This is a genomic window from Clostridium sp. BL-8 (assembly GCF_002006495.1).
Lineage (GTDB): Bacteria > Bacillota > Clostridia > Clostridiales > Clostridiaceae > Clostridium.
In genome coordinates this window covers 1-57671 of the sequence record NZ_LZZL01000027.1, presented here as the reverse complement: position 1 = coordinate 57671, position 57671 = coordinate 1, and the positions used below count along the sequence as shown (strand labels likewise).

The 57671-nt window shown below is 29.1% G+C and carries 64 protein-coding genes, 1 tRNA gene and 2 pseudogenes (1 of these 67 running past the window's edge); 53 read left to right on the top strand and 14 right to left on the bottom strand.

Annotated features, from left to right (window positions below; translation table 11 throughout):
* The 3 genes from CLOBL_RS11270 to CLOBL_RS11255 form a co-directional block, all read left to right on the top strand.
* Positions 1–421 carry the 3' portion of a tannase/feruloyl esterase family alpha/beta hydrolase gene (locus tag CLOBL_RS11270; protein ID WP_077859119.1) on the top strand. 1247 nt of this gene lie to the left of the window's left edge, so only the last 421 of its 1668 coding nucleotides appear in the window; its start codon lies off the left edge, out of view; the stop codon is at positions 419–421.
* A gap of 235 nt (positions 422–656) precedes the next feature.
* Positions 657–851: a DUF2892 domain-containing protein gene (locus CLOBL_RS11260; protein ID WP_077859117.1), complete on the top strand. Its 195-nt coding sequence runs from the start codon at positions 657–659 to the stop codon at positions 849–851.
* The gene (locus CLOBL_RS11255) at positions 833–1405 is read left to right on the top strand and encodes a carboxymuconolactone decarboxylase family protein (protein ID WP_077859116.1); all 573 of its coding nucleotides are present in this window, start codon (positions 833–835) and stop codon (positions 1403–1405) included. The genes CLOBL_RS11260 and CLOBL_RS11255 overlap by 19 nt, the downstream gene beginning before the upstream one ends.
* Positions 1406–1520: 115 nt before the next feature.
* On the opposite strand, the gene CLOBL_RS11250 is transcribed toward CLOBL_RS11255, so the two are convergent.
* Complete coding sequence (locus CLOBL_RS11250) at positions 1521–2069, bottom strand: hypothetical protein (protein WP_077859115.1); 549 nt, start codon at positions 2067–2069, stop codon at positions 1521–1523.
* 263 nt (positions 2070–2332) lie between these two features.
* Here CLOBL_RS11250 and CLOBL_RS11245 point away from each other — a divergent pair, with 263 nt between their 5' ends.
* From CLOBL_RS11245 to CLOBL_RS11230, 5 genes are all read left to right on the top strand, one after another.
* Positions 2333–3025, top strand: a complete 693-nt coding sequence (locus CLOBL_RS11245; protein WP_077859114.1) for a response regulator transcription factor — start codon at positions 2333–2335, stop codon at positions 3023–3025.
* The gene (locus CLOBL_RS11240; protein WP_077859113.1) at positions 3018–4793 is read left to right on the top strand and encodes an ATP-binding protein; all 1776 of its coding nucleotides are present in this window, start codon (positions 3018–3020) and stop codon (positions 4791–4793) included. The genes CLOBL_RS11245 and CLOBL_RS11240 overlap by 8 nt, the downstream gene beginning before the upstream one ends.
* Positions 4794–4807: 14 nt before the next feature.
* Positions 4808–5203, top strand: a complete 396-nt coding sequence (locus CLOBL_RS11235) for an SHOCT domain-containing protein (protein ID WP_077859112.1) — start codon at positions 4808–4810, stop codon at positions 5201–5203.
* A gap of 3 nt (positions 5204–5206) precedes the next feature.
* Positions 5207–5371 carry a hypothetical protein gene (locus tag CLOBL_RS28520; RefSeq protein WP_242953824.1) on the top strand — a complete coding sequence of 55 codons (165 nt, stop codon included), beginning with the start codon at positions 5207–5209 and terminating at the stop codon, positions 5369–5371.
* 349 nt (positions 5372–5720) lie between these two features.
* The gene (locus CLOBL_RS11230) at positions 5721–6377 is read left to right on the top strand and encodes a 4Fe-4S binding protein (RefSeq protein ID WP_077859111.1); all 657 of its coding nucleotides are present in this window, start codon (positions 5721–5723) and stop codon (positions 6375–6377) included.
* A 181-nt stretch (positions 6378–6558) separates the two neighbouring features.
* Here the strand turns inward: CLOBL_RS11230 and CLOBL_RS11225 are convergent, their stop codons facing one another.
* Both CLOBL_RS11225 and CLOBL_RS11220 read right to left on the bottom strand, forming a co-directional pair.
* Positions 6559–7782: a multidrug effflux MFS transporter gene (locus CLOBL_RS11225; RefSeq protein WP_143323860.1), complete on the bottom strand. Its 1224-nt coding sequence runs from the start codon at positions 7780–7782 to the stop codon at positions 6559–6561.
* 24 nt (positions 7783–7806) lie between these two features.
* Positions 7807–8691 (bottom strand): MBL fold metallo-hydrolase, encoded by an 885-nt coding sequence (locus CLOBL_RS11220; RefSeq protein WP_077859110.1) that lies wholly within the window; start codon positions 8689–8691, stop codon positions 7807–7809.
* 388 nt (positions 8692–9079) lie between these two features.
* On the opposite strand from CLOBL_RS11220, the gene CLOBL_RS11215 reads away from it, so the two are divergent.
* Entirely contained in the window at positions 9080–9415 is a 336-nt protein-coding gene (locus CLOBL_RS11215; RefSeq protein WP_077859109.1) for a helix-turn-helix domain-containing protein, read from the top strand.
* A 260-nt stretch (positions 9416–9675) separates the two neighbouring features.
* Here the strand turns inward: CLOBL_RS11215 and CLOBL_RS11210 are convergent.
* Positions 9676–9762: transfer RNA gene (locus CLOBL_RS11210), tRNA-Leu, on the bottom strand.
* 340 nt (positions 9763–10102) lie between these two features.
* Between CLOBL_RS11210 and CLOBL_RS11205 the strand changes: the two genes are divergently transcribed.
* Both CLOBL_RS11205 and CLOBL_RS11200 read left to right on the top strand, forming a co-directional pair.
* Entirely contained in the window at positions 10103–10795 is a 693-nt protein-coding gene (locus tag CLOBL_RS11205) for a nitrogen-fixing protein NifU (protein WP_009169910.1), read from the top strand.
* A gap of 25 nt (positions 10796–10820) precedes the next feature.
* Positions 10821–11822: a GGGtGRT protein gene (locus CLOBL_RS11200; RefSeq protein ID WP_009169911.1), complete on the top strand. Its 1002-nt coding sequence runs from the start codon at positions 10821–10823 to the stop codon at positions 11820–11822.
* Positions 11823–12914: 1092 nt separating this feature from the next.
* On the opposite strand, the gene CLOBL_RS11195 is transcribed toward CLOBL_RS11200, so the two are convergent.
* The gene (locus tag CLOBL_RS11195; protein ID WP_077859108.1) at positions 12915–13337 is read right to left on the bottom strand and encodes a hypothetical protein; all 423 of its coding nucleotides are present in this window, start codon (positions 13335–13337) and stop codon (positions 12915–12917) included.
* A gap of 268 nt (positions 13338–13605) precedes the next feature.
* Between CLOBL_RS11195 and CLOBL_RS27975 the strand changes: the two genes are divergently transcribed.
* The 28 genes and pseudogenes from CLOBL_RS27975 to CLOBL_RS11070 all read left to right on the top strand — a co-directional run bounded on the left by CLOBL_RS27975 (position 13606) and on the right by CLOBL_RS11070 (position 35124).
* Entirely contained in the window at positions 13606–13770 is a 165-nt protein-coding gene (locus CLOBL_RS27975) for a hypothetical protein (RefSeq protein WP_179117737.1), read from the top strand.
* 117 nt (positions 13771–13887) lie between these two features.
* Positions 13888–14607 (top strand): class I SAM-dependent methyltransferase, encoded by a 720-nt coding sequence (locus CLOBL_RS11190; RefSeq protein WP_077859107.1) that lies wholly within the window; start codon positions 13888–13890, stop codon positions 14605–14607.
* Between the two features lie 111 nt (positions 14608–14718).
* Positions 14719–15756, top strand: coding sequence for a S66 peptidase family protein (locus CLOBL_RS11185; RefSeq protein ID WP_077859106.1), 1038 nt, complete (start codon positions 14719–14721; stop codon positions 15754–15756).
* Between the two features lie 114 nt (positions 15757–15870).
* On the top strand, positions 15871–16437 hold the full coding sequence (locus CLOBL_RS11180) for a GNAT family N-acetyltransferase (protein WP_077859105.1): 567 nt from the start codon (positions 15871–15873) through the stop codon (positions 16435–16437).
* 71 nt (positions 16438–16508) lie between these two features.
* A complete protein-coding gene (locus CLOBL_RS11175; protein WP_077859104.1) occupies positions 16509–17009 on the top strand; it encodes a GNAT family N-acetyltransferase in 501 nt (166 codons plus the stop codon).
* A gap of 69 nt (positions 17010–17078) precedes the next feature.
* Positions 17079–17645 (top strand): flavodoxin family protein, encoded by a 567-nt coding sequence (locus tag CLOBL_RS11170; protein WP_077859103.1) that lies wholly within the window; start codon positions 17079–17081, stop codon positions 17643–17645.
* 81 nt (positions 17646–17726) lie between these two features.
* Entirely contained in the window at positions 17727–18473 is a 747-nt protein-coding gene (locus CLOBL_RS11165; RefSeq protein ID WP_009169916.1) for a WecB/TagA/CpsF family glycosyltransferase, read from the top strand.
* Positions 18474–18514: 41 nt separating this feature from the next.
* Positions 18515–19204 (top strand): HAD-IA family hydrolase, encoded by a 690-nt coding sequence (locus CLOBL_RS11160; RefSeq protein WP_009169917.1) that lies wholly within the window; start codon positions 18515–18517, stop codon positions 19202–19204.
* A gap of 355 nt (positions 19205–19559) precedes the next feature.
* Positions 19560–20084, top strand: coding sequence for an orotate phosphoribosyltransferase (gene pyrE, locus CLOBL_RS11155; RefSeq protein ID WP_009169918.1), 525 nt, complete (start codon positions 19560–19562; stop codon positions 20082–20084).
* Between the two features lie 199 nt (positions 20085–20283).
* Complete coding sequence (locus CLOBL_RS28945; protein WP_278281331.1) at positions 20284–20415, top strand: hypothetical protein; 132 nt, start codon at positions 20284–20286, stop codon at positions 20413–20415.
* A gap of 843 nt (positions 20416–21258) precedes the next feature.
* Positions 21259–21927 (top strand): epoxyqueuosine reductase, encoded by a 669-nt coding sequence (locus tag CLOBL_RS11150; RefSeq protein ID WP_077859102.1) that lies wholly within the window; start codon positions 21259–21261, stop codon positions 21925–21927.
* A gap of 22 nt (positions 21928–21949) precedes the next feature.
* Positions 21950–22162: pseudogene (locus tag CLOBL_RS28515) on the top strand (MBL fold metallo-hydrolase); the annotation flags it as partial.
* A 52-nt stretch (positions 22163–22214) separates the two neighbouring features.
* A complete protein-coding gene (locus CLOBL_RS11145) occupies positions 22215–22772 on the top strand; it encodes a GNAT family N-acetyltransferase (RefSeq protein ID WP_077859101.1) in 558 nt (185 codons plus the stop codon).
* Between the two features lie 88 nt (positions 22773–22860).
* On the top strand, positions 22861–23487 hold the full coding sequence (locus CLOBL_RS11140; RefSeq protein ID WP_077859100.1) for an HD domain-containing protein: 627 nt from the start codon (positions 22861–22863) through the stop codon (positions 23485–23487).
* Between the two features lie 91 nt (positions 23488–23578).
* Complete coding sequence (locus CLOBL_RS11135; protein WP_077859099.1) at positions 23579–24526, top strand: YafY family protein; 948 nt, start codon at positions 23579–23581, stop codon at positions 24524–24526.
* Between the two features lie 47 nt (positions 24527–24573).
* On the top strand, positions 24574–25152 hold the full coding sequence (locus CLOBL_RS11130) for a type 1 glutamine amidotransferase family protein (RefSeq protein ID WP_077859098.1): 579 nt from the start codon (positions 24574–24576) through the stop codon (positions 25150–25152).
* A 31-nt stretch (positions 25153–25183) separates the two neighbouring features.
* A complete protein-coding gene (locus tag CLOBL_RS11125) occupies positions 25184–25807 on the top strand; it encodes a GyrI-like domain-containing protein (protein ID WP_077859097.1) in 624 nt (207 codons plus the stop codon).
* Between the two features lie 855 nt (positions 25808–26662).
* Complete coding sequence (locus tag CLOBL_RS11120) at positions 26663–27079, top strand: hypothetical protein (protein ID WP_077859096.1); 417 nt, start codon at positions 26663–26665, stop codon at positions 27077–27079.
* A gap of 517 nt (positions 27080–27596) precedes the next feature.
* A complete protein-coding gene (locus CLOBL_RS11115) occupies positions 27597–28403 on the top strand; it encodes an MBL fold metallo-hydrolase (RefSeq protein ID WP_077859095.1) in 807 nt (268 codons plus the stop codon).
* Between the two features lie 80 nt (positions 28404–28483).
* Entirely contained in the window at positions 28484–29131 is a 648-nt protein-coding gene (locus CLOBL_RS11110) for a CatA-like O-acetyltransferase (RefSeq protein WP_077859094.1), read from the top strand.
* A 188-nt stretch (positions 29132–29319) separates the two neighbouring features.
* Complete coding sequence (locus CLOBL_RS11105) at positions 29320–30267, top strand: homocysteine S-methyltransferase family protein (RefSeq protein ID WP_077859093.1); 948 nt, start codon at positions 29320–29322, stop codon at positions 30265–30267.
* 124 nt (positions 30268–30391) lie between these two features.
* The gene (locus CLOBL_RS11100) at positions 30392–30922 is read left to right on the top strand and encodes an HXXEE domain-containing protein (RefSeq protein WP_077859092.1); all 531 of its coding nucleotides are present in this window, start codon (positions 30392–30394) and stop codon (positions 30920–30922) included.
* Between the two features lie 70 nt (positions 30923–30992).
* Positions 30993–31121 carry a hypothetical protein gene (locus tag CLOBL_RS28940; RefSeq protein WP_278281330.1) on the top strand — a complete coding sequence of 43 codons (129 nt, stop codon included), beginning with the start codon at positions 30993–30995 and terminating at the stop codon, positions 31119–31121.
* 62 nt (positions 31122–31183) lie between these two features.
* Positions 31184–32059: an aminoglycoside 6-adenylyltransferase gene (locus tag CLOBL_RS11090; RefSeq protein WP_077859091.1), complete on the top strand. Its 876-nt coding sequence runs from the start codon at positions 31184–31186 to the stop codon at positions 32057–32059.
* Between the two features lie 89 nt (positions 32060–32148).
* Positions 32149–32580 (top strand): GNAT family N-acetyltransferase, encoded by a 432-nt coding sequence (locus CLOBL_RS11085; protein WP_077859090.1) that lies wholly within the window; start codon positions 32149–32151, stop codon positions 32578–32580.
* 95 nt (positions 32581–32675) lie between these two features.
* Positions 32676–33284: a DJ-1/PfpI family protein gene (locus CLOBL_RS11080; protein WP_077859089.1), complete on the top strand. Its 609-nt coding sequence runs from the start codon at positions 32676–32678 to the stop codon at positions 33282–33284.
* 125 nt (positions 33285–33409) lie between these two features.
* A complete protein-coding gene (locus CLOBL_RS11075) occupies positions 33410–34438 on the top strand; it encodes a DUF1835 domain-containing protein (protein WP_179117735.1) in 1029 nt (342 codons plus the stop codon).
* A 146-nt stretch (positions 34439–34584) separates the two neighbouring features.
* Positions 34585–35124: a hypothetical protein gene (locus tag CLOBL_RS11070; RefSeq protein WP_077859087.1), complete on the top strand. Its 540-nt coding sequence runs from the start codon at positions 34585–34587 to the stop codon at positions 35122–35124.
* Positions 35125–35307: 183 nt separating this feature from the next.
* Here the strand turns inward: CLOBL_RS11070 and CLOBL_RS11065 are convergent, their stop codons facing one another.
* Positions 35308–35778, bottom strand: a complete 471-nt coding sequence (locus tag CLOBL_RS11065; protein ID WP_278281332.1) for a stage II sporulation protein P — start codon at positions 35776–35778, stop codon at positions 35308–35310.
* Between the two features lie 182 nt (positions 35779–35960).
* Here CLOBL_RS11065 and CLOBL_RS11060 point away from each other — a divergent pair, with 182 nt between their 5' ends.
* The 3 genes from CLOBL_RS11060 to CLOBL_RS11050 all read left to right on the top strand — a co-directional run bounded on the left by CLOBL_RS11060 (position 35961) and on the right by CLOBL_RS11050 (position 38033).
* A complete protein-coding gene (locus CLOBL_RS11060) occupies positions 35961–36545 on the top strand; it encodes a phosphatase PAP2 family protein (RefSeq protein WP_077859086.1) in 585 nt (194 codons plus the stop codon).
* Between the two features lie 43 nt (positions 36546–36588).
* A complete protein-coding gene (locus tag CLOBL_RS11055; RefSeq protein WP_077859085.1) occupies positions 36589–37137 on the top strand; it encodes a metal-dependent hydrolase in 549 nt (182 codons plus the stop codon).
* Between the two features lie 221 nt (positions 37138–37358).
* On the top strand, positions 37359–38033 hold the full coding sequence (locus tag CLOBL_RS11050; protein WP_077859084.1) for an HD domain-containing protein: 675 nt from the start codon (positions 37359–37361) through the stop codon (positions 38031–38033).
* 226 nt (positions 38034–38259) lie between these two features.
* Here CLOBL_RS11050 and CLOBL_RS11045 read toward each other — a convergent pair whose 3' ends face one another.
* Positions 38260–38454 (bottom strand): hypothetical protein, encoded by a 195-nt coding sequence (locus tag CLOBL_RS11045; protein ID WP_009169944.1) that lies wholly within the window; start codon positions 38452–38454, stop codon positions 38260–38262.
* Between the two features lie 25 nt (positions 38455–38479).
* Complete coding sequence (locus tag CLOBL_RS11040) at positions 38480–38647, bottom strand: aspartyl-phosphate phosphatase Spo0E family protein (protein ID WP_077859083.1); 168 nt, start codon at positions 38645–38647, stop codon at positions 38480–38482.
* Positions 38648–39799: 1152 nt separating this feature from the next.
* Between CLOBL_RS11040 and CLOBL_RS11035 the strand changes: the two genes are divergently transcribed.
* Entirely contained in the window at positions 39800–40060 is a 261-nt protein-coding gene (locus CLOBL_RS11035) for a TfoX/Sxy family protein (RefSeq protein ID WP_077859082.1), read from the top strand.
* Between the two features lie 118 nt (positions 40061–40178).
* Positions 40179–40325 carry a hypothetical protein gene (locus CLOBL_RS27965; protein ID WP_009169947.1) on the top strand — a complete coding sequence of 49 codons (147 nt, stop codon included), beginning with the start codon at positions 40179–40181 and terminating at the stop codon, positions 40323–40325.
* Between the two features lie 282 nt (positions 40326–40607).
* Here CLOBL_RS27965 and CLOBL_RS11030 read toward each other — a convergent pair whose 3' ends face one another.
* Positions 40608–41054, bottom strand: a complete 447-nt coding sequence (locus CLOBL_RS11030; RefSeq protein WP_077859081.1) for a PilZ domain-containing protein — start codon at positions 41052–41054, stop codon at positions 40608–40610.
* 689 nt (positions 41055–41743) lie between these two features.
* Between CLOBL_RS11030 and CLOBL_RS11025 the strand changes: the two genes are divergently transcribed.
* The 4 genes from CLOBL_RS11025 to CLOBL_RS11010 all read left to right on the top strand — a co-directional run bounded on the left by CLOBL_RS11025 (position 41744) and on the right by CLOBL_RS11010 (position 46588).
* Positions 41744–42778 (top strand): GH25 family lysozyme, encoded by a 1035-nt coding sequence (locus CLOBL_RS11025; RefSeq protein ID WP_077859080.1) that lies wholly within the window; start codon positions 41744–41746, stop codon positions 42776–42778.
* Between the two features lie 618 nt (positions 42779–43396).
* Positions 43397–44119 (top strand): metallophosphoesterase family protein, encoded by a 723-nt coding sequence (locus tag CLOBL_RS11020; RefSeq protein ID WP_077859079.1) that lies wholly within the window; start codon positions 43397–43399, stop codon positions 44117–44119.
* Positions 44120–44213: 94 nt separating this feature from the next.
* A complete protein-coding gene (locus CLOBL_RS11015) occupies positions 44214–45461 on the top strand; it encodes an Nramp family divalent metal transporter (RefSeq protein WP_077859078.1) in 1248 nt (415 codons plus the stop codon).
* Positions 45462–45607: 146 nt separating this feature from the next.
* Positions 45608–46588: a D-isomer specific 2-hydroxyacid dehydrogenase family protein gene (locus CLOBL_RS11010; RefSeq protein WP_077859077.1), complete on the top strand. Its 981-nt coding sequence runs from the start codon at positions 45608–45610 to the stop codon at positions 46586–46588.
* A 149-nt stretch (positions 46589–46737) separates the two neighbouring features.
* Here CLOBL_RS11010 and CLOBL_RS11005 read toward each other — a convergent pair whose 3' ends face one another.
* The 4 genes from CLOBL_RS11005 to CLOBL_RS10990 form a co-directional block, all read right to left on the bottom strand.
* Positions 46738–47748 (bottom strand): hypothetical protein, encoded by a 1011-nt coding sequence (locus CLOBL_RS11005; protein WP_077859076.1) that lies wholly within the window; start codon positions 47746–47748, stop codon positions 46738–46740.
* Positions 47749–47909: 161 nt separating this feature from the next.
* Positions 47910–48629 carry a DUF434 domain-containing protein gene (locus tag CLOBL_RS11000; RefSeq protein ID WP_077859075.1) on the bottom strand — a complete coding sequence of 240 codons (720 nt, stop codon included), beginning with the start codon at positions 48627–48629 and terminating at the stop codon, positions 47910–47912.
* Between the two features lie 214 nt (positions 48630–48843).
* Positions 48844–50517 carry a dihydroxy-acid dehydratase gene (ilvD, locus tag CLOBL_RS10995; RefSeq protein WP_077859074.1) on the bottom strand — a complete coding sequence of 558 codons (1674 nt, stop codon included), beginning with the start codon at positions 50515–50517 and terminating at the stop codon, positions 48844–48846.
* Between the two features lie 122 nt (positions 50518–50639).
* A complete protein-coding gene (locus CLOBL_RS10990) occupies positions 50640–51326 on the bottom strand; it encodes a FadR/GntR family transcriptional regulator (protein ID WP_077859073.1) in 687 nt (228 codons plus the stop codon).
* 190 nt (positions 51327–51516) lie between these two features.
* On the opposite strand from CLOBL_RS10990, the gene CLOBL_RS29150 reads away from it, so the two are divergent.
* From CLOBL_RS29150 to CLOBL_RS10975, 4 genes and pseudogenes are all read left to right on the top strand, one after another.
* Complete coding sequence (locus tag CLOBL_RS29150) at positions 51517–51681, top strand: DUF255 domain-containing protein (RefSeq protein WP_186005572.1); 165 nt, start codon at positions 51517–51519, stop codon at positions 51679–51681.
* Positions 51682–51708: 27 nt separating this feature from the next.
* Positions 51709–53577: pseudogene (locus CLOBL_RS10985) on the top strand (thioredoxin domain-containing protein); the annotation flags it as partial.
* A 77-nt stretch (positions 53578–53654) separates the two neighbouring features.
* Positions 53655–54380: an ABC transporter ATP-binding protein gene (locus CLOBL_RS10980; protein WP_077859072.1), complete on the top strand. Its 726-nt coding sequence runs from the start codon at positions 53655–53657 to the stop codon at positions 54378–54380.
* Positions 54373–56010: a hypothetical protein gene (locus CLOBL_RS10975; protein WP_077859071.1), complete on the top strand. Its 1638-nt coding sequence runs from the start codon at positions 54373–54375 to the stop codon at positions 56008–56010. The genes CLOBL_RS10980 and CLOBL_RS10975 overlap by 8 nt, the downstream gene beginning before the upstream one ends.
* Before the next feature lie 64 nt (positions 56011–56074).
* Here the strand turns inward: CLOBL_RS10975 and CLOBL_RS10970 are convergent, their stop codons facing one another.
* Positions 56075–57127 (bottom strand): galactose ABC transporter substrate-binding protein, encoded by a 1053-nt coding sequence (locus tag CLOBL_RS10970; RefSeq protein ID WP_077859070.1) that lies wholly within the window; start codon positions 57125–57127, stop codon positions 56075–56077.
* Between the two features lie 181 nt (positions 57128–57308).
* On the opposite strand from CLOBL_RS10970, the gene CLOBL_RS10965 reads away from it, so the two are divergent.
* Positions 57309–57587 carry a hypothetical protein gene (locus CLOBL_RS10965; protein WP_077859069.1) on the top strand — a complete coding sequence of 93 codons (279 nt, stop codon included), beginning with the start codon at positions 57309–57311 and terminating at the stop codon, positions 57585–57587.
* Positions 57588–57671: the final 84 nt, after the last annotated feature.

The window sequence follows — 57671 nt, the reverse complement described above, 5'->3', positions numbered from 1 at the left end:
AGCTTCAGAATTGCTTGATGCTACAAATCCAGATATCTCAGCTTTTAAAAATAATGGAGGGAAATTGATTCTTATTCATGGAGAAGGAGATCAAATTGTTACTTTCCAAGGTACAATCGACTACTATAATGAGTTAGTTAATAAGTTTGGCAAGAACTCCCTTGGTGAGTTTGTAAAATTCTATATGGTTCCAGGAAATGGCCATTATAACTCAGAAACCTGGAATATGGAATCAGACACATTAGACGCATTGGATCAATGGGTAGTAAATAATAAATCTCCTGAGAATTTGATTGTAACAGATGGGTCCGAAAAGACTGCAGGCCGCACACGTCCGCTTTTAGAATATCCTGCTTATCCAGAGTATAAAGGAAGCGGAGATGTAAATTCCGCTGGAAGTTTTATCAGTGCTACTCCTTAATGAAATGGAAAGAGATTACTTTATCATATAATAAAATAATGTTGCTTAGAGTCGGGATGATTAATCCCGACTTCTACTTTTTTTTAATTGATATATTACAATCTAAAGGATTTGGTATTACGAGATTAGAAATTGGAACTAAAAAATATAATGTGATTTTATCACAGAATATTAAATTTTATTTTGATAAGTTAACATTATAAATAAAATTATTTTATACAAAGGAGTGTTTATAATGAAAAATGTTGGAAGCATCGATAAGGTTTTTAGATTTATTATAGGTTTAGGGTTACTAAGCATTTTATTTTTTATGAATGGAAATTTGAAGTATTTAGGATTAGTAGGTTTAGTTCCTATTCTAACAGCTACAGTTAGTTTTTGTCCTTTATATTCGTTATTCGGTATAAAAACATGCAAAATAAAAAAGTAGTTGCTTTTATTGAGCCACCTAAAAAAATTCCATTGTTTTTGAAAATAGGAATATATATATCTAAAAAAGTGACTAAAAGAGATTTACTTGTTCCAAAACTTCTTGCCTGGTATCCAAAGGTTGCCATAAGTTCTGGTATTCTTGAATCTATGGTTGCCCATGGTAAAGGTGAATTGAATAAACGTATTTTGAAGCTTGTAAGAATTCAGACATCTTTAAGTGTATCGTGTCCATTTTGTATAGATATGAATTCATTTGAATACGAAGAAGACGGAATAACTAAAGAAGAAATGTACTGTCTGACAGGAAAATATAATATTAATGACGTACATACATTTAATATTAGAGAAAAATTAGCAATAGAGTATACAAAATTTATATCTCAAACTCCAATTAAAGTACCAAAAGAGTTCATGGAAAAGGTAAAGCTTAATTTTACTGAACGTGAAATAGTTATTTTAGCAAGTACTGTAGCACAGGTTAATTATTGGGCACGCCTTATACAAGCTTTAGGAGTTCCTCCTGCTGGTTTTTCTGACAAGTGTGACATATAATTTAAATTTAAAAATATCATATTATAAAATGCAACTTTTATGATATTAAGGCACATGAACTTGTTATTTTTTCATGTGCCTTAATTGATGAATTAATATTTAATTTGAAGAACTATTAAAAGACATTAAAATAGCAATTAGTACGGCCTAAAGAACCATCGCCTGACATGTGACCCTTGCCAGCACCTTTTCCACCAGCGATTTTTCCATAACCAGAACTATAGCTAGTTCCTGATTGTCCCATTCTTTGTCCTGGTATTCCTGTACATGTATCAATATTATTTTCTAGGGTTTCTTTCATAGAATCTCCCTCTGCTTTAGTTATAGTTCCATCTGCTATGGCTTTATCAATAGCTTTATTTCTTTCTTCAAGTAGAGATTTTTTAAATTCATCTTCTGTCATTCCTTTTTCTTCTGCTAAATCATACATTGTTTTTCCTGAATTAAAGCCAGCAGTTATTTCATCATCCGTCATGCCAAGTTTATTTTTTAATATTGATTCTACATAATCATAGCCTCTTACCCCTGTGACTCTTGCAAGTCCAACTCGCTCGTGAGTATAGTTTGTTGATGTTGAAGTTTCTGTATTTGCTGCATATGCAGTTACACCTAATCCCATTGTGATGGCCATAGCAAGTCCTAATATTAATTTCTTTGATTTCATTTTCAATTCCTCCTATAATTTAAACCAATGTATAAGATTTTATTGCATTGATTTTTTGGATGTGTTGTTTATGCCTTAATAATAAGTTATTTTGAATGTAGAGGAGTGTCATAATTGTGAAATAAAAGTACACAATTAGGACACAATTTTAATTACAGCTAATGATATAATTTAGGCATAAATTATGTAGATAAATAACTTGAAAACTTGATTTACAGCTTATAAATAGTATTTATAGAGATAAAAGATAAGAGGTGATAAAAATGAGTAAAAATATTCTGATTGCTGATGATAATATGGAAATTATTAAAATTTTAAAACCCTATATTGAAAAGGAAGGTTTTAACGTGATTTTTGCTCTTGATGGTGAGGAAACATTATTAAAATATAAACATTATAATCCTGTATTAATTTTACTTGATATCATGATGCCATTGATGGATGGAATTGAAGTCTGCAACATAATTAGGAAGGAATCAAACACTCCTATTATAATGATAACTGCAAAAAGTGAGGATGCTGATAAGATATTAGGATTAAATTCTGGTGCTGATGATTATATTGTAAAACCTTTTAGTCCTGGAGAAGTAGTGGCTAGAATAAAAGCAATTCTACGACGCATTACTCCAATTGAAAATAATAAATTATCTGTAATTAAGTATTCAACACTTGAATTAGATATTAATAATTATTCAGTTAAGGTAGATGGAACATATATGAATCTTACCAAAAAAGAGATTGAAGTTTTATGGATGCTTGCGAGTTCACCTAATAATATTATTAAGAGGGATGATCTTTTAGATAATGTATGGGGAATAGATTACTTTGGAGATCCAAGAACAGTAGATACTCATATAAAGAGAATAAGAGCAAAGCTTGATCTTAATGGACAGTATAACTGGGATATTAAGACTATGTGGGGAATGGGTTATAAATTTGAGGTGAAAGATGTTTAAGCGAAACATTACATTTAAATTAACTATTGGCTTTCTAGTAATTGTTTTAATCTCAACTCTTTTTATAGGAGTTATTGCTTTAAATATATTCAAGAATAATATTTATGAAGTTAAAAAGAATAACATGAAGAAACATGCTATAGCAATTTCTGAAACTATTAAACCATATGTAGGTAATTCTTTAGATAATGAAGACTTTGTTAAAATTATACATTTAATAAATGATATTGATAATGCAAAGATTTGGATACTTAATACAGATAAAAGTATTATAACTGCGTCGGATACTAATAATGATGTTAAGTACATTAGTGATTCAGAAATAAAGGATTTATATGATGATATTAATAGCAAAGTATTGGAGGGAACGGAAGTATATGATGAAGGTTATAATCCTTATTATAATGAAGAAATGATGACAATAGCAGTACCAATAAAAGAAAATAATTCAATAATAGGTGCTATAATTATTAATTCTGGAATATCTGATTTATCAAATTCTATGGACAAATTTTTTATAAGTTTGCTTTTAGCTGTTTTAGGTGAAACAGTCCTTGTAGGAGTCTTAGGATATTATTTTTCTAGGAATATTTCTAGACCAATAAAGAAAATTAATTCATCCGCCTTGGAATTAGCAAGAGGACATTATGGAATAAAAACAAATATATATCAAAAAGATGAAATAGGAGAGTTATCAAATTCATTTGATTTGTTATCTTTGAAACTTAAGTATACTATAGATGAGCTTTTTGAAGAGAAAAATAAACTAAGTAATATTATAACGAGTATGAGTGAGGGAATTTTAGCTTTAGATAGAAGCTCTCACATTATAAATATAAATGAAGCAGCTACAAATCTTCTTTTATGTAAAAAAATGAAAGATGATACAGAGGTAATTAAAATATTATCAGATTTAGATATAATTAGAGAATTAAAATCTTCTATATCTATAAAAGAGAAAAAATTAATTATTAAAGAGCATGAAGGTAAAATATTAGAATTTTCAATATCTCTTATAAAGAGCAATTTAAATGAAATCATTGGTGGTGTGATTCTTATTCAGGATATAAGTGAAAAAGAAAAACTTGAACAAATGCGCAAGGACTTCATTTCAAATGTTTCCCACGAATTTAGAACTCCGTTAACAGTTATAAAAGGTAATTTAGAGTCTATTGTTGATGGGATGATAGAGCCGGAAAATGTAGCAGATACTTATATTACACTCATAAAAGAAACCAATAGACTTGAGAGAATGGTTAAAGATTTACTTAATTTAAGCAAATTGGAATCGGGAAAATTAGAAATTGATGTAAGTGGATTAGATGTTAATATGCTAATTAATGATACCATGAGAAGCCTTAAAACGTTAATAAGAAATAAGAATATAGATTTACAATTGTCTTTAGAAAACAATTTACCAACCTTATTAAGTGATTATGATAAATTAAAGCAATTAATAATCATATTCATGGATAATGCAATTAAGTTTTCTGAAAATGAAGGTGTTTTAAAAGTAGCAACATACACAGATAATAAAAATATCTATATAACCATAGAAGACAATGGAATTGGTATACCAAAAGATGAAATTCAATATTTAGGTGAAAAGTTCTATAAAGCCGATAAAGCAAGAAAGGCAAATGCAGGTGGCACTGGCCTTGGCCTTTCCATAGCAAAAAGATTAACAAAAGTATTAAATGGAAATGTTTCTATAGAAAGTGATTTAGGAAAAGGTACAACAATAACTATTTCATTTTTTATTATGTAGAGAGAGGTGATTTTATGAGACATGGATACCATATGGGACTTAGAAATGGGTATGGTTACAATATGGGATACGGTTTTTGGGGTTCATATATCTTAATATTTATTTTAATAATTTTTGTTATCCTCGTATTTACTTTATTAAGAAATAATAGAACTGAAAATCCATTTGTAATAAAATTAATTGATATTCTTAAAGAAAAATATGCTGTAGGTATAATCTCTGCGGATGAGTATATAGAAAGAAAAGCTGTTATTGAAGATACAAAGGATTCTAATCCCTATATTGCAATACTTCTAAAAAGATATGCACACTGTGAAGTAGACACCAAAGAGTTTTTTTGCATTAAGAATGAAATTGAAAGTACTAATATTGATAATATTACAAAGGAAAGACTTGTTAAGGGGAATTAACATATGAAAAAATCATCATTAGAATCAAAGTTAGTTATAAGTGAGGTTATGATGCTAAATCACGCTAATGTTGCAGGTAATATATATGGTGGCCTTGCGATAGATGATGGACTTATTTTTGCAATTGGAACAGCGTTAATCTATATAAGAAAAAAATTAAATTTGTAGATGTAGCTGCACCTTTAATTATTCTATATAAATTTTAATGATAACTTGTTATTACAAATTATAAGTTAATAAATATAAGTATAGACCTAATTAGCAATATGACAGTAAAATTTATATAGCTTAAGCTTTAGGTAGATGGAGGATACTATAATCATACTTTTTATATATAAGTTGATCGCCGAATGATAACATATTCTTAAAAGATATAGTTATAATCTTAGTTCGTGATAAAGTTACAGATAAGAATAAACATATTTATTAGAATAAAGAAGAACTGTTCAAACAATATTAATTAATCCATATGGAATATTTTATATGAAATAATTATAGTAAATTCGGGGGTATCATAATGGAAAAAATTTTAAAAGTTTGGAAAAAGTATTCGTTTACGCTGTTAGTTGCATTTATAGTATTAGGGATGTTTGATTTAAGGTTTGCAGTGGTAGCTTTAATATGTATGATAGCACCAGTAATGGTATCTATTTTTAAAGGAAGGTTTTGGTGCGGAAATTTATGTCCAAGAGGAAATTTTTATGATAATGTAGTTTCTAAATTTAGTAATAAAAGAATACCACCTAAATTCTTTAAGTCATATTATTTTAGAGCAGTAATACTAACAATAATGATGATAATGTTTGTTTCTGGGATATATAAAAATTGGGGTAACCTTTACGGTATAGGAATGGTAGTTTATAGACTAATTGTTGTAACAACTATAATAGGGATATTATTATCTTTGATATATAATCATAGAACTTGGTGTAACTTTTGCCCAATGGGAACTCTAGCATCAATAGCAGGAAAGTTTAGAAAAAGTAATAAAGTATTGCATGTATCATCTTCATGTGTTTCATGCAAAATATGTGAAAAGAAATGTCCAATAGGTTTAGTTCCGCATAATTATAAAGGTGATATATTAAGCCATCCAGATTGTATCCAATGTGGTAAATGTGCTCTTGCATGCCCTAAAAAAGCAATAGGATATAGTAAAATTACTATAAAATAAGAAGCTTATGCTCAATGCCTATGTGTTGGGGTAAAAAAATGTGAATAAAGTAGCACAAAAAACACGCTAATTCTAGCGTGTTTTTTAATGAATTAAAAATAATGAATACCGTAGATATCTACCGAGGCACTTATTATTTAACTGATTTTAATTTTATAAGAGGATTTTAATATTTAAGTTCTTATTTAAACAATATTATACGCATGTTTTTTGAAAGAATGTGCCAAAGGATTAAACTTATAACTGAGGTTATTAAGTACATAAGCCCCATAATGATTATTCTATTAAGAAAACTAGAAGAAATCACAATCATGCCTATACATCCAAATAATGTTAAAGCACAATTTATAAGAGAAGATGCCGCACCAGTTTCGTTAGGTATCTGGTTCAGCATTATACTTGTCGTTTGTGGACGAATTAAGCTTCCAAAGAATGATGCTGGTATTAATGAGATCATAAATATAACGGGGCTTAAATTACCAGTTATAAACATTGAAAATCCACTAATAGCCATAACGATGTATGCTATTGTTATATATGGAATATTATTATAGTGATTTGATAATTTTACATATGCTAATGGTCCTAGAAGAAAGAAAACTGCATTTGCTGCAAAATAGTAACTATATACTTTGGGACTTAATCCAAAACCATCAACAAAAATATAAGAAGATGCTGATATAAATGACATAGATGGAATTGACATAATTGAAAAAGTAATAAGTAGAGACATAAAGCCTTTATTTCTTGAGACCACTCCTATGTTGCTTATGGAACTTATTATGCTTCCAGTATATCGTTTCTCAATAGTTTCTTCCATAGCTATACTTCCAGCTAATGTTAACATACCTAAGGCTCCCAATACTTCAAATACACCTCTCCATGAAAGCACACTTAAAATCATAGCACCAATAACAGGTGAAATTATTGGTGATAACATTGCCGTTGATTGAACTAAAGCTAAAACAGTTACAAGTTTCCTTCCACTATATGAATCTTTTACTATTGCTGTAGATACTGCAGTTGCTGCTCCACAACCAATAGCTTGTAAAATACGAAATAAAATTAGTTGATATACATTACCAGAAAACACACATGATATACTAGCAATAGTATATATAGTAAGCCCAATGATTAGTATAGTTCTTCTTCCATACTTGTCACTAAGAGGTCCCCATAAAATAGTTCCTAGTGCATAAAAAACAAAGAAAAGTATTAATGTAAGATTTACAATACTAGTATTTGTATTAAGGCTTTCTACCATTTTTGGCAACGCTGGCAAATAGATATCTGTAGATAATGGAATAAATGCACTTAGTAACGTTATAAACGCTAGAAAGCCTTTTTTCCCTAAATATTTTTGTTCTTTCTCTTTTTCTACATAATTGTCTTTTATAATTTCCATATGTTCCTCCAATTTTTTGTTTGACTACAGATCAATCCGTTCTACTTTGTGTCCTAAAAATTCCTCAAGCCTCTTATCGGAGTATTGGATATTAACTGTTTTATAGATATGCTGGTATCCGCGACCTAAAGACCCTCGGTCAAACGGTTTATCCTTTAAATAATTCTGCTGAAATTCTCCCGAAAAACATTCGATGTATGCGTCGACGTAATCCATTGTAATTGGGAGCTGTCCATGGGCACTATAAATATCTTTGATATCATTTTCTAATCGCTTTATCTTTTTCCAGCTGTCTAGCGCCATGGAAAATGGTGCGTTTCTATCAGATTCAAAAAAGTAAATGATGACGTAATCACAAATCATATCTCCTGAAAAAAGTCTCTTTTTTTCCCTATCCAGCAGCATGATGTGTCCATAAGAATGCCCTGGGGTAAATATTACTTCCAAAGTTTTTCCGCCTAAGTCAAACAATTCTCCATCCTTTACAAAATGCGGAGTCAAGGTTCGAAGCAGGCTCCTTTCAGCGAATGCCTTGCTATCGAAATGTTCAATGGCTTCAGGCTTATTTTCTTTCAGAAAATTTACTCCCATCTCAGCTATGAACTGTCTTTCGTGCTTTGTGTCAAAGCCTATAATCTGACCGTAGTCAGGCTGGTACAGCCATACATCTCCAAAATATTCGCTTCCGTAGCTGTGGTCAGGATCGCCATGAGTCAATACCAGCATTACTGGCAGACTCGTTATACTTCGAATGATAGGCCTTATATCCTCGAATCCATAACCAGCATCAATTAAGATAGCTTTTTTTTGCCCTAGGATAAGATAAAAATGCACAAGTCCAGCTTGAGTAATGACATATAAATCATCATCAAGTTTTTGTACCTTACAGAAATTTGTTGATGTAATCATGATTATCACCTTCCTTTGTTGTTATTAAGATTTCATCTACATACACATTTTATGGTGGTACAATAATTATATCAAGTACTATAATATTTAATGTATACTATCAAAAATAATAGTATTGAGTTGAAAAAATGAATGATGTGTACATTTGTGGACCATGAAATGAACAATCGTCCAGTTTAAATTAGATTCGTTAATCATATCAGCGATATAAGTATTCTCTTTTTTACATATTGAAAATAAGATTCCTGCCACGAATCCAGGAGCAACAGTGGTAAAAGACTGTTTATCCTTTTATCTTTACTTTTGAATAATACTATGTATAATGATTATTAAGAAGTACAATAACATTTAATGTGTACTATTAAATATGATAGTAATGAGGTGGCGTATGAAAAGAAAGTCAGAAGATGATTATGTAGAAAATTGTCCAATAGGAGGCGTGCAAAAGATAGTCCGTGGAAAGTGGACCATGGTTATCGTGTTTTTTTTGAGCCAAGGTACTTTGAGATTTGGGGAACTTAGTAGGAAAATGCCACAGGTAACGCAGGCGAATTTAACGAAAGAGCTTAGAACGTTAGAAGAATATAAGATTATACATAGAGAAATATATAAAGAGGTTCCTCCTAAAGTAGAATATTCATTAACAGAGTTGGGTGTGAAGTTTTTACCAGTGCTGAAATCTCTAGAAAAATGGGCAATCGAATATGAAAAAATGTCAAAGTAGTCGAGTAGAAATTCAAATTTAGCTGTTAATTTAATATTAAAAAAAGTAATAGCATTTAAGTTAGCTATTACTTTTTGTGATAGTTTAAATATATATTTTATAATAATGCTTCATCAACTTATTATCCATATAATCACCATTTTCTTTGCAAAAGATTGATTTTGGTAAATACAGGATTTGTTGTAGAAGTAGGAAACACATAAAAAAAGCCATACTACAAGGCATCTGAGCCAAGTAATATGACGATTCACCAAAATTAATGGTGCCGCTGGCCGGATTCGAACCGGCACGATATCACTACCAGAGGATTTTGAGTCCACCACGTCTGCCAATTCCATCACAGCGGCATGTAAACTGACAAAAGTTATTGTAGCATGTATAAAAAGAAAAATCAATAGGTATTTATCATTTTTATTTTATTTTGGAAAAACTTATTTAAATTGTCCATTTAGAATATATAAATAAAACATTAGACAGTATTTTATCTAATTAAAGTTAATAAAAGATTTTTATGCATTTATAGCATAAATTTTTAAATAAAGGTTGTTAGGAGACAAATCATTTGCTAGAATAGGAATAGGGAAAAGTGTTCCCAGCGGGCTATTTTATGCCCAGGTACAATTTTAAGACTTAGAAATAAGATTTAATAGTTGTAATTATCTATTAATTAGGGAGGAGCAAAAATATATGATGTATTCAAAAGAAGTTGAAGAAATGTGTGTACTTGCTAAAGGTCCTAATCACGGATCAGCGCCAATTCCTGTAGAAGGAAAATGGGTTCAATCTAAAGAAGTAACTGATATATCAGGTTTAACTCACGGAATAGGTTGGTGTGCACCACAACAAGGAGCTTGTAAATTAACATTAAACGTTAAGGATGGTATCATCCAAGAAGCATTAGTTGAAACAATTGGATGTTCAGGAATGACTCATTCAGCTGCTATGGCTTCAGAAATATTACCAGGAAAGACTATATTAGAAGCATTAAACACAGACTTAGTTTGTGACGCTATAAACACAGCTATGAGAGAATTATTCTTACAAATCGTTTATGGAAGAACTCAAACTGCGTTCTCAGAAGGTGGACTACCTATCGGAGCAGGTCTTGAAGACTTAGGAAAAGGATTAAGATCTCAAGTAGGTACTATGTATGGAACTTTAGCTAAAGGACCAAGATACCTTGAAATGGCAGAAGGATATGTTACTGATGTTGCTGTAGATGAAGATAAGGAAATCATTGGATATAAGTTTGTTAACTTAGGAAAAATGATGGAAAGCATCGCTAAAGGTATGGATGCTAATGAAGCATTAGAAAAAGCTAAAGGTCAATATGGTAGAGTTGCTGACGCTGCTGAATTATTAGACCCAAGACATAAATAATTATTTGTAAAGGAGGAATTTAAAAATGGCATTATTTGAAAGTTATGAAAGAAGAATTAATCAAATCACTCCAGTATTAGAAAAGTACGGAATGAAAACTATGGAAGATGCTAAAGCAGTTTGTGCTGAAGTTGGAGTAGATCCATATACAATTGTTAAGGAAACTCAACCAATCGCATTTGAAAATGCTGGATGGGCATACATTTTAGGTGCTGCTATAGCAATAAAGAAAGGTTGCAAAAAAGCTGCTGATGCTGCTGAAGCAATCGGAGAAGGATTACAAGCATTCTGTATCCCAGGTTCTGTTGCAGATGACAGAAAAGTTGGTTTAGGACATGGAAACTTAGGAGCTATGCTTTTAAGAGAAGAAACTAAATGTTTCGCATTCTTAGCAGGACACGAAAGTTTCGCTGCTGCTGAAGGTGCTATTAAAATAGCTGAAAAAGCTAACAGAGTAAGAAAAGAACCATTAAGAGTTATCTTAAACGGTCTTGGAAAAGATGCTGCATTCATCATTTCAAGAATCAATGGGTTCACATATGTTCAAACTCAATTTGACTACTTCACTGGAGAAGTTAAAGTAGTTAAAGAAAAAGCATACTCAAACGGAGAAAGAGCTAAAGTAAAATGTTACGGTGCTGACGACGTTAGAGAAGGTGTTGCAATCATGCATAGAGAAGGAGTTGACGTATCAATCACTGGTAACTCAACTAACCCAACTAGATTCCAACATCCAGTTGCAGGAACATATAAGAAAGAATGTATCGAACAAGGTAAGAAATATTTCTCAGTAGCATCAGGTGGTGGTACAGGAAGAACTCTTCACCCAGATAACATGGCTGCAGGTCCAGCTTCTTATGGTATGACTGATACTATGGGAAGAATGCACTCAGATGCACAATTCGCAGGATCATCATCAGTTCCAGCTCACGTTGAAATGATGGGTCTTATCGGAGCAGGTAACAACCCAATGGTTGGTATGACAGTTGCAGTTGCAGTTGCTGTTCAAGAAGCTCTTGCTAAATAGGCAGTTTTAGAGGGTTTTACCTAGTTAGGTAGACGGTTCTAAATACGCACATCTAATAGATTTTAATATCTATAGATGTGCGTATTTTTTTTAATGTCTAGGAAAATGTATCTAGGGAGGTTGTAGAATACTTTGATGAGATGGATCAAAGTAACATAGATGAACCGCCTTGTTTTTCATGCGAAAAATGTGGTGGTACTATGAGACCTAAGGAATATAATAGTGTATACGGAAAAAATTATAAGCTATAATTAAGAAAACCATAGGGGAATACTAGTCTCTATGGTTTTTAACTTATACTACTAGGAATTTCTCCGAAGGAGCGTGGCGCAGCCACTTTGTTCTTACAAGAATTACTTTTAAATTATAAATAAACTAATTCCGTCATATTGCACTACTTGTTAAATGTTGCAATAGAAAATTAATGAAGATATCTAATTTAAGAATTTATATGAAAGTTACTTATATATCTTATAATTTTAAACCTAATATATGTACGACTTTATGAAGAAATAAAACTTGAAGTTAGAAGTCTGTTTAGTTGCTACTAAGATGAAAAGTAATGATTATGAGTATAAGGCATACATGTATTTTATTCATAGTAGGCAGTAGTTTTTAGTGCTTATCAATAAAATAAAGCCTAATTTTTCAAAATGAATATTTCAGTATGAGGTTAGAGATAAAAGCATTATCTTATTTAAAGAAAGCATGTTATTCATATTAAAGTTTTAAAAGTAGAGTTTATATTTAAGTGTCTATAATTAGTTGGTATTAGGCAAAAAACTAAGAGTAAGCGGAAAACTGTAAATTACTAAATAAAATATAGGGCAATAGTATTAGGGGATACTAGTTGCTATACATTGTATTTAATTTTATATTTAGATATTTTAAGTAATTTCTGTAAGAGTTATTATAGACTCATAGTAAGAAGTCTTACTCTTCCTAGTATAATACATTATATTAGGATGGGTACGACTTTTTGTATAAACATTATGTCTAGATTAACTATTTTTGAGTATGGGGTAATTATTTTGTCCAGTAACATTTAAGCGTACGGACTGAGAAATAAAGTGAGGCAAGAGATATTGTAATTTATTGTAGATATTCTTTACCTTTACGTAAATTAAAAACCTCTTTAATTTCATCAAATAATTGCTCTAATGGTACAATTCTATTTTTGTAGGTACATTTTCTATTATCAGTTTTTATAAAATATGATTCTTGGGCTTCACCATTAGTAAATGTGAATATTTCTAAAAATCCTTTATGTGGGTTGAATGTAGCAACATTATTCCAATCTTCATGCAATGGATATTGGATTTTTAAATTATATACCTTTAAATCACTAGAGGATCTATGGTTGTCTCTAAAAACTGGAAAGCAAGGAATGTCATAAGAATTAATCATATAATGAAGTAATTGTATCATTTGTGCAGTATTTACACTTGTTTTAGCAATTTCTTTATAATCAGGGAAACTTAAAAAATGCTGAAACTTATCATCTATATAACTCATAAAAGCCTCCTATAATACACTATATTTTGTTGTTATTATCTTACAATATCCTATAAATTGTACATAAAATATATAGGATTTAGAAATAAGTTCACATAAATATACTTATGATACGGTAATAAAATTGAGATTTATGCTACTTTTATATATTTTGTCATACCATATTTGATCAGAAAAGGTATAATTAGTATAGAAGTATTGGATTGCTTTTATAAGTCATCGAATAAGAATATGTACTACTTGAAATAAATGAAAGGTTGAGAATCATATGTGTAAAGAAAATATAGAAATATTAGATCACTTATTAACAACGTATAGTAATGAAGAATTTGCAGCAACTATTGCTGAGTTATGCCATGGAAAGACTAATACAGAAAGAAAGAATATTATTCGTTGTTTACAGCACGAAATAGAAGTAAGAGAAAATAATTAATAATTTGGTAATTTCATTACAAGGTATAACAAGTTAAAATTTGTGGAAGATGCACTAATGTAACAATTATTTTTAATAATGGAATATTTAGAATAAATAAAGATAGGGATGATACAAGTGAAAAATAAAATTGATGAAGAATTAATTATTACAACCGACGATACACTTAATATGCTGGATGATATTCTTGAAAAGAGAGATAATGAATGGTGGAATAAATTTTATGCTGATAGGGAAAAGCCAATTCCTTTTTTTAAAAACATTCCTGATGAAAATCTTATCTCATACTGTATATCCAATATATTGAATAAGGGTAAGGCTTTAGATATTGGGTGTGGAAATGGTCGAAATTCATTATATCTAACCACACAAGGGTTTGATGTAACTGGAATAGATATCTCTAATAATTCAATAGATTGGGCAAATGAATTAGCAGTAGATTATACTAATAGACCTATATTTAAGTGTGAATCATTATTTGATTTTGAAGATGATTCCAAAAGTTTTGATTTTATTAATGATAGTGGATGTTTCCATCACATTAAACCACATAGAAGAGATTACTATTTTAAAACCATTCTAAATTATTTAAAAGACGATGGATGTTTTGCAATGACTTGTTTTGATTTAAATGGTGGAGCAAATATATCAGATTATGATGTATATCGAGATTATTCTATGCATGGTGGAATTGGTTTTTCAGAATATAAATTAAAGAAAATTCTTGAAAATTATTTTGATATAATTGAATTTAGAAAAATGCAGGAGTCTAATAATTCCAATGTATATGGTAAAGAATTTTTATGGGCAATACTTATGAAGAAAAAAAGAAGTTAAATCATAATTTTCTTAATGGGTGTAACAGTTGAAGTTTATAGGTGTTGCACCAATGTAAAGTATTGTGAAGCAAAGATTAGTTATAAATAATTAATGGAAGGAAAACAATATATGAAAACATTGAAGAAACCTAAAAAGTTAAAAAGAGGGGATAAAATAGCATTGGTTAGTTTATCATGGGGAGGAGCAGGCGATGCAGATATACTGTGGAGATACAAACAAGGGAAAGAGCGACTTGAGCAGGTTTTTGGTTTGGAAGTTATTGAAATGAACCATACATTGGCAGGAACAGAATACATATATAATCATCCACAAAAACGAGCAGAAGACTTAATGAATGCATTTAGTGATGATTCTATTAAAGGTATTATTGCATGTATTGGAGGAATTGAAAGTATACGAATGCTCCCATACATAGATTTTGAAATCATTAATAAAAATCCAAAAGTTTTTATGGGATATTCTGACACAACAACAACACATCTATTTTGTTATAAAGCAGGAATATCAAGTATTTATGGGCCTACTTTATTAGTTGATTTTGCAGAGAATGTGTCTATGAGCCAATATACTGTGGAGCACATAAATAAAACTTTATTTAAATCTGAGGTAATAGGGAAAATTGAGCCAGCATTGGAGTGGACAAGTGAATATTTACCTTGGGAAGAAAAGAATAAGTTAATTCAAAGAAAATATAAGCCAAATCAAGGTTATGAACTTATACAAGGCAATGGAACTGTACAAGGGAATTTAATTGGAGGGTGCTTTGAAGTTTTTGATATGCTTCGAGGAACAGAAGTTTTCCCAAAACTTGAGGATTTTGATAATACAATTTTATTTTTAGAGACATCAGAAGAAAAACCACCAGCATGGTTTATTGAATGTGGGTTAAGAAATTATGGAATTAACGGAATATTAGGAAAGATAAAAGGTATTATTTGGGGTAAACCACAAGATGAGGAGCATTATGAGGAATACAAAATGGTGATAAGAAAAGTCATGAAAGAGTTTGGAAGAGAAGACATGCCTATCTTATGTAATATGAACTTTGGTCATACGGAACCTAAAATATGTCTTCCTTTTGGTGCTTTAGCAGAAATTGATTGTTCTAAAACATCATTTTCTATTTTAGAATCAGCAGTTTTATAAATATAGAGTATTAGAAGTACAAAATAATTAATAGTATCATTTCGCAACATTTTTATAAAACGTAACATTAAATTAAGGTGAAAATGAGATTATTTAAACTTAATGGGGGGGAAAATGTTAAAACATACAGTAACTATTCAAATAGAATCAGAACGATTAATACTTCGTAAATTTGTATATGGTGATATTCCACATATGCTAAAAAATTGGATTGCAAATCCTGCTATACAAAACGAATATGATGAACCAACGTATAAAATTGTTGATGATGTTCATGAATTATTAAGTAAATGGATTATGAATTATAATAATAATGACTTCTATAGATGGGCTATAATACTTAAAGAGAATGATGAAAACATAGGTCAAATTGCATTTTGTAAAGTATACACGGAAATTGAAACCACAGAAATCGAGTATTGTATTGGTGAAAATTATACAGGAAAAGGTTATGCTACAGAGGCATTAAATGAAGTTATTGATTTTTCATTTAAAAAGCCAGAATTCTATAAGTTAGAAGCGTTTCATAGGATAGTTAATTCACGCTCAGGAAGAGTTTTGCAGAAAACTATAATGAAAAAGGTAGAAACTATAAGACGATTTGAAATTGAAAATATTAAACCTAATGATGATATTTGTTATGGAATTATTAGTGATGATTATAATGCCATACAAGTATAATAAATTTATAGAGTAATTTGTCTTTTTCATAAAGTACGAATTTTTTGAAATTCATTTAAAGGGGAAAAGTGATGGATATTATTAAGGGACAGAAACAAGACATATCAGGCATTTTTGATATAATTTCTAACTGTATAAAATATATGGAGAGCCAAGGCATATATCAGTGGAATAAATTTTATCCAGATGCAAATATTATTGAAAATGATATTGATAGTGAGCAGTGTTACGTTTTAAAGGATAATGGCAAGTGCATAGCATATGTTGCAATAACAGAAGAACAATCTCCAGAATACAGCCAAATAAAATGGTTTTCTGATGGAAGAAAGGTATTAGTTATTCATAGATTGTCTGTTCATCCTGAATCTCAGGGAAAGGGTATTGCAAAAAAAATGTTAAATTTCATTGAAGATGTGGCTACTAGAAATAACTATACATGTATTAGATTAGACGCTTATAGTGGAAATGAAACAGCACTTAAACTATATGAGAATTTTGGTTATAAAAAAGCGGGACAGGTATATTTTCCTTGGAGAGACCTTCCTTTCTATTGTTATGAGAAAAATATTTAAAACGATTAATACTAAATATTTATAAAATTTATGACAATTAAAAATTAGTAATTTTAATGAGGTAGAAAAATGAAGGTTTTAGGAATAAATGGTAGTCAAAGAAAAGATGGAAATACAGCATTGATTATGAAGAGTGTCTTTGAGGAATTAGAAAAGGAAGGAATTGAGACAGAAATGGTTCAATTCTCTAGAAATATAATTGAACCATGTAAAGGGTGCTTTGCATGTAAAGGAAAGAATAACTGTATTTTTAAGAAAGACATGTTTTATGAGTGCTTTGAAAAAATGAAATTGGCAGACGGCATTCTTTTGGGTTCTCCAGTATATTCAGCAGATGTAACGGCAAATATGAAAGCCTTTTTAGAAAGAGCAGGAGTTGTTGTTGCAACAAATCCAGGTTTACTTAAACATAAGGTTGGTGCGTCTATATCTGCTGTCCGTAGAGGTGGGGGAATGATAGCAGTGGATACTATGAATCATTTCTTATTGAATAAAGAAGTTATTATATCTGGATCTACATATTGGAACATGGTTTATGGAAAAGACATAGGAGATATATACAAAGATGAAGAAGGAATTAATAATATGCATAATTTGGGGCAAAATATGGCGTGGTTATTAAAGAAAATCAATTAATATTAGGAGATTTTAAGTGTGATATAAAATTAAGACAAGTTACTATAGAATAAACTGCATTTTAATGAAAGAGGATACAATATGGAGAGTTATGTAAATATTTTGGGAATAAATTTCTCAAAACTAAATTTGAAGGAAACAGTTAAATTAATTGATACTAAAGTATCAGAAGATAACAATAAAATATTTCATCTTATCACAGTAAACCCAGAAATTGCAGTTCAGATTCAGGATGATCCAGAATTGAAAAAAATATCACTTGAAGCAGATATAATAACTCCAGATGGAGTAGGTATTGTTTTTGCATCAAGATTAAAAAGAAATCCAGTGCAAGAAAGAGTTACAGGTTATGATTTGTTTTTGGAATGTTTAGAGGTTGGAAATCAGAAAGGCTGGTCATTTTATTTGTTAGGATCAGACGAAGAAGTAAATAGTAAAGCAGCAGAATATATAATTGAAAATTATTCCAATATTAAAATTGCTGGTAGAAATAATGGTTATTTTAAAAATGAAGAAGAAGATAAAATTGTTCACGACATAAATGATTCAAAACCTGATATTCTTATAGTTGCGTTAGGATCTCCACTTGCTGATAAATGGATTTATAAACATAAAAGTGAACTTAATACAAAAGTTGTTTTTGGTGTAGGAGGAACTCTTGATGTAATTACAGGAAAAGTTAAACCTACACCACAAATTTGGAAAAAATTAAATTTAGAATGGTTACATAGAAGAATAACTCAACCGTCAAGAAAAGAACGACAAAAAAAGTTAAAAGTTTTTGCATATAGAGCAGTTGTTGAAACAATTTGCAAGAATACAAATTAGTATAGTTAAATATTGTAGATTGGAATTAAAGGAAAATGAAGATGGAGAAGGTATTATTTTGGGATTTTCAGGATACATTAGCAAGTAATAATTTTATGTTTAGTAAAGCACTATATAAGGTGTTAAAAAATTATGAACCAAATACTGATATTGTTCTTGATGATTTTAAAAAGAAAAAAATTATTGGATTTCCTTGGCAAGATCATAAGAAAGAATATTTGCATTTAACAAAGGGAAATAGTTGGTGGAAACATGCGGAAAATATATTCATAGATGTATATAAAGAATTTAAAATTACTGAAGATAAGGCAATACTTTTGGCTAGAAATGTTAGAGAAGAATTGATAAAGGCAACTGAATTTACCCTATTTGATGATACTATAGAAATACTGGATTATTACAAAGAAAGAGGTTTTACTAATATTATATTATCTAATCATATTCCAGAACTTGAGGATATAGTTAGAGAATTAGGGTTATCAGAATATATAACTTACTGTATTTCATCTGCAAATGTGGGATATGAAAAGCCTAATCCTAAAATATATAAATATGCTTTAGAAAAATTACATAATCATTCAGAAATATGGATGATAGGTGATAGCATTATTGCAGATGTAAAAGGTGCTGAAAGTGTAGGAATAAAGGGGGTTCTTGTAAGAAGTAAAAATGATAACAACGTAAAGTATTACTCTAGTGATCTACGAGGTCTAAAAGAAATCATTATTTAAACTAAAATTATAACAATATGAAGATTGGTTGGTTAAATGATAGGAGGCTGATATTATAGGTAAAGTAGTTATTGTAAAAAATTGTGTTCATTTTATTCATACAGATAAAGTTGGAGAGTATATACAACACGTATTATCATTTATTAATGATTCAAGCAAAGAATATAAAGTGTGAGGTTGTAATGATGATTATATATTTAGTGAGACATGGGAAAGATGATGACTATTATCTATTATAAAAATGGAGAATTAACGGATCATAGTTTAGAATTCATACAAATAATTAAATTTTTTAAGATTAATGTTAATTTTATATTAGATATATATTAATAAAAGGATTTTGGAGGAAATAAAATTGAAAAGAGATGAATTATGTAAATCAATTTATGAAGTAGCACATTTAAATGGAACTTTTAAGTTAAGGTCAGGACAAATTTCAAATGAATATTTTGATAAATATTTATTTGAGTCAAATCCAGTAATTTTAAGAGAAATTGCTAAACATTTAGTAGAACAAGTGCCGGAAGGTACAGAGATTTTGGCAGGTTTAGAGATGGGAGGAATTCCAATAGCAACAGCACTATCAATTGAAACAGGAATTCCAGTAGTATTTGTAAGGAAAAAAGCCAAAGAATATGGTACGTGTAAGTTAGCAGAGGGAACCGACTTTAGGAATAAAAAAGTATGCATTATAGAGGATGTTGTAACAACAGGTGGACAAATTTTATTAAGTGCAGAGGATTTAAGAGGTTTTGGAGCAAAATTAGAAAATGTATTATGTGTTATAGAGAGAAATCCAGAAGGAAGGAAAAAATTAAGAGAATCAGGTTTAGAATTAAAAGCACTTTTTACAATGGCTGAATTAAAGGAACATGAATAATTCATCATAATATTAAATTAATAGGTGAATGCATTCAAAATAAATAGTAATATGCTAAGGGTAAAGAATTTTCTTTGGATCTTGAACATAAAATAAATGAAAAGAAAGCAGCATATGACAAGGAACAAGCGTATAATCCTAATTATACTGATTTCATAAGATTTATATCTAAATTAGATAAAGGGGTATACCTAAAAAAATGGATTGTGAGCAAATAGGTTTTTCAAATTCAAAGAATTTATCTAAAAGTATATTAAAAAAAGAAACTGCAATGAAATACTTGGCAGGAGCAAATATAGATGCTGGAAGTCAATTAATAATAGTTAGTTAAGTAAAATTAAGCAGTATTGGTACTAATAATGTCAATACTGTTTTTTTAGTTATAAATAAACTAATACTGTCATATTGCACTACTCGTTAAAGTATGTAACGGAAAAAATTAATGAAGATATATATTTAGATGTTTTTTAAGTAATTTTAGTAATAGTTATTATAAACTCAGAGTAAAAAGTCTTACTCTTCTTAGTATAATACATTATATTAGAATGGGTACCACTTTTCTTGTATAAATTAATTACTTTGATTATAAGGTAAATAGTTTTAAACTCTTATAGGTACATTCCCTATTATCGGTTTTAATAAAATATGGTTCTTGGGCTTCACCATTACTAAATGTAAATATTTCTAAAAATCCTTTAGGGGGATGAACTGTAGCAATATTATCCAAATTCTCGTGCAAAGGATACTAAATTTTCAAGGTATATACCTTTAGATTGCTGGTAGATTTATAACAATCTTCAAAAATAGGGAAACAAGAAATATCATAAGAATTAATCATATAATGAAGTAATTGTATCATTTGTGCAGTATTTACGCTTGTTTTAGCAATTTCTTTATAATCAGGGCAACTTAAAAAATATTGAAATTTATCATTTATTTAACTCATGTAATCCTCCTAAAATTTATTACTATTATCTTATAGTATGTTACAAATTGGAACTAAAAATATACGATTTAAAGATAGTAGATAATAAAATGTCAAGAACAAAATTATGGGAATTTATACTGTTTTTATTTAATTTCTCGATGACATATTTAATCAAAAAAGGTATAATTTAGTACAAGATTGTTAGTTCAAATATGCTTAAAAAACTAGGAGATAGGGGAGGGTGTTATGGATAGTAATTATATTAAAGAGATGGCATATTCGTTAGGAGCAGATGTATGTGGAATTGGAAGTATAAAAAGATTTAATGATGCTCCAAAGGGATTCCATCCATTAGATGTTTATTCTGAAACAAAATCAGTGATAGTATTTGGAAAGCAATTTTCAGCAAGTTTATTTGAAGCCAATACAAATGTTCCTTATACATTTATTAAAAATAAATCGGCTAGTTTGCTAGATGATATTGCTATTAAACTTACTGATACAATTGAATCAGTAGGCTATAAGGCAATACCTATTCCATCAGATGAACCTTATGAATATTGGGATTCAGTAAATAAACATGGCAGAGGAATATTATCATTAAAACATTTAGCTAAGTTATCTGGTATTGGATGGATAGGGAAGAATACTTTATTAATAAACAAGAAATATGGAAATCGTCTCTATCTTGGAGCAGTAATGACTAATGCAGAATTAATAGAAGATGAATTAGTAAGTAATTTATGCCCAGAAAACTGTAATATTTGTCTAGACTCATGTCCTCAATCTGCGTTAGATGGGATTACAGTAAATCAAAAGAAATGTAGAGAATTATGCTGTTATGTAACTGATGGTGGAGGATTTGTATATGGATGCAATATATGTAGAAAAGTATGTCCATTTGCTAATACATAGTTAATCTTAAATTGTGCCATACCAGCAAGTTATTTTAATTCTTTCAAAAGAACAGATTAAGATTAGTAAAAATATAACCTTTTTAGGTGAAATACCAAAAATGAATGACTTTGAAAAGAGAAAACCTATTAGAAAGCAAATGAATGACAAAGTTCTTGAGGATGATTTTGTATTTGATGATACTGCACTTGTATATAAAAGTGACAATGGTATTTATATTATAGCAGGATGTTCTCAGTAAATTAAGGTCAAGTATAGATTATTTTAATAATATAAAGGGGTGTAGAATGAAGCATTTAGGTACAAAAGAGTTAGAAACTAATAGACTGAAATTACGTAAGTTTGAATTGTCTGATGCAGAAGCGATGTTTAAGAACTGGGCCAGTGATTCAGAAGTAACGAAATATTTAATGTGGCCTTCTCATAAGAATGTAAGTGTATCAGAATCTATAATAAAGGAATGGATTGCACAATATGAGGATGATACCTTCTATCAATGGGCCATTGTATTAAAATCAAATGGAAATGAGCCAATTGGCAGTATAAGTATTGTTAGAATAGATGAACGTATTAATATGGTTCATGTTGGCTATTGCATTGGGAAAAAGTGGTGGCATCAAGGAATAACCTCGGAAGCACTTACGTCTTTAATTAGTTTCTTCTTTAAAGAAGTTAAGGTAAATCGCATTGAAGCGAGACACGATCCTAGAAATCTTAATTCAGGAAAAGTTATGAAGAAATGTGGATTGATTTATGAGGGAACTATAAAACATGGAGATTGGAATAACCAAGGCATTTGTGATTATTCAATGTACGGACTTATTGCGGAAGATTACAAAGAGTAAGAATGCAATCTTAATATAAATTTTTATATAAGCGTGTCACAACAGTAAGTTATAACTTACTAATCATGAAAATTTTAAGGAGTTAAATATGTTAGAATACAATGATAGAACAGGTATACCAACTATTAAAGAGGCAGAAGCATTTTTGCGTGAGGCTGGAGAATTAAATCCAGGGCCTTGGGTACAACATTCTATGTATGCCAGTAAAGCAGCACAAATGATAGCAGAAAATTGTGAGGGATTAGACCCACATATTGCATCAATACTTGGAATGCTTCATGATATAGGCAGAAGATTTGGAATAACTGATATGAGGCATATTTTAGATGGATATAATTTTTTAATGGAAAAAGGATTTTATCGGGTGGCTAAGGTATGTATTACTCATTCCTTTGATTATAAAGATATAAAATCTGCTTTTGGAAAGTGGGATTGCACTAAGGAAGAGTACGAATTTGTAAAACAGTATTTAGAAAGCACTGAATATGATGATTATGATAGGCTTATTCAGTTATGTGATTCTCTAGCATTTATTGATGGCTACTGCCTTATAGAGAAAAGGATGATAGACGTAGCGCTAAGACATGGAATAAATGAATATACTACACTAAAATGGAAGGCAACATTTGAAATAAAAGAGTATTTTGAATTAAAGATGGGCAAATCATTATACAGTGTACTTCCAGGGGTGGTTGAGAATACTTTTGGATTATAGATGTGTTCTAGATTATTTTTACGTAATCTTCTTTTAGTATGAAAAAATTATTTTAAATTTAATCATTTAGAAATGGAGTAAGTGGGCTATATTGAAAATTGATAGATTACTAGGGATTTTAAATGTTCTTGCCAACGCAGATAGAATTACAATACAAGAGTTAGCAGAAAGATTTGAAGTCTCCAAACGTACAATTTTTCGGGATCTGGATACTCTAGACGAGTCAGGAGTTCCAATCGTTACATATTCAGGAATTGGTGGCGGAGTAGCAATCATTGATGGATATAAAATAAAAAATAATATTCTTTCTAAGAATGATATAAAAAATGTTTTTATTGGTCTTAATGGTCTGAAGAGTATTGATGAAAGTGATGATTTAACAAATCTGATGGCTAAACTAATTCCAGAAGAGATAAATACAGTATTTTCAAAAAGTGATTATGTGATTGATTTGTCCTCGTGGTTTAAGGATAGTATTACACAAGAAAAGGTAGCCGTTTTGCATAAGGCAATCAAGAATAGAAATTGTATTAATATAGAATATATTTCTAAAAGTTCACATTCATCAAGAATAGTTGAGCCTCATAAACTTGTTTTTAAGCAATCATACTGGTATTTATATGCTTTTTGTGAGGATAGGCAGGAGTTTCGTTTGTTTAAAATCAATCGAATTGTTAATTTAAAAATTATGAATGAAAGTTTCAATTGTAAGGAAGTTGAAAGAATAGATTTTAGAAACGATTTTAGTTCTGGTTTGTTTTCATCACAAGACCTAACATCATTGTTTGAAGTTATACTAGAATATGATGCTCTTAATGAATTCTTTTTAACAGAAAGGATAGATGCTAAATTTTTTCATAGGGGTAGCAGTTCAAAAGAAAAGGGGCAGATTATATTTTCTGCTTCTGATTTAGAGTGGACTACTAATTTAGTTTTTAGTCTGCAAGATAAAGTTAAAGTTATAGCACCAGTTGAACTAAAAGAAGCAATAAAAATAAGAATAAAAAGAATTTATGAACTTTATAAAGATGACATATAGGTGTCATCTTTTTCGTTATACAATAATTTAAGAAAGGAAGTGCTGCAATGAAAAAAGAAATACTTGTATTCATTTTTGATGGATATGCAGATTGGGAAAGTGCTTATATTTGTTCAGAACTCAATTCACCGGAAGGGGATTATATTGTAAAAACTATAAGTGTTGATAAAGAACCCAAATTTTCTATGGGAGGCTTTAGAATCATACCTGATTATTCCGTAACTGATTATCCGCAAAATTTTGCGATGTTACTTTTGAATGGGGGATATGCTTGGATGGAACAGAAAAACAATGCCATTAAGCCAGTAGTTGAGTATGCTGTTCAAAATCATATTCTAGTAGCAGCAATCTGCAATGCTGCTAATTTTATGGCGGAAAATGGATATTTGAATAATATCAGACATTCAGGTAATACGTTGGAGTATATGAAGTCACAAACACCACACTACAATGGTGATAGCAATTTTGTTGAGAGACAAGCGGTTTGTGATTCTGATATTATAACTGCAAATGGCACGGCTTCTTTGGAATTCGCTAGGGAAATTATGTTGTATTTGAATGTTAAGCCTGCAGAAAAAATTGATGAATGGTATAAATTTAACAAGTTAGGTTTATATCAGCATTAATCAATACATTTATATAGAAAGTTGGGAAATTATGAAATTTGAGTGGAAAAAACAAGAAAAAAATTTATACTTACCAAAAGAGAAACCAGATTTAATAACAGTACCTAAGCAGAAGTTTTTTATGATAAGTGGAAAAGAAAATCCAAATGATGAAGAGTTCTCTAAAAAGATAGGTGTTTTATATTCTTTATCCTATGCTGTTAGAATGATGCCGAAACAAGGGTATACACCAGATGGTTATTTTGAATACACTGTTTATCCACTTGAGGGGATATGGGATCTAACTGAAGAAGGAAAACAATCTAATATATTAAATAAGGATCAATTGCTATATACAATAATGATTAGACAGCCTGATTTTGTGACGCAGGAAGTAGTTAATAAAGCGTTTGAAAATGTTAGGAAGAAAAAGCCACATCCTTTATTAAATGATGTAACTTTTGAAACTATGGAAGATGGATTATCTGTTCAAATGATGCATATTGGCTCATATGATGATGAACCACAAAGTTTTGAGCAAATGAAAAACTTTATAAAAGAAAATAACATTGAAACAACAACTCTAAAACATAGAGAAATTTATATTTCAGATGCAAGAAAAACTGAGAAATCTAAATTAAAAACAGTTTTAAGATATATGATTTGCTATAAGTGATGCTATAGATTTATCTGCTGCAACAATTTTAAGCAGATTCATTATAATTTTGAACATAGCACAGGCATTATTATATGAATAAAACTATTACTAATAGAAGTCGGTTAATTGTTATAAATGAGTGGCAATGCTTAGTTGTATTAGGTATACGCATGATTTTGCTTATATAGTATAGTAGTTTTTATTGCTTATAATAAAATAAATCCAAAACCTTTATAATAAATATTTCAGTATAAGGTGAGAGATAAAAGCATTATTCTACTTAGAAGAAACCATGTTATTTATATTTTAGTAGTAGTAGAGTCTATTTTTATAATTACTTGCGTAGTAGGTAAAAAATAATTAGTCAGGCAAGTAGTTTAATAATATTAAACTATGTAGTAGGTGCAATTTATACGAGTACCAAGGTCAGTGATTACAATACTACTATTATATATGTAACTTTATAGTTAAGGATTTTGATAATTGTTGCCATAACTAATACTAAAAGTCGTACCCATCTTAGTATAATACATTATATTAGGGTGAGTAAGACTTTTTATTTTAAAATATAAATTGTGTTAAAGGTTTTATAATACATGTTAGAGGTGAAATCTATGGAATTAACAGTAATATAAATTTATTATTACAATTCATATAGATTCTATTAATTAATAGGTAATTTGTTAATTAGTAATAATTAAAATTACACCATGAGAAATGAAGTGAGATAAGAGATATTAAGTAAAGAAATATTTACTTTTAACAATAATAATTGTTATTCTCGTTAGTATAATATGTAGTTTATTTTTTCATAAACACCCTTTTGTGAAAAGTACAAATTTACAGAATGAGAGTTTAGCAGGAATTTGCTTTATGAAACAAGCAGATATGTTACTTTTAGAAAAAGAATTTGGTAAATTAACACGTGAGAATACTTATAAAAATGAAATAAGAGGCTTAGAATTTGATAATCTACCTTATTATGCATCTGTTCAAATAGATAAAAATAATCAAGTTATCTGTATATCTTTTGGATATGGAGATAAGACAAGTAATACAAAATTTACAACAAGTAGAGGTATAGGCTCAGACTCTACATTTTCAGATGTACTAAAGGCTTATGGAGATAATTATTTCAAAAAAACTTATTCTGATTTTATGGGTAGTGGTGATGGATACGATGTTACTTATATTGATAAGAAGCAAAATATTTCTATTGAATTTGAGTTTATTGAAAGTAATCCTTACTCTGATAAAAAAGAAGAATTTTTTCATTTTAAATTTAGATGAAGTCTTTTTTAAATTAATGTAGGCAATAAATTATACTATGTCACAGTAAAATAAAGTCGTGACACGACTTTTTTTACTCATACATTTTGTCAAGAAATGAAATAGTTCCATATCTAGTATTCAAAGTTCCAAAACTCATAAAAAAGTTAGGGAAAAATAGATAGGTATACGCTCCGTATTAGGTCAGAAATGGCTTGATGCGGGGTTTTTTGGCGCCGTTTTTTTGCTAACATAGATAGAAGAAGTCTAAAGAATTTTAAGGTTTAAGCAAAAAGGGTTAAATTCTAATAAAACTTAGTGAAAATAGCAAGCAAGAAGAAAATAAAAATTAGGCCCTGTTATGTAAAATTATAGATTTATTTACAATTAGTATGAGTAATTTGAAAATAATGATATAATTTTTATATTGATTAAAGTTTTATTTTCATATAAACAATTATTAGTTTAACATGATGTTTTAAATTGCCGAATGATAGAAAATAATTTTAAAATATTGATAATAAGAGGAGGAAAAAAGATGAAGATAAAAGTTTTAGTAGATAATAATACATATATTGACCAATATTATTATGGTGAACCAGCTGTTTCCTATTATATTGAAGATGGAAATGTTAGATTATTATTAGATGTTGGATATTCGGATTTATTTCTTAAAAATGCAGATGCGTTAGGAATAGATTTAAAAAAATTAAATACCATTGTTATTTCACATGGGCATGATGACCATACCAGAGGATTAAAATATTATTTTGAACAGAATAGAAACCGTAATATTTCTATTATTGCCCACCAAGACACATTTAAAGAAAAGATAATGGGGAATTTAAAAATTTGTTCTCCTATTTTACAAGATGAATTGAAAGAGAAATGTAATCTAATTCTATCAAAAGAACCTAAAAAGGTTAGTGAAAATCTGATATTCTTAGGAGAAATACCTAAAATGAATGATTTTGAAAATAGAAAACCTATAGGAAAACAAGTGGAAGGTAAAATATTAGTAGATGATTATGTAATGGATGATACAGCACTTGCCTATAAAAGTGAAAATGGTATTTACATTATTACTGGATGTTCTCATAGTGGAATTTGCAATATTGTAGAATATGCAAAAAAGGTCTGTAATGATAATAGAGTGTTAGGCATTATAGGAGGATTTCATTTATTTGAAGTAAATGATCAGGTAAATAAAACTATAAATTATTTAAAACAGAATAATATAAAAGAGTTATATCCATGCCATTGCACCTCCTTTGCTGTTAGAGCGGAAATTTATAAAATTTTGCCAGTAAAAGAAGTTGGAGTAGGCTTGGAAATCAATTGGTAACAATGTGGTGAAATCCAATATACATATGAAAGAAGAAATTAAAATGCAAATATAAAACATAAATATAGGGAGAATAGATTATGGGATTTAATATAATTAATATGAATACTTGGGATAGGAAGGAGTGTTTTAATCATTTCTTTAATAATGCAAAATGTACATACAGTATAACTGTTAATATTGATATTACAAATCTGTATAATTACACAAAAACTAATAAGTTTAGATTTTACCCAACCTTTACATGGGTTGTCTCTAAAGCTATAAATAACTATAAGGAATTTAAAATGGCATTTAATGAAGACGGGAGATTAGGATTCTTTGATGAAATTGGTCCAAGTTATTCTGTATTAGATGATAAAACTAAAGTAATGAGTGATTTATATACGGCATTTGATAATGTATTTTTGAATTTTTATAAAGATATGGAAAATTCTTTAGACAGTTATAAACAAGATACTAATTTTTCTACAAAGTTTCAAAATAATTTTTTCATTGTTTCGTGTTTGCCGTGGTTTAATTACACATCTTTTAATGTAAATAATGAAGGAAGTAGTCCCTTTCTCTTTCCAATGGTAACATGGGGAAAGTTCTTTGAAGAAGGTAAGAAAATTATTATGCCAGTAACTATTCAGGTTCATCATGCTGTTGCTGATGGATACCACTGTTCATTGTTTTTTTCAGAGATAAAAGAAATATCATTAAATCCAGAACAATATTTAAAGTAAACTCAAAAATATGTATACAATATTCTTATTAGTGACAATAAATATTGCTTCTCACAGAGTTATTGAAAAGTGTGGATTTGTTTATAAGGGAACATTACGAGATTTTTTTATCAAGATGGAAAATATATAGATAGATTATATTACTCGATTTTGAAAGATTAATTAAATCAAAAAAGTAGGTGGTAAATTTGGATTTTGAAACGTGTTTTAATACATCACCATCAATTTTAATGGAAGGTGCATTAGGGGAAAGATTGAAACGGGAATTTAATATTAAGTTTGATGACAAAGTTGCAATGGCTAATCTAATTTATGATTGTAAGTCAAGACAAGCTATGAAAGCTATCTTTCAAGAATATGTAAAAATTGCCGAAAAATATAGTTTGCCATTTATTGCGACAACACCAACTCGAAGAGCCAATAAAGAGCGTGTTTTGCAATCTAATTTAAGTGAAAAAATTATTGAAGATAATGTACGTTTTTTACAAGAAATTAAGAAAAATACAAGCACTAATATGTTTGTTGGCGGGTTAATGGGATGTAAGGGAGATGCATATAAAGCAACAGAGATTTTATCTATAGAAGAGGCTCAGGAGTTTCATTCATGGCAAGCAACTTTATTCAAAAATTCAGGTGTGGACTTTTTGTATGCAGGAATTATGCCTGCTTTATCTGAGGCTATAGGAATGGCGAAAGCTATGGAAAGTACAGGACTTCCATATATTATTAGCTTTATGATTAGGAATGATGGGAAGCTAATAGATGGAACTACTATTCACAATGCTATTTTTAACATAGATAAGGAAACAGTGGGTAAACCAATTGGTTATATGACAAATTGTGTTCATCCAACAGTTTTAGAAAAGGCATTGTCCGCTTCATTTAATAAGACTAAATTGGTAAAAGAGCGTTTCTGTGGTATACAAGCAAATACTTCACCATTATCACCAGAAGAATTAGATAATTGTAGTGATTTAAAATCATCTGATAGTGTTAGTCTTGCGAGTGAAATGATGAAGTTAGATCAGTATTTTAATACTAAAATTTTTGGCGGTTGCTGTGGTACTGATAACACGCATATAGAGGAAATAGCAAAAAGAATAAAATTTTTACAATATCATTTTATATACAATTAAACAAAATATCTGGTTATAGAATTGAAGATAACAGATTTATATAAGGCTGATTATAATATATCTATTAATATTTCTGATAGTAATAATACAACTAAGGCTATCAACGTTTAAGAGGTGTTGATGAATGAATAATATACAAGTAATTATATGGCTTTTTCCTATACTTTTTATCTTCCATGATTTTGAGGAAATAATTTTCATGCAAGCATGGATAAGCAAAAATAGAAGTTATTTATGTGCAAGATTTCCTAAGTTATCAAAAAAGTTTCTACCTCATTTTGACAATATTACAACATTATCTTTTGCATTTGGAGTAGCGGAAGAATTCATGCTAATTAATATAATCACAATTATCTCTTATGTAATGAATTGGTATAATCTATGGTTAGGTTTATTTATTGCATTTACTTTACATTTGGTAGTACATTGCTTTCAAATATTAATTGTAAGAAAATATGTTCCTGCTATTGTTACAAGTATTATTTGCTTGCCCATTTGTATGTATATAATTGAGCATATAGTTAAACTATTCATACTAAGAACAATTGTGATTTACTCAATTTTAGGGTTTGTAATTATGGTAGTTAATTTAGCAATAGTCCATAAGTTTATGAATAAATTCGGCAGATGGCTAGATCAATATGAAGAGGAATAATTAATTAATAATCGAAAAATGTTTTTTTGTTGGAGATGGTGGATCTGATGAATTAAAAGGTGCAAAAAAATTGGGGATGAGGACTATACTAACAGGACATTTATTAGAAAAGGAAAGAAAAGATTATGATGCAATAAAAAATTTTGCTGATTTTTATATAATAGATTTTAGAGAGATTGTTGATATAATAAGGAATTAATAAATTTATTATAAAGTATAATGCAAAGTAGTTATTAGAAAAAAATTAGTAAGGAGTGTAAAATGCGTACAGAGCAAGAAATGTTTAATTTAATATTAAGTGTTGCAGAAAATGACGAAAGAATTCGCGCAGTTGTTATGAATGGTTCAAGGACAAATCGAAATGCTATAAAAGATATTTTTCAGGATTATGATATTGTCTATGTTGTTAATGAAACTAAGCCATTTCGTGAACAGAAGAACTGGATAGATCAATTTGGAGAACGATTATATATGCAATATCCTGATGAAAATTCTTACTATGAAAATGATGTAGAGAATTCTTATGGATGGCTTACTCAATTTGCAGACGGAAGTCGTCTTGACTTACATGTATGCACATTGTCACATGTGCTAAAAGAAATTGAAAATGAAAAGCTTTGTAAAATATTGCTTGATAAAGATAAGTGTTTGCCTGACGTACCAGAGGCAACAGATAAAGATTATTGGGTGAAGAAACCAACAGAGAATAATTTTTATGATACTTGTAATGAATTTTGGTGGTGTCTTAATAATGTTGCAAAAGGACTATGGAGAGAAGAAATACCTTATGTAATGGACATGTTAAATTATTATGTTCGCCCACAGTTAATTCGTTTAATGGAGTGGAAAATAGGATTTGATACAAACTTTACTGTTAGCGTTGGAAAATCAGGAAAGTATATGTATAGATGGTTAAAGGAAGAGACATGGGATATATTTTTAAAAACATATCCTTCAGGGCAAGTTCAAGGTATTTGGAAATCAGTTTTTATTATGTGCGATTTATTTGATGATATTGCTAATGATGTAGCTTGCAATATGAAGGTTAAATACAATGAAATTGAAGCAAATAACAGTTTGAAATTCTTAAAGGATGTGCATTTATTACCTAAAAATGCAAAAGAAATATATCAATAATATTCAAATCAAACTAATGCTCAATGTTTCTTAATTGTTGTAACAAGTAGTGATAGGTAGTGAAGATATTTATATAATGGGGGAAGACTATGAAGATAAGGAAAATGATTATTGATGATTACCAAGCAGTATATCAGCTATGGAATAATACACCTGGAATGGGTATGAGAAATGCAGATGATTCAAAAGAAGGTATTGAAAAGTATCTTAATAGAAACCCTGAAACCTGCTTTGTTGCAGAAGTTGAAAATAAAATAGTTGGTGTTATTTTGAGTGGGCATGATGGTAGAAGAGGCTATATATATCATACAGCAGTTAGTAATACCACTCGAAAGCAGGGAATAGGTACAAAATTAGTGAATACTGCAATTGAAGCATTAAAAGAACAAGGGATTAATAAGGTTGCGTTGGTAGCTTTTGAAACAAATGAATTAGGAAATTCTTTTTGGATATCGCAAGGATTTGAAGAGAGAAATGATTTAGTATATAGAAATAAGAGCCTTAATGATGATAATGTTTAATTATAAAAAATTAATATAATTTAAGGCCGCACTTTTAGAATTAAGAATAATTGATGATGCGAGCTGTTTATAAAATTAGATGAGGAGTTGATAATATGAATTATAGAGTTGACATACTTTTATTTGATGAATTTGAAACCTTAGACGTATTTGGCCCTGTTGAAATATTTGGGCGATTACCAGAGATTTTTAAATTGAATTTTATATCAGTTAATGGTGGGCTTGTTGAAAGTTCTCAAAAAGTAAAAGTAGAGACTAATTTATATACAAAAGATGTTGATACTTTGAAAATTTTATTTGTACCAGGTGGAAGTGGTACAAGAGAAAAGGTTAATGATAATAATTTTATTAACTTCATTGAAAACATTTCTAAAGAATCAAAATACATAATTAGTGTATGTACTGGTTCGGCTTTACTTGCAAAAGCAGGAATTTTAAATGGACAAAGAGCAACTACAAATAAAAGATCATTTAAGTGGGTTACAGAACAAAACGAAGATGTACTATGGGTAAAGGAAGCAAGATGGGTAAGGAATGGTAACATATATACATCTTCTGGAGTATCGGCAGGAATTGATATGGCCCTTGGTTTTATAGAAGACCTAATGGGAAAAGAAAAAGCATTAGAGATTAGCCGGCATATTGAATATTTCTGGAATGAAGACAGTAACTATGATCCGTTTTCTAAAATGTATGATAATTAAATTGGGAGGAAGCTATGAAAGTGAAATCAATTTTTAAGTAGTTGTTTTTCATAATAAATTAGTTAGGAAATATATAAATGGTGCTTCTAAAATTACTGTATTTTATTTCTAATAAGGAGGTTGTTATGGGTAAAACAGTTCATATTGTATATTCTCAAAGTGCAGAAGGTAGTTTTAAACAAGCTATTAAGAAAGAGGTTATTCGAGTAGATAAACTTATAGCTCTTTATGATAATATTTCAAATGGAGAAATAAAGAATTTGAAAGACATAAAGAGTAGGCAAAGTTGGTGGAAAGAGCTTAATGGAGAAGAAGATTATCTTTACTATGAAACAAATGAACTTGAAGATAATTGGAAAAAATTCTATGACGATATTTCGGAAATAAATGAATGTGATACTGTTTATCTTTGGTATGGGAATTGTAATAGAGAAATTTGTGGCATGATGTATACTCTTTATTTACTAAAAGACAAAAAAATGAATATTCATGTTGTTAATGTCTCATATATGATTACAGAAAATAGTAATGGAATAATTGTTATTGTAAGCTCAGCATCAGAAATTATCTATAACAAATTAGATGAATATTTAAAGTTAGCAAAACAAATTGAAAGCAATGAATATAAGAAATTGCTAAATCAATGGGATAAACTGACTAAAGAAAACTCATTATTACGTAGTTATAAAAATGGAGAAATGTTTAGTGTAAGTGAAAGGTATTTTGACAAGGATATATTAAAATATACAGACAGGGAATATAAGAAAGCACCAAGAATTGTAGGAAATGTACTTGGAAGTACTGAGCCGAAAATTACAGATGATTATGTATTTTGGAGAATTAAAGAACTTACTAAATTAGGGCAAATAAGCTTTAAGGGTAATTTCGGAATTATGAGGGAAATGGAGCTTTGTATAACTGATACGGGAATAGAGTATTTAAATAGTTTTTCAGAAGCTATGGAGTTTTGGAATGATAGAAGAAATGCTGAGACAAAAAAAATAGAATTCATTAATGAAATTAAAGAACAAGGAAGGTTAGAAGAAAGAATAAAAATAGCTAAGAATTTGTTAAGTATACTGGATGTAGAAACGGTTGCTGATAAAACTGGATTGACAATTGGACAGGTTATGAGTTTAGAAATAGATAAGTAAAATAAAGGAATTATTATGCACTATTAATTAGATATACTGTTACATTATGTTGTAATTAGGGCGGGATTAGCTTAATAAATTCAGACTTTTAAACATTTGATTTATCTCAAAAATCAATTATAAAAAAATAGTGAGAAGGGTGTTTTATGAGTTTCATGCACTATATTTCAGCAAATAAAGAACTGCCTTTAGGAGTAAGAGGAAAGAAAGAACCAAAGCAAATAGGTATGACTTTAGAGGAATTAAAGAAAACAAAAGCATGTATGCCAATTGAAACTTTAATTGAAAAGGGAATTTTGATTCCTGAAAAAGTTAAAGTTTATGATTCTTTAGATGATTTAGGAATTATAAAAATTAGTAACATTTACGATAGGAACGAAGTAGTTAAGAAACATTTTAAAAATAAGTTCGTGTATAAATTTTATGGGAGTTTCAATTTAAGCGAGAGATTAAAAAATCATTCTATTGAAGCTTATAATAGTAATAAAAAATGTTTAGAAGAGCTTTTTAAATATATAGAAGAAAATATAAGTGACGGGGAAGAATTTGAAATCTATACTTGTTGGGCTGATGAAGAAGGGGGGGAGCGTAATAAGAAGTTGGATAAAGTGATTTATTTAAAAAGCTTTGTGATTCCAGAATCCTTTGATTTTCAAGAAAGAGAATATATAGTAATAAAAGGTTGATTTTGATGATTGTTTCTGCTTCACTAATTGAAGAAATAAGAAAAGACAAATAGTTTAGTCAAATTGCTTTTTCGTAAATTACATTATTATGAACTACATATTAAGATAATATATAAAAAATTAAGTAGTTCTAATTAACGGCTTACCATTTCTCGTTATATGGTAAGCCTATTTATTGAGTGATTATTGCTTCTGAGTATTCTTTAAAGCTGAAACAAGTAAATTTACACAAGTTTCTATATCACTGTCATTGGACATTTCATTACCAATTTCAATAAGTAATGAATTTTTAGATAAATCTTGATTAAAGCATAATTGTCCACGATGATAAGAAAGTATTTCTGATTTAATTTCATTTGAATTATTAATATTTTGTGATAGATCTTCAGCAAATTTTTTATTTTCTTTATAAAAGGGACTATTTTCTGCAAGAACAAGTAGTATTTTTCTTTTATCGGATTTGGAATCATCTGACATATATCGATGTATGTCTAAGAGAATTGAGCTTGAATAATTTTTTACATCAGCTGTTATTAAATCACGCGAATTCTTATATGAATCGCCATAGTTTTCAGGTACAGTACATTTGATAAAATTGCTTTTAAGACCCTCATTAACAAGTTTATTATTAATTGAAGCACCTACATCGGTTATATTTATACCTGAGATGGTTTTTATATTTGATAATTTTGGCGATAAAACTAAATTTTTAATGCAGTTTTAATAATAAAGGTTTATAATGTACTAAATATAAGAACTGTGGTAAAGATAGAGTATTATTATGGATAATTTGATTAGCTTAAATATAATAATTACTATGAAAAAGAGGTGTAGGTATGTATTTAAATATTTTAAAAAAGATAAATATTTTTGATAATTATGTTTTATTCATAATCAAAAAATATATGCAGAATAAATATTTAGATAGATTAATGCCAATAGTAACAAGTATGGGCAACTTAGGTGCGATATGGATTCTAATAGCTGTCATTTTGATATTAGATAAACCATACAGATTAATCGGAAATATAGTTATATTAACACTTATTATAAGTACTATTGTTGGAGAAGGAATAGTAAAACATATAGTGAGGCGAATAAGGCCATATAACGGCAGAAATAATAGTAATATCTTGATTTCAAAGCCAACTACATACTCTTTTCCATCTGGGCATACTTTATCTTCATTTGCAGTTGCAGAAATACTTTCTATGTATTTAAATAAATATACAATTATATTTATTGTAATAGCATTTTTAATAGCTATTTCAAGAATTTATTTGTATGTACACTATCCAACAGATGTTATAGCAGGGTTTATAATTGGTATATTGTGTTCTAAGATGATTTTTATAATTTTACATGAAAGGCATATAGCAAATATTATTTTACTTTATCAAAATATATTTATCTTTTATTAATAGTGTTAAGATAGAGACAATTTATAGGTAGGAGAAATTAAGAATGATTTTTTTTGGACATTTAGGAATAACTACAGGAGTAATTAAAATTTATGAAAAAATAGCTCATAAAGATATAGATATAGATATAGATAGTGAAGTATCAATTGATTATAGAGTTGTTCTGGTAGGATCAATATTGCCTGACATAATAGACAAACCTATTGGTGCTTACATATTTCGCAATACTTTTCATAACAGCCGTATATTTGCACATACATTACTATTTTCGGTTTTGATAATGTTAATAGGTTTATACATATTATATAAGCATAAAAAAAGTAATATTCTGTTACTTGGAACTTGCACATCTATACATTTAATATTAGATAGTATGTGGCTATATCCTGAAATACTTTTTTGGCCATATTTTGGATGGAGATTTCCTGTAAGACCCGAAGGCAATTGGGTGCAAAGCGATATTATTAGACTTGCTACAGACCCGAGCTATTATCTATCTGAATTAATAGGATTTATGATTATTGCATATTATTTTGTAAGATTAATAAAAAATAGGCAAATTAACACATTCTTAAAGAATGGTAAGCTATAAATTTAAATTCTATAAATGTTTAAAGAATATAAAGTAGTTTTAGAATATCTGCATTTTTACCTATATTAAAGTATTTATCAAGTTTAGAATTTCAGTCTAAAGTAAATTTTGTTGTGAGTGAAAATGGTTTGGGAAAATTATATAGAATTTAACAACTTGACAGCAGAACACGCGTTTGATACCATATATTTGTGGTGATTACATATATTGGAGGTTAGAACGTGAATATAGAAGAGACGTATAAAAAGATAGTGGAGATTGTTAAGGATAAACTAACATGTTCAGCACATAATTTAGATCATGTATTTAGAGTTTATAATCTTTGCTTATTACTTGCAAAGTACGAGGAAAATGTTGATTTAGAAATACTTATTCCAGCAGCATTATTACATGATATTGCAAGAGTGGAAGAAAGCAGCGATAAAACAGGAGAAATTGATCATGCGGTTTTGGGGAGTGTATTTGCAGAAAATATATTAAGAAAATTAGAATATGAAGAAGAGAAAATAGAGAAGATAAAGCACTGTATCACATCACATAGATTTAGAACAGGGAATGAGCCTAATACAATAGAAGCAAAAATACTGTTTGATTCAGATAAACTTGATGTTATAGGTGCAAGTGGAATTGCTCGTACTTTTATGTTAGCAGGACAATTTGGACAAAGACTAACGGTAGATGAACAGTTAAATAATTATATGAAATCTAATACAGTAGAAAATGGAAGGCTGAAGGATGTTTCAAAGCATACACCTTTTATTGAGTATGAAGTAAAGTTTAAAAAAATTCCAGATAGATTATATACAAAGAAGGCAAGAGAAATAGGGAAAGAAAGACTAGGGTTTATGAATGAATATTTTAATAGGTTAAAGTTAGAAATAAAGGGGATTAAATAAAATTATTTAATAAAATACCAAATGATTTAACTTATCCATTAATTCAACCATTTTTACATAAGAAAGTATTAGAAGTTTTAAACAAGATATAGACTAATTACAGATTAGTAATTTAAATAATCTGTTGGCACTTTTATAATATATTATTAAATTAGATTTGATGAGGTAAGCATATATGGAGAATTTAAGTATAAAAAATGACTTTACCTCTATAAAATCAGAAAAATTAATTGTAGATGTAGTTTCTTTTATTGCTAAGTAAATTTGAATCAACTACTTTTGTAGATTGATAGAAGGATACATAGTCATTAGTTTCATTGAATACTTTATATCCAGCACTTTTTAATAGTTCAACTTCTCTTTTAAAATCTTCAATTGAAGTATCTTCGCGACGTATTTCGATTGACTCTCTAATTACCATTCAAACCTCACCTTTATCTAAAATATTATTGATTATTTTTATTGAGTTGCTTTTTGTATTCAGCAACGATTAATTTATCTAATTCTTGACTTAATTTTAAAATATAATCGCTACTTAAATCTTCATTATTTACTATTGCTGCATGTAACATATCCCTCAACATATCTATATCATACGGTATTATATCATGCATTATTTTAACTCAACCTCCTTTCATGCTTAAAAACTATTCGTACCTATATTAAATATTTTGATATCTATAGATATTATTAGAGAAACAAAAAAATGTAATATGCATATTTGTTAATTATGAAATATGTACATACAAAGGCATCATTTCTTTTGCATTTCAGTTAGTTGGGTTTAATTTATAATATAATTTTCTAATCAGTTTGCATAATAGCATCCATAAGATAAATACAAGTAGTCACTTATACCTCAATATAGCATATAAATTATAGCAGGATAAAGATTTAACTGTAATATCATAATAATACTATATTCTTAATTTAAATGCTTACTATAAAACTAATTATATAGATATTTTCATTGTCTTACAAATTTAACAAGCGTAAATGAATTCATTAGAATTAACTTACGCTTGTTTTTGATATTTACAATATTTTAATTTCTTCCTTGATTGTTAAGATAGTGAGACACTTACATCTAGATGAATTATATTATTTTTGAATTCATTAGATAGTATGTGGCTTTTGCTATTATTAGTATTAATGGCCTTTATCTAAGCAAATGTAATATTTGATATTAAAATCATTTATGAAATTGTTTATAATATTAGTTCTTTATAAGAGTTAATTTTTTTAAACGTAAAAAAATCGACAATATTTCACTTACTTTTGTAATGTGATGGCGAAAATTGCGATAAAAAAAGTGTTTTTTGAAAAAGATTTAATACGTTTAATATTTAACTAGTTACATTGTTTGATCTATTTCTTTCATTTTTATTAATGTAGATTGTATGTATTTAAATGAAGCAACTTATTTATTTACTATTATAACATAGTAATAGAATATAAGATGAAAAAAGTATTTTTAAATTTCATTATTATTACATATTTATGTTTTATGCCTTGAATTTTATAAATTCATTATTTTACTAAAGATTAAGTTTTAATGTTGTAGATAAAGGGAATATTAGCACTAAGAAATTTTTTATACCAAATTTAAGTAAAAAAAGCTATAATTAGTATATAAAAAAGGTTTGTCTTTACAAGCATTCCTAATATAGGTACTGATGTAAGTTGAGATGGATAAAAAATTATAACAGTAAAGTAGATTATTACAAGCAGAATATATTAAAAAATAATTAGAAAGGAAGTTTATTATGGGAGAATTATCAAAGCTGCCTAATATTGGAAAGGAAGTTGAAAGCCAATTAAATAAAGTAGGTATATATAATTATGATGAATTAAAGAAAATTGGTGCTGAGCAGGCGTGGCTTAGAATACAAGAAATTGATGCTTCCGCGTGTATTCATAGATTGTTGGCATTTGAAGGCGCAATTAACGGCGTTAAAAAGACAGCGCTTCCACAGGAACGTAAGGTAGAATTGAAAGATTTTTATAATAATCATAAAATAAAATAGTAAGTTAAAAGGGCGCTTAAATCTAAATTTGAAAAAATAGTTTATTTTATATAAAAAAGTTAAAAATATCTATAAAGTATACGATAATAAGAGTAAACGTTGTGAAAGGGGTAAAACAATGAGTAAAGTAACAAGAGATACTATTATTGAAGCAATTAAAGAACTTTCGGAAGAGCAGCAAGAGGTTATATTATATTTAGTAGATATATTTGAAGGAGAAGAAGAAACAATTCTTGAATATTGTAAAAAAGAGTTAGTTAATTAATAATTTATGTTAATTGATATAGATTATTGTATAGTAAAGAATAATATGTTAATATTAAATTGGACGTAATACTGTAATTGATATTCTCAAGTCCAAATTGAAATATCTATATTCTAAAAATGAGGGAAATGGGTAGTTTAGATATTATCTACATTTCCCTCGTTTTTATCTAAAAAAAGTGTTGTAGAATAAATTAAAGCATTATCTGGATATTATTCACCAGTATGCCTGTAAAAGTTTTCAAATCCTATATCTAAAACAAAAACATTTTGTTAAATATCATTATAAAGAAATATTAGGACAGGTTTTAAAATCGCAAAAGCTACAGCCATGATGCTGAGATTTACGTTTTATAATTAAGGCTAGGTCATTAAATACAGTAAAGTAACCAGGAATATCATTGTTATCCATTTGAAAGTGTACTCCATAAGCAATTTCATCATTTTCCTTTTCACTTTTCCAAACTATAGAACCTCTAAAATTATAGCGTTTATGCAAGAGTCTAAGTTTAAATTCATAAATTATGTTATCGCCTATTGGAAGCTTCAATTTTGATGAAAATCTTAGGCCGCCTATACCAATATCATTAACACATATACTGGTAGCGTGAGTTTTTACTGATTTACCATTTAACTGCACAATTGACGTCTCAGTACAGATTGGTTTTTTTAGATATACGCGGAAAAACTTTCTTTTATTAATAAACTCAATTTCTTCTCTTGTATCCATTTGGTTCCATCCTTCCTAAAATAAAACATATTGCTAATTTTACCATAAAAAACATATAATGAAAATAAATATCGTCATGAAAAATGTTAAATATAAGTGGAAAAATTATAAAAATAAAATTGTATTTGTTATTAGATAGGGATAAATAATAATGATTTTATTATTTTATAAGAATTATTATAAAAGACGTTTGTAAAAACCATGTTGTAATATTATAAAGTTTACTTAAAATTTAGAAATGCAATTAAAAAATAGAAAAATATCAATATCAGAAGTTATGATTATGTACGATTAGAGATGAGGTATTTGGATAAATCATATTTATTAAGTGATTTTGGGTAAATAAAAAGAATGACTTATTTAGGGGAATAAGTCATTCTTTTTATTTATTATTTGATAAGGGTAAATAATAATGCTTTAATTACTTTACAAGAACTATTATAAATAACAAATGTAACAATAATGTTGCAAATTTATAAACTTTATATAAACAATGTATAAAATTTATATAAAAGGATTTCATAGAGTGTGATACTATACAAATGCAAATTTAAGTTATTACAATCAAAATTAGTTTAGGTACATTTTTATAATTCATTTCATATTATGTATCATAAAAAGAATGAGGTAAGTAAATATATTGAAGAGTGGCTCGTATGGTTGCTCTTTAAAAATATAGAGGTGGAACTATGGTATATGTAAAAGGAACAGACATTTCGAATAATAATGGAAGTATTGATTTTAATAAAGTCGCATTAGATGGTGTTAAATATATATATATGAAAGCAACGGAGGGAGCAACCTTTAAAGATAGTATTATGGAGACATTTTACACTGAAGGAAAGAAGAATAGTTTGAAGGTTGGAGCTTATCATTTTTTAACTGGAACAAGCACACCAGAAGATCAGGCGGAAAATTTTTATGAGAAGATAAATGGACATGATTGGGATTTAATTCCTATGCTTGATGTTGAGACTAACTTCAATGGTGTATCTAGTTACGTTGAAAGATTTATTAGTGAATTTAATAAATTAAGTTCATTAACATTAGGAGTATATAGTTATACTAATTTTATAGAAAACATTAAAGATATTGAAAGTGTTATTAAAAATATGCCTTTTTGGGAAGCAAATTATAATAATGATCCATGGAATTTACCAGATAATTTTTTTGTCAGCAGAGTAGGCCATCAGTATACTGATTCAGGCAATGTAACTGGAATAAGCGGAAAATGCGATATGGATTCATTTACAGACGGGGTATTATTAGATAATGCAGTAAAACCAGGCGGATGGATTTTGCAAAATAGTAAGTGGTGGTACAAGCATAATGATGGAAGCTATACAAAAAATGGATGGGAAAAAATAAATGGTAAGTGGTATTTGTTTGATAGTCAAGGATGGATGCTATATGATTGGAAAAATCCAAATGGGAACTGGTATTATTTGGGACGATTAGATGATGGTGCTATGAAATCAGGTTGGGTGCTACAAAATAATAAATGGTACTATCTTGGTGACTCGAATGATGGTGCTATGAAAATTGGATGGCAGAAAATAGATAATAAATGGTATTATTTTAATTCAAGTGGACAAATGCAAACTGGCTGGATAAGTTATAAAGGAAAAGATTATTGTATGTATTCAGATGGCAGTATGATAAGTAACTGTGACTTGTATGGTTATCACTTTGATGAAAATGGTGTAGCGACTAAAATAAAGTAGAATTTAAAAATATTTGATTTAAATGTATATATTTTTATTTTGTAAAAACAGAAAAAATGGCTTATTGGAGTAAAATAAGCCATTTAAAGTTATTGTAAATATTTTTATGGAGTAAATAATAATGTTTCAATATCTTTTCAAATATTATTATAGCTTTAAATTGTGTCAACACTATGACAATTACAAATTATGTTCGAAATACATAATAGAAAATAAAATTTATATACAAGAATTGTAATAAATATGGCGCAATTTGAAAAAATGTGGTATGATAATTTTAGACATAATATTAGAAGAATATCGATTGACTGACAGACTTTTAATATTTTCCCTAAGAAGGCAGCTGAGAAAAATCTCTACTGCCTTTTTTATTTGAATTGATTATTGTATAGTTACATAAAATAAATTGTGATTAAAATAAATGGAAAAAATATAATATATTACGTAATATTACACCCTAAGTTATTTTATTATAGTTTAAGGTGTTTTTTTACTGTTATAATGTAATGAATTTAATAAGAATAGATTTTTTATAAACATATCCCCTATGGTATAATATTAATAATTTGGTGTAAATATGAAAAATAGAAAGAGGATTAAGAAATAAAGGGGGATATTATGAAAATTGCAGTTTTATCAGATATACACGGAAATGGCGTTGCTTTAAATTGTGTTATAGATGACATGAAAAAACAGAATATAAATAAAGCAATTATACTTGGAGACCTTGTGATGAAGGGGCCAATGCCTAGTGAGGTCATGAAAGAATTGAAGAAGCTTGATATTTTAGCTTGGATTAAAGGTAATACTGATGAATGGTTCAAAGAGATAAATGAAGCTTTTAAACCTATAACTCATAGAGAAAAGGAACTATATGAATATTATAAATATGCAGAGACAAAATTGACTGAAGAAGACATAGAATTTATTAATAGGATGCCGGTAAGATATTCTCTAATTATTAATGGCTTGAAGATACTATGTGTTCATGGTACTCCGCAATCTATAGTTGAAGCAATTGATGGTAGTGTGCCTATAGAAGAAATTAAGGAGATAATTAAAGATGTTAAAGAAGATGTTGTATTATGTGGACACTCTCATTGCTCATTTATAGGCGAAGTGGAAGGAAAAAAGATTTTTAATGTAGGAAGTATAGGCATTCCACTTGATAAAGATAACAGAGCATCTTATGGAATATTAGATTTTTCTAATGAAGATGTGAAACTAATAAATAGAAGAGTAAACTACTCAATTGATGAAGTCATAGCAATAGCTAAGAAAAATAAATTTCCTTATTTACGTCAGTATGAAAATATGTTAAGAAGTGCAGCAATTGATTAAATATCAAGTAATTAGTAGTAATTCATATAAATAAGTTGTTTACTGTTGATAATGATTATCATATAATAGAGTCAAGAAGGGAGTGATTTCATTTATGAGAAGAAGGGTCAAAGATAAATTTAATAATAAGTTAATCAATAAAGATTTTTTAAAGTATATAGGACCAGGAATATTGGTTACAGTAGGATTTATTGATCCTGGAAATTGGGTATCCAATATTGCTGCTGGATCAAGCTATGGATATAATTTGCTTTGGATTGTAACTTTGTCAACAATTATGCTTATAATATTACAGCATAATGCAGCTCATTTAGGAATAGTAACAGGGCTTTGTATTTCTGAAGCAATTAATGTCAATATAAACAAAACTTTTGGAAGAATAATTACAATAACAGCAATTCTAGCGGCCATAAGTACTGCAATGGCAGAAATTCTAGGCTCAGCTATAGCACTAAGAATGTTATTTAATATCCCTTTAAAACTAGGAGCTTCAATTTCAACATTAGTAATAATAATAATGTTATTTTCAAATTCATATAAAAAGATAGAAAAAGTGATTATAGGCTTTGTATCAATAATAGGTATATCATTTATTTTTGAAACTTTTTTAGTAAATATAAATTGGGGAGAGGCGGTAAAAAGTACCTTTATACCAAACATTCCTTCGAATTCATTGCCAGTTATAATGAGTGTTTTAGGTGCAGTTGTAATGCCTCATAATTTATTTTTGCATTCTGAAGTAATTCAAAGCAGGAAATGGAACTTAAAGGAGAAATCTATATTAGAACGCCAATTAAAATATGAATTTATGGATACTATGTTATCTATGATAATTGGATTTATCATAAATAGTGCTATGATCTTAGTAGCAGTAACTTTTTATAAAAATAATATAGCAGTAAATGAACTTGAGCAGGCACAGATTATGTTAAAACCATTACTAGGAAACATGGCTTCACTCATTTTTTCAATAGCATTACTGTTTGCAGGCTTGGCTTCTTGTGTTACTGCAGGAATGGCAGGAGGATCAATTTTTGCTGGATTATTTGGAGAAGAATATAATATAAATAATAAGAATAGTAAAATAGGAGTATTAATAACTATATTAGCAGCTTTGATAATAATATTTTTTATTAGCGATCCATTTCAAGGGCTTTTGTACTCTCAAATGCTGCTAAGCATACAGTTACCAATAACTATTTTCACACAAATATATTTAACTTCATCAAAAAAAGTAATGGGACAATATAAAAATACAACTATAGAATCCATTACATTATGGATTATTGGCGGAATAGTTACAGCCTTTAATATAATGTTACTAATAAATTCACTAATATGAATGAAAATGCAAAGGGAGTCTTAACTGGCTCCTTTTAATATTAATTTAAATATTCAAATTCCATTGTGAAAAATATGGTAAAATGAATATAAATAAAGTTTAATCTTAAGTATTTCTTTGAGAATATGTGAAAGGAATTGATGTAAATGAGAATTTTAGCATATAGTCATAGGTCAGATGAAACAGAGTTTTTTAAAGATTTCAGCAATAAATATAATGTTGAGGTTGTGCTGACTGAAAGTGAACCAACTATGGAAACTGCAGAACTTGCAAAAGGATTTGACTGCATCAGCATTATTACAACTATAATAGATTCAGAATTAATTGAAAAATTTCATGGGCTTGGAGTTAAATTTATTTCTACAAGAACTATTGGATATGATCACATAGATTTGAAAAAAGCTAAGGAGCTTGGAATTCATGTGGGAAACGCAACATATTCACCTAATAGTGTTGCAGATTATACTATTATGTTTATGCTCATGGCAATTAGAAAAGCCAGACTTATTATGGAAAAGAGCAGTGTTCAGGATTATTCTTTAAAAGGCGTTCAGGGAAAAGAATTACCTAATTTAACAATAGGAGTATTAGGTACAGGAAGGATTGGACGTACAGTGATTAAGCATTTGAGTGGGTTTGAGTGTAAAATATTAGCTTATGATATATATGAAAATGAAGAAGTAAAAGCCTATGCAGAATATGTGGATCTAAATACAATACTAAAAAATAGTGATATTATTACATTGCATATGCCTGCCACAGAAAATAATTACCATATGATTAATAAAGAGTCCATTAAGCTTATGAAGAAGCAGGTTTATATTATAAACACTGCAAGGGGAAGCTTAATTAATACTGATGATTTGATTGAAGCAATTGAAAATAAAAAAATAGGTGGTGCAGCTTTAGATGTAATAGAGCATGAAGCTAATTTATATTATAATAATTTAAATGGTGAAGTACTAGAAAACAGGGATTTAGCGATACTTAAATCTTTTCCAAATGTAATTGTAACACCACATACAGCTTTTTATACAGATCAAGCAGTAAGCGATATGGTTGAAAACTCAATAAAGAGCTGCATTTTATTTATGGAGAATAAGGAAAATCCATGGGAAGTGGTTTAAATGGAAAAAGAATAGAATTATATTAGGAATTTTGTTTGTGAATAAAAGCTTTCTAATTTATATGAAAAATCCCATGTGATTAAATTAAAATCTAGCATGGGATTTTTGTTATTCATGTTATAAAATAATAAATCTAAATATTAAAGTAATTAAGCATTATAAAAATATGGCCGCCAATTGGTATATATTTTCTCGCTTCTGATAGAGTATTGAATATCGTTATAATCTTCAAGTGATGAAACTTTATCATTAAAAGAGTCGGAAAAAGCTCTAAGGGCTTCAGGAATTAATTGTAGTGATGAAGTATAAACTTCTAATGGATTGGAAGAAACATCTTCAATACTTCTTGTGGCTGAAATTGCATTTAATGCATCAATGCTTGCTTCATTAGCAAATTCATTTATTTTATTTTTTGAATCTTCAGTGTAACTGCTTGGATAGCTTACTTCTAAAGTGATTCTATAACTTATATCTCTAGTTTTAATATATGAAGCATTATTTTTAATATCTGTATCATTCAAATAGTTAGTATTATTTTCTATAAAATCCTCTTTGGTTTGAGGCATATCTATAGATGTAAGAGTTCTTGAAAATATATCTCTTGATCCATTTTGATAGTATTCTTTTGAAAGATTAAATGATTCAGCGTTTTTTTGATTTAAGTTTACGCAGTTTTCACAAGTATCTTCAGGTGTAGATCTATAGCATACAAAAGAATCAATTCTTCTTAAATCTACTCCAAAATAAACCCAAGATCTGCGAAACCATCTAAATCCAGATACTGTACGCCGGTCAACATTTAATAAGAAAGCCCAATAGTTTCTGCCGCTTACTTCCCAAATATAAGTGTATTTGTATAGGCAAAATTTTATTGAATTTGCACTGACAGAAAAAGTTTCAGCGCCTCCACTGGAAGCCATTTTTTGAACACCAGATTCGTTTTTTTTAGGTATATAATTAGGTGGCGGTGATTTAGGCATTCCTGGAGGATCAAAAGTCCCACCTGGGAAATTAAAATTTGGCGAATAATCAGGATTAGATCCGGTATGGAAGTTGCCGCCTCCGGGAAAAGGTGCTCTTTGCATTTGGTTATCTGTACAGAATTCAAAGTTTTGAAAATTCATATTATCATCATAAGTAAAATCATTATCAATGAACATTCAAATTTTACTCCTTAAGAATTAGTTATATATAATATATTCCTAAGCTTTTAATGTTGTTAATATCTATTATTAATAAGACAGTTTTATAGGAATTTAAATTAAAATCATAATGTTTTTAAGCACGGAGGTTAGTAGAATTAAGTTATTTTGTTCGGGGATTACGTGTAGGAAATCTGAAAATCTATATAATGGGTATGAGGCAAATTTTTATTTATAATTTTATATGCAAGATTAATCCAGCTGCTGCAGTCGTTTAGGATGATTCCATCACTAGTTATAACATGATCGAGTTTGCTTAAAATGACATCTGCATTTGGTACTAAAAGAACATCAACATCAAAATCATATGTATCTAAAAGCTCTAATATTCGTAATTTTAATCTTCCTGCATTAGATACAGGGGAATCCAAATAAAAGACTGCTTTCTTAATTTTCATTTCACTAAGTTTTGAGCCAATTAATTCTATTGCAATGTCTGTTTTATCAATTAATTTATATGTTCCCCGAAGCCCGGCTAAATCACGTAAAGTTCCATCCATACATTTAAGCAGAGTGGAATTTGACAGAGCTACCTCCAGTGTAATAATTATGTTTAACCCATCAATATGAACTGTGCTGCCATCATAGCCATCTATTAGTTCATGCTTCTTACGCCTGTTAACATCTTCATTTGATGATATAACTCTCTTTAATGCCAATCTTTGTCTTGCTGAAAGTAAAAAATGGTTTCCTATAAATTCAACAGTTTTATTAAGCTTGTAGCCATGATTTAATAGGTAGCAGATGTCAACTTGAGCTTGTTTTAATAACATTATATTCTTATTGGTGAATTCAATTTCATCTGAATGGACATAACCTCTTTTTACTATTTGTGCCATTAGAAAACCCTCCTAAAAAATAAGTTCTAGAAATATTTATCTAAGAAAATATCTAAAGATATATATAGTTTTTACAAAAATTATCTTAGTGATTCATATGACAATAGCTAAAAATAAAAAACTAGAAAGTTATATTAAAACAAATAACTTTCTAGTATAAGCCTCTTTATTATTTTTAGTAAATTCACATTTTGTAAATAATAGAAGTGATTACTTAATTGAATCTTGGGATATCTAAGATAGCTCCTTTATTACCTGATGTTACTAGAGCAGCATATCTTGCTAAGTAACCTGTTGTAATTTTAGGCTGTCTTGGTTTCCAATTTGCTCTTCTTTTTGCTAATTCTTCATCGCTAACTACAAAATTTATTGCATTAGCATTTATATCTATTTGAATAATATCACCATCTTCAACTAATGCAATATTACCACCTACAGCAGCCTCAGGAGAAACGTGACCAATTGAAGCACCTCTGCTTGCGCCGCTAAAGCGTCCATCAGTTATAAGGGCAACAGTACTTCCGAGACCTCTTCCCATAATTGCAGATGTTGGATTAAGCATTTCTCTCATACCAGGGCCGCCTTTTGGACCTTCATATCTTATAACGACAACATCTCCATCAACAATTTTACCAGAGTTTATTGCATCAAGTGCATCTTCTTCACAATCAAATACTTTTGCAGGACCTTCATGCTTTAACATTTCAGGTACAACTGCAGAACGTTTTACTACACAAGAATCTGGAGCAAGATTACCTTTAAGAACGGCTATTCCACCTGTTGTACTGTATGGATTTTCAGCTGGTCTTATAACTTCAGGATTTTTGTTTATGCAACCTTTTATATTTTCAGCAATAGTTTGTCCTGTGCATGTTATTAAGTCGGTTTTTAATAAACCTAATTTACTTATTTCGTTCATAACTGCATAAATTCCACCAGCTGCATTTAAATCTTCAATATAAGTATGTCCAGCAGGAGCAAGATGACAAAGGTTTGGGGTTTTTGCACTGATTTCATTTGCTATATCAACATTTAAATCGAAACCAACTTCATGTGCAATTGCAGGTAAATGCAGCATACTATTTGTACTGCATCCAAGAGCCATGTCCATAGTTAGGGCATTTATAAATGCATCTTTTGTCATGATATCTCTTGGTCTTATGTTCTTTTCAAGTAATTCCATGATCTTCATACCAGCATGTTTAGCAAGTTTAATTCTGTCAGAATAGACTGCAGGGATAGTTCCGTTTCCTTGAAGTCCCATTCCAAGAACTTCTGTTAAGCAATTCATACTATTTGCTGTATACATTCCAGAGCAAGAACCGCAAGTAGGGCATACGTTGTTTTCGTATTCCTCTAATTTTTCTTCTGTAATTTTTCCAGCATTATAAGCACCAACAGCTTCAAACATGCTGGAAAGACTTGTCTTACATCCGTCGACTTTTCCTGCAAGCATAGGCCCGCCACTTACAAAGATAGTAGGGACGTTAACTCTTGCAGCTGCCATTAAAAGCCCAGGGACATTTTTATCGCAATTAGGAACCATTACTAATGCATCAAAAGCATGAGCCATTGCCATTGCTTCTGTAGAATCTGCAATCAGGTCTCTTGTTACTAATGAATATTTCATACCTTCATGTCCCATTGCAATTCCATCACATACAGCAATTGCTGGGAATACTATAGGAGTACCGCCAGCCATTGATACACCCATCTTAACAGCTTCAACTATTTTATCTAAATTCATATGACCTGGTACGATATCATTTTGTGAACTTACGATACCAACTAAAGGTCTTTCTATTTCTTCTTTTGTTAAACCTAATGCACTTAACAATGAACGTTGTGGTGCACTTTTAGATCCTTTTTTTATTACATCACTTTTCATGGTGTTGCCCCCTTTAAATAAAAAATAGAGTTGTATATTTTTATTATACGTTGTACGATGTCTATTGTCAATGAAGCAATTAAGTTTATATAAAAAATAAGCACTGTAAACAGTACTTATCTTTACTCACTATAGATACCTAAACCTCTCATAGCGCGAATAATATGGAGTTTCATTGCAGTTTTTGCGCCTTCAGCATCACGATTTTTTAAAAATTCCATTATTGTATGATGGTCATTAAAAGTATCCTCAATTATTGATTTATTAGCATCAGATAAAATAACTCCTTTATCTATAGCTTTATAGAGTATAGGCATTAACTTATTCATAAACTCATTATGAGTTGCTTTTGCAATAGATTTATGAAAAGCTTGTTCAACCTCAGTACGGTCTTCATTATTTAGTATTTTCTCTTCTTCTAAATGTCCATAATAGAGTATTCTTTCAAGCTCTTTGTCTGTGGCACGTTTAGCAGCGTAATATGCAGTTTGAGGTTCAAAAATTAATCTCATTTCGTACAGATCTCTTATATTTAATTTTACAGTTGAAAGATCTTCTAATCCAAAGTTTTCATTGAGGTCCTGATTAGCTGTTACAAAAGTACCTTTTCCTCGTCTAATTTCAAGAACTTTGTGAGCAACCAAAATTCGGATAGCTTCACGCAATGTGGTTCTGCTTATTTGTAGTTCCGAGGAAAGTTCATTTTCATTTGGTAGTTTGTCGTTAGCAGTAAATCTTTTATCTATAGTAATCATGGCAAGAATATCATCAGCAATACTTTCAGCTAAGCTTTTCTCTTTCTTAGGCATAAGTTAACCTCCTTTAGGTAATATTTATATGATATCGCAAAAGAGACCACTTTTCAAGAGAGATGTCTGATGTCTGCATATTGTAATGTTCTAGTTCGAAAAGAAAAAAATAACTAGAATAATTTACAAGTATATATTCTTTTATGAGCGGTAAACTATTTATAAATTAATTATGAAAGAAGGTGGTAGTATGACTAACTTAATTGAGACACCCAATAGATTAATAAACGAGAAATCTCCTTATTTATTACAACATGCTTATAATCCAATTAATTGGTTTGGCTGGGGTAGTGAAGCTTTTGAATTAGCTAAAAAGGAAGATAAGCCTATATTTTTATCTATTGGGTATTCATAATGTTGGTTAAAGAAATCGACTTGTCATTGGTGCCATGTTATGGCTCATGAATCTTTTGAAGATGAAGATGTTGCAAAACTTATGAATGAGAATTTTATAGCAATTAAAGTAGATAGAGAAGAACGACCAGATGTGGACAGTGTCTATATGACTGTCTGCCAAGCTCTCACTGGCCAAGGAGGTTGGCCTCTTACGATAATAATGACTCCAGATCAAAAACCATTTTATGCAGGAACTTATTTCCCTAAAAATTCTAAATATAATATGCCAGGGCTTATGGATGTTTTGAATTCCGTAATAAAGCAATGGAAGGAAAATAAGAATAAAATTGTATTATCTAGCAAAGGAATTTTATCTGAATTAACTAAATACTTTGAAGGTGAAACTAGTTTGAAAAAATTAACTTCTAAAACTTTAGAAAATGGATATAATCAACTTCTATACGCATTTGACAATACCTATGGTGGATTTGGAAGTGCACCTAAATTTCCAACGCCACATAAAATAATGTTTTTGCTTAGATATTATGAAAAACATAAAGATACAAAAGCACTAGAAATGGCTGAAAAGACTCTTGATTGTATGTACAAAGGCGGAATATTTGATCATGTAGGTTTTGGATTTTCTAGATATTCTACTGACAGTAAGTGGCTGGTTCCACATTTTGAAAAAATGCTTTATGATAATGCACTATTGATTATAACATATCTTGAAGGATATGAAGTTACTAAAAATGATTTATATAAGGATATAGCAATAAAAACATTAGAATATGTATTTAGAGAACTTAGGAGCGATAATGGCGGATTTTATTGTGCAGAAGATGCAGATAGTGAAGGGGAAGAGGGAAAGTATTATGTATTTAATCCGTCAGAGATAATACGAATTTTGGATGAAAAGGATGGAATGTATTTTAATAAATATTTTAATATAACTCCTAAAGGAAATTTTGAAGGAAAAAGCATTCCAAATCTTATAAAAAATAAGAACTATTATAAAACCGATGATAAAATAAATAATTTAAGCGAACAAGTTCTTGAATATAGAAGCCAGAGGATGAAATTACATAAGGATGATAAAATCTTAACTTCTTGGAATGGTCTAATGATAGCAGCACTTGGAAAAGCTTATAAAGTTCTTGAAGACATAAGATATTTGGAATATGCTAAGAAGGCCGTAAATTTCATTTATGATAATTTAATTAATAAAGATGGCAGATTATTTGCAAGATACAGAGATGAAGAATCGCGTAATAAAGCCTATTTAGATGATTATGCTTTTTTATGTTTTGGTCTCATTGGACTTTATGAGAGCAGCTTTGATGTTATGTTTTTAAAGAAAGCTATTGATCTAAACAAAAATATGATTGAATTATTTTGGGATGATAAAAAATATGGATTTTTTCTATATGGCGAAGATAGTGAAAGGCTAATAGCTAGGCCTAAAGAACTTTTTGATGGAGCAGTACCGGCTGGAAATTCTGTTGCAGCATATAATTTAATAAAGCTTGCAAGGATAACAGGTGATACATATTTAGAAGAAATGGCTGAAAAACAATTTGATTTTATCTGTGGATCTATCCTTAATGAAGAAATAAATCATTCATTTTTCTTAATAGCGGCTTCATTTGCATTAGATGAAGGTAAAGAATTAATTTGTATGGTAAAAGATAAAGCTGATGAGGAACAAATTAAAAATGTGCTAAGTGAAATACCAGCTTTTAATTTAACTATTAGCATTATTAGCGATGAAAATGAGGAAGAGATAAAAAAAATAATTCCTTTTATAAATGATTACAAATATATAAATGATAAATCTACTTATTATCTATGCAAGGGGAAGTCTTGTTTATCTCCAGTTAATAATATTAATGAACTAATAACATTATTAAAATGAAGAATTTACTAGAGTATTTAGGTTGTCATATAGTCTGATTTAGGTATAATAATCCTAAAAGGAGGAGGCTTTAATATATGATAACAATTGATAATGTAACAAAGAGTTATAATGGGACTTATAAAGCTGTAGACAATTTGAACCTAAAAATAGAAAATGGAGAGATTTTTGGATTACTTGGACCAAATGGTGCGGGCAAAACCACAACTATTAAAATGATAACAGGAATAATATCGTCAACTAATGGAAACATAAAAATTAATGGTATTGATATTAATAAGGATCCTATTAAGGCAAAGAAACAGTTTGGCTATGTGCCGGATAGTCCAGACATGTTTTTAAGATTAACAGGTATAGAATATTTGAATTTTATGGCAGATATTTATGGTGTTTCTAAAGGCGATAGAATGGAACGAATAGAGGAAATGACTCAAAGATTTGAAATGGAATCGGCTATAGGAGATAAAATACTATCATATTCCCATGGGATGAGACAAAAAATAGTTTTAATAGGAGTTATGATACATAAACCTAAAGTATGGATTTTAGATGAGCCAATGACGGGGTTAGATCCAAAGTCATCATTTACATTGAAAGAAATGATGAGGGAACATGCAGATGCAGGCAATACTGTAGTTTTTTCTACTCATGTACTAGAAGTGGCAGAAAAAGTATGTGATAAGGTGGCTATAATTAATAAGGGACATTTAATTTTTAATGGGACCTTAGATGACATGCATAATAGATTTAAAGAAAATGAATCTTTGGAAGAAATGTTTTTGGAGATGACTGAAAATGAATAGGCTTAAAATAGTAACAAAGTATTTTGTGAAAAATGCCATTAGAGAAATGCTTGGAAGCAGTAAACGGAAACCAGCTTCTTTGGTAGCATTAATGATTTTTGTAATTAGTATGGTATCTATGCCCTTTACAATAATGGTGAAAGCAGGATATGAAGGGTTTCATGCAGCAGGGCAAGAAGGGATGCTATTGTCAATTATAATATCTGCTGGAGCGGCCATCTCATTTTTTTTAGGTATATATACAATAATGAATGTGTTCTATTTTTCAGATGATATAGAGGTGCTTTTACCGCTTCCTATAAAAAGTAGTGAATTGGTTATTGGGAAATTTTTGGCGATTTTAGTTAATATGTATATATATGCTGCTATGCTAGTATTACCATTAATAACTTATGGAATTGTTTCGAAGGCAGGTCTAATTTATTATTTATATCTTATTCTTGTACTACTAATAATACCTATTTTTCCAATGGTGTTAGCTTCAATTATATGTATGATACTTATGAGATTTACTAATCTATCAAAACATAAAGATGCCTTTAGAATGGTTACAGGATGCATAGCCTTGGTTCTAATTGTTGTATTTAATTATCTGAATTCTAGCTCCCGGGGAGGCATGACTCAAGAACAAGCACTTTTAAAATTTGCACAAGGCAATAATAGTATGATGAATACAGTATCAGATGTTTTTGCAATAAATAAATTTTCATTATATGGATTATTATATAACAATGAAATTAGAGGATTATTATATATACTTTTAGCATTAGTTTTGAATATTGGAATATTTATCATATATTCATATATTGGAGGAAAGCTGTATCTTAAAGGAATAATAGGAATTTCAGAGTCATATAGCAAAAGAGAAAATATCTTAGCAAATGGCAAAGTAGATAAAATCATAAAGGTGAATTCACCATTAAAAGCCTTGATAATGAGAGATATCAAGATTATGTTTAGGACACCAACATATTTTATTAACTGTATAGCTATGATATTTTATATGCCGGCAATACTTGGAGTCGCAATGTTATCGCATGGAAATATAGTGTATGTAAGAAGCTTTTTGGCTAATAGGAATGATAGCCTTTATGGATTTGTAATAGTTGGTGCATTTATACTAGCAGCTATGTCTATAATGACAGGAGGTGCAAGCGCAACGGCTCTCTCTAGAGAAGGTAGAGATTTTATGGTATCTAAGCATATACCTGTATCTTATAAAATTCAATTATATTCAAAGATTGCATCATCTTTATGCATAAATGGAATTGGAGTTATAATTGTTGCAGTAGCCCTAATACTAATAGAAGCAAGTCCAATATTGTTTGTTTTTGGAATAATAGTAGCTATAGGAGCTATAATAGTAATATCTTTATTAGGATTATTCATAGATTTTAAATCACCCAGACTAGAGTGGGAAAGTGAGAAAGCGATGTTTAAGAAAAATTATATTCCATTCTTAATTATTCTAATTATATTGGTTCTATCAGCTATTCTCATAAGTTTAAATATAGTTGTGAAAAACTATATCATAACATTTTGCGTTTGCATAGTTATGGTATTTATAGGAAGCTACATTTTGTATAAACTATTGGTTAAAGTTGCTTATAAAGTGTATAGCGAAGATTAATAATGAATCTAAGCAGGCACCTCATTTTCTATATACAAAAATGAGGTGCATAATTTTATGCAATTTATTTTGTATATTCCTTGTAAGTTAAATGGACTGTAAACCCTGTATCGTCAAATTTATATTGTGTATTTTCAAGAGGAGACTTACCAAGAGCTAAATTCATTCCTATAGAGTAAAGGGCTTCAGCAAGGTCGTGCGGTTCAACGACAACAGTACCTTCCATAAATCCTTGTTGAATAAGTTTTTTAGCTGCTGGCATACCATCTATTCCTACAACAGGAATTAGCTCATTTTTATTGCCTTTATTATATCCATATTTTTGTAAAGCTTTAATGGCGCCGACTGCCATGGCATCGTTGTTTGAAATTATAGCTTCGATTTTATTGCTATATTTAAGAAAGAGAGATTCAATAGAATTCTCGGCACAATCTTCAAGCCATTCGCAGTAAGGAGCAGCAAGTTCCTCAGTTCTTATTCCAGCATCGTTAAGAGTTAAGATTGAATACTTTGTCCTTAAATATGTTAATGGGCTTCCAATTCTACCCTTTAACATAATATATTGCAATACATTATCATGATTTTTATCTATAGATTCTTTATGAGAATTCCATTCATCGACAAGGAGTTTGCCTTCCATGATACCTGATTGCTCAAAATCAGCACCAATAATTACAAAGCGTTTATAAGGTCTAACAAAATCTATTATTTCTTTGGCCGGATCAGGATTTAAAATTAATGGGATATTTTTAGCAATGACTTTACTTAAAGTACTTTTTACATCATTTAAATTTGGAGTTATTATGCTTATAATAAAAAGATCGAAATTATCATTAAGGGCGTTCTCAATACTCTGATTTTGTACACTTTGATTATCGCTTGCATTAAAGAAGGTAAACTTTACTTTATCTTCATTTTCCCTTTGAATTTGTTCTAAATTCTGCTTAAGGAGAGAAATATACATGGCATTAGAATTGTCAAAAAAGACAGCTATTTTAATAGGAAGCTTCTTATTTTGATTCTGAGCAGCATACACATTTTTTTCTGATAGATTTATTGCTGAAATTATTATAATTGGAATCATAACAAATATTAATAAATTTTCTGATATTTTCATTAGTAATCCTCCATGTTTTACGTTAAATATAAGTACTATTATTAGAGTGCGTTTAATTAAAAAAAATATTCTAATGAGGAATATATATAAAGATTATAAATATTTTAATACAATATGGTAAATAATTGTATTAAAATATAATAAGAAGAATGTAGTTATTAAAAAAGTGGAGATGAGCTATATGGAAGATGTTATTAAAGAAAAAATAAAAACATATTGTGAAAAAGTTAATATGAAGATGAGTGACTTTTCAATAAAAACTATCAAAGATGGATATTTAGCAACGGATGGATACACTTCAATTATGTTTGATAAGGATGGAAAAGCTTCATCTCTGCCTATGCATGAGTTATATGGAAAAAGGACTTCACAGCTAATAGGAAAGGGATATGCTCTTTTTGTGTGTATTATTATTTTAGCACTATTAATATCAACAGCATTTGGTGCACTTGTTAAATAATTCTATTAATATTTAATAAGCATTTTAAGTATATATGTTGCAATTAGCTTTCTACATTTTATATTCTGGTATTTATTTAGCTTA

Bases quoted from the DNA above. Each gene is read 5' to 3' on its own strand.
- CLOBL_RS11260 (WP_077859117.1), top strand. From the start codon at position 657: ATGAAAAATGTTGGAAGCATCGATAAGGTTTTTAGATTTATTATAGGT.
- CLOBL_RS11255 (WP_077859116.1), top strand. From the start codon at position 833: ATGCAAAATAAAAAAGTAGTTGCTTTTATTGAGCCACCTAAAAAAATT.
- CLOBL_RS11250 (WP_077859115.1), bottom strand. From the start codon at position 2,069: ATGAAATCAAAGAAATTAATATTAGGACTTGCTATGGCCATCACAATG.
- CLOBL_RS11245 (WP_077859114.1), top strand. From the start codon at position 2,333: ATGAGTAAAAATATTCTGATTGCTGATGATAATATGGAAATTATTAAA.
- CLOBL_RS11240 (WP_077859113.1), top strand. From the start codon at position 3,018: ATGTTTAAGCGAAACATTACATTTAAATTAACTATTGGCTTTCTAGTA.
- CLOBL_RS11235 (WP_077859112.1), top strand. From the start codon at position 4,808: ATGAGACATGGATACCATATGGGACTTAGAAATGGGTATGGTTACAAT.
- CLOBL_RS28520 (WP_242953824.1), top strand. From the start codon at position 5,207: ATGAAAAAATCATCATTAGAATCAAAGTTAGTTATAAGTGAGGTTATG.
- CLOBL_RS11230 (WP_077859111.1), top strand. From the start codon at position 5,721: ATGGAAAAAATTTTAAAAGTTTGGAAAAAGTATTCGTTTACGCTGTTA.
- CLOBL_RS11225 (WP_143323860.1), bottom strand. From the start codon at position 7,782: ATGGAAATTATAAAAGACAATTATGTAGAAAAAGAGAAAGAACAAAAA.
- CLOBL_RS11220 (WP_077859110.1), bottom strand. From the start codon at position 8,691: ATGATTACATCAACAAATTTCTGTAAGGTACAAAAACTTGATGATGAT.
- CLOBL_RS11215 (WP_077859109.1), top strand. From the start codon at position 9,080: ATGAAAAGAAAGTCAGAAGATGATTATGTAGAAAATTGTCCAATAGGA.
- CLOBL_RS11205 (WP_009169910.1), top strand. From the start codon at position 10,103: ATGATGTATTCAAAAGAAGTTGAAGAAATGTGTGTACTTGCTAAAGGT.
- CLOBL_RS11200 (WP_009169911.1), top strand. From the start codon at position 10,821: ATGGCATTATTTGAAAGTTATGAAAGAAGAATTAATCAAATCACTCCA.
- CLOBL_RS11195 (WP_077859108.1), bottom strand. From the start codon at position 13,337: ATGAGTTATATAGATGATAAGTTTCAGCATTTTTTAAGTTTCCCTGAT.
- CLOBL_RS27975 (WP_179117737.1), top strand. From the start codon at position 13,606: ATGTGTAAAGAAAATATAGAAATATTAGATCACTTATTAACAACGTAT.
- CLOBL_RS11185 (WP_077859106.1), top strand. From the start codon at position 14,719: ATGAAAACATTGAAGAAACCTAAAAAGTTAAAAAGAGGGGATAAAATA.
- CLOBL_RS11180 (WP_077859105.1), top strand. From the start codon at position 15,871: ATGTTAAAACATACAGTAACTATTCAAATAGAATCAGAACGATTAATA.
- CLOBL_RS11175 (WP_077859104.1), top strand. From the start codon at position 16,509: ATGGATATTATTAAGGGACAGAAACAAGACATATCAGGCATTTTTGAT.
- CLOBL_RS11170 (WP_077859103.1), top strand. From the start codon at position 17,079: ATGAAGGTTTTAGGAATAAATGGTAGTCAAAGAAAAGATGGAAATACA.
- CLOBL_RS11165 (WP_009169916.1), top strand. From the start codon at position 17,727: ATGGAGAGTTATGTAAATATTTTGGGAATAAATTTCTCAAAACTAAAT.
- CLOBL_RS11160 (WP_009169917.1), top strand. From the start codon at position 18,515: ATGGAGAAGGTATTATTTTGGGATTTTCAGGATACATTAGCAAGTAAT.
- CLOBL_RS28945 (WP_278281331.1), top strand. From the start codon at position 20,284: ATGGATTGTGAGCAAATAGGTTTTTCAAATTCAAAGAATTTATCTAAA.
- CLOBL_RS11150 (WP_077859102.1), top strand. From the start codon at position 21,259: ATGGATAGTAATTATATTAAAGAGATGGCATATTCGTTAGGAGCAGAT.
- CLOBL_RS11145 (WP_077859101.1), top strand. From the start codon at position 22,215: ATGAAGCATTTAGGTACAAAAGAGTTAGAAACTAATAGACTGAAATTA.
- CLOBL_RS11140 (WP_077859100.1), top strand. From the start codon at position 22,861: ATGTTAGAATACAATGATAGAACAGGTATACCAACTATTAAAGAGGCA.
- CLOBL_RS11130 (WP_077859098.1), top strand. From the start codon at position 24,574: ATGAAAAAAGAAATACTTGTATTCATTTTTGATGGATATGCAGATTGG.
- CLOBL_RS11125 (WP_077859097.1), top strand. From the start codon at position 25,184: ATGAAATTTGAGTGGAAAAAACAAGAAAAAAATTTATACTTACCAAAA.
- CLOBL_RS11120 (WP_077859096.1), top strand. From the start codon at position 26,663: ATGAAACAAGCAGATATGTTACTTTTAGAAAAAGAATTTGGTAAATTA.
- CLOBL_RS11115 (WP_077859095.1), top strand. From the start codon at position 27,597: ATGAAGATAAAAGTTTTAGTAGATAATAATACATATATTGACCAATAT.
- CLOBL_RS11110 (WP_077859094.1), top strand. From the start codon at position 28,484: ATGGGATTTAATATAATTAATATGAATACTTGGGATAGGAAGGAGTGT.
- CLOBL_RS11100 (WP_077859092.1), top strand. From the start codon at position 30,392: ATGAATAATATACAAGTAATTATATGGCTTTTTCCTATACTTTTTATC.
- CLOBL_RS11090 (WP_077859091.1), top strand. From the start codon at position 31,184: ATGCGTACAGAGCAAGAAATGTTTAATTTAATATTAAGTGTTGCAGAA.
- CLOBL_RS11085 (WP_077859090.1), top strand. From the start codon at position 32,149: ATGAAGATAAGGAAAATGATTATTGATGATTACCAAGCAGTATATCAG.
- CLOBL_RS11080 (WP_077859089.1), top strand. From the start codon at position 32,676: ATGAATTATAGAGTTGACATACTTTTATTTGATGAATTTGAAACCTTA.
- CLOBL_RS11075 (WP_179117735.1), top strand. From the start codon at position 33,410: ATGGGTAAAACAGTTCATATTGTATATTCTCAAAGTGCAGAAGGTAGT.
- CLOBL_RS11070 (WP_077859087.1), top strand. From the start codon at position 34,585: ATGAGTTTCATGCACTATATTTCAGCAAATAAAGAACTGCCTTTAGGA.
- CLOBL_RS11060 (WP_077859086.1), top strand. From the start codon at position 35,961: ATGTATTTAAATATTTTAAAAAAGATAAATATTTTTGATAATTATGTT.
- CLOBL_RS11055 (WP_077859085.1), top strand. From the start codon at position 36,589: ATGATTTTTTTTGGACATTTAGGAATAACTACAGGAGTAATTAAAATT.
- CLOBL_RS11045 (WP_009169944.1), bottom strand. From the start codon at position 38,454: ATGGTAATTAGAGAGTCAATCGAAATACGTCGCGAAGATACTTCAATT.
- CLOBL_RS11040 (WP_077859083.1), bottom strand. From the start codon at position 38,647: ATGCATGATATAATACCGTATGATATAGATATGTTGAGGGATATGTTA.
- CLOBL_RS11035 (WP_077859082.1), top strand. From the start codon at position 39,800: ATGGGAGAATTATCAAAGCTGCCTAATATTGGAAAGGAAGTTGAAAGC.
- CLOBL_RS27965 (WP_009169947.1), top strand. From the start codon at position 40,179: ATGAGTAAAGTAACAAGAGATACTATTATTGAAGCAATTAAAGAACTT.
- CLOBL_RS11030 (WP_077859081.1), bottom strand. From the start codon at position 41,054: ATGGATACAAGAGAAGAAATTGAGTTTATTAATAAAAGAAAGTTTTTC.
- CLOBL_RS11025 (WP_077859080.1), top strand. From the start codon at position 41,744: ATGGTATATGTAAAAGGAACAGACATTTCGAATAATAATGGAAGTATT.
- CLOBL_RS11020 (WP_077859079.1), top strand. From the start codon at position 43,397: ATGAAAATTGCAGTTTTATCAGATATACACGGAAATGGCGTTGCTTTA.
- CLOBL_RS11015 (WP_077859078.1), top strand. From the start codon at position 44,214: ATGAGAAGAAGGGTCAAAGATAAATTTAATAATAAGTTAATCAATAAA.
- CLOBL_RS11010 (WP_077859077.1), top strand. From the start codon at position 45,608: ATGAGAATTTTAGCATATAGTCATAGGTCAGATGAAACAGAGTTTTTT.
- CLOBL_RS11005 (WP_077859076.1), bottom strand. From the start codon at position 47,748: ATGTTCATTGATAATGATTTTACTTATGATGATAATATGAATTTTCAA.
- CLOBL_RS11000 (WP_077859075.1), bottom strand. From the start codon at position 48,629: ATGGCACAAATAGTAAAAAGAGGTTATGTCCATTCAGATGAAATTGAA.
- ilvD (WP_077859074.1), bottom strand. From the start codon at position 50,517: ATGAAAAGTGATGTAATAAAAAAAGGATCTAAAAGTGCACCACAACGT.
- CLOBL_RS10990 (WP_077859073.1), bottom strand. From the start codon at position 51,326: ATGCCTAAGAAAGAGAAAAGCTTAGCTGAAAGTATTGCTGATGATATT.
- CLOBL_RS29150 (WP_186005572.1), top strand. From the start codon at position 51,517: ATGACTAACTTAATTGAGACACCCAATAGATTAATAAACGAGAAATCT.
- CLOBL_RS10980 (WP_077859072.1), top strand. From the start codon at position 53,655: ATGATAACAATTGATAATGTAACAAAGAGTTATAATGGGACTTATAAA.
- CLOBL_RS10975 (WP_077859071.1), top strand. From the start codon at position 54,373: ATGAATAGGCTTAAAATAGTAACAAAGTATTTTGTGAAAAATGCCATT.
- CLOBL_RS10970 (WP_077859070.1), bottom strand. From the start codon at position 57,127: ATGAAAATATCAGAAAATTTATTAATATTTGTTATGATTCCAATTATA.
- CLOBL_RS10965 (WP_077859069.1), top strand. From the start codon at position 57,309: ATGGAAGATGTTATTAAAGAAAAAATAAAAACATATTGTGAAAAAGTT.